At 71.9% G+C, this 56,519-nt stretch carries 51 protein-coding genes (2 of these 51 cut by a window edge); 22 read left to right on the top strand and 29 right to left on the bottom strand.

All coding sequences use genetic code 11. The features are described 5' to 3' along the window. Both manB and OG927_RS13010 read right to left on the bottom strand, forming a co-directional pair. Positions 1-231 carry the beginning of a mannose-1-phosphate guanylyltransferase gene (gene manB / locus OG927_RS13005; protein ID WP_056798864.1) on the bottom strand. The gene continues 861 nt to the left of window position 1, outside the view, so the window shows 231 of its 1,092 coding nt (coding positions 1-231); it begins with the start codon at positions 229-231; its stop codon lies beyond the left edge, outside the window. Between the two features lie 79 nt (positions 232-310). After that, on the bottom strand, positions 311-1,762 hold the full coding sequence (locus tag OG927_RS13010; protein WP_056798867.1) for a peptidoglycan recognition protein family protein: 1,452 nt from the start codon (positions 1,760-1,762) through the stop codon (positions 311-313). A 140-nt stretch (positions 1,763-1,902) separates the two neighbouring features. Between OG927_RS13010 and OG927_RS13015 the strand changes: the two genes are divergently transcribed. The 4 genes from OG927_RS13015 to OG927_RS13030 all read left to right on the top strand — a co-directional run bounded on the left by OG927_RS13015 (position 1,903) and on the right by OG927_RS13030 (position 8,153). Further along, positions 1,903-2,655 (top strand): TIGR03089 family protein, encoded by a 753-nt coding sequence (locus OG927_RS13015; RefSeq protein WP_056798871.1) that lies wholly within the window; start codon positions 1,903-1,905, stop codon positions 2,653-2,655. A 176-nt stretch (positions 2,656-2,831) separates the two neighbouring features. After that, positions 2,832-4,391, top strand: coding sequence for an LCP family protein (locus OG927_RS13020; protein ID WP_124282136.1), 1,560 nt, complete (start codon positions 2,832-2,834; stop codon positions 4,389-4,391). A gap of 223 nt (positions 4,392-4,614) precedes the next feature. Next, entirely contained in the window at positions 4,615-6,414 is a 1,800-nt protein-coding gene (locus OG927_RS13025) for an LCP family protein (protein ID WP_079099320.1), read from the top strand. A gap of 65 nt (positions 6,415-6,479) precedes the next feature. Further along, positions 6,480-8,153: an LCP family protein gene (locus OG927_RS13030; protein WP_408058066.1), complete on the top strand. Its 1,674-nt coding sequence runs from the start codon at positions 6,480-6,482 to the stop codon at positions 8,151-8,153. Positions 8,154-8,214: 61 nt separating this feature from the next. Here OG927_RS13030 and OG927_RS13035 read toward each other — a convergent pair whose 3' ends face one another. After that, positions 8,215-9,237, bottom strand: coding sequence for a glycosyltransferase family 2 protein (locus tag OG927_RS13035; RefSeq protein ID WP_056798883.1), 1,023 nt, complete (start codon positions 9,235-9,237; stop codon positions 8,215-8,217). A 143-nt stretch (positions 9,238-9,380) separates the two neighbouring features. Between OG927_RS13035 and OG927_RS13040 the strand changes: the two genes are divergently transcribed. Next, positions 9,381-10,931, top strand: coding sequence for an LCP family protein (locus OG927_RS13040; RefSeq protein WP_456293801.1), 1,551 nt, complete (start codon positions 9,381-9,383; stop codon positions 10,929-10,931). Positions 10,932-11,087: 156 nt separating this feature from the next. Here the strand turns inward: OG927_RS13040 and OG927_RS13045 are convergent, their stop codons facing one another. Beyond that, the gene (locus OG927_RS13045; RefSeq protein WP_056798889.1) at positions 11,088-11,636 is read right to left on the bottom strand and encodes an acyl-CoA thioesterase; all 549 of its coding nucleotides are present in this window, start codon (positions 11,634-11,636) and stop codon (positions 11,088-11,090) included. Between the two features lie 119 nt (positions 11,637-11,755). Between OG927_RS13045 and OG927_RS13050 the strand changes: the two genes are divergently transcribed. Continuing rightward, on the top strand, positions 11,756-13,045 hold the full coding sequence (locus tag OG927_RS13050) for an LCP family protein (RefSeq protein WP_330320194.1): 1,290 nt from the start codon (positions 11,756-11,758) through the stop codon (positions 13,043-13,045). 80 nt (positions 13,046-13,125) lie between these two features. On the opposite strand, the gene OG927_RS13055 is transcribed toward OG927_RS13050, so the two are convergent. Together OG927_RS13055 and OG927_RS13060 are read right to left on the bottom strand one after the other, a co-directional pair. Next, positions 13,126-13,908 (bottom strand): isoprenyl transferase, encoded by a 783-nt coding sequence (locus OG927_RS13055; protein ID WP_056798897.1) that lies wholly within the window; start codon positions 13,906-13,908, stop codon positions 13,126-13,128. Between the two features lie 165 nt (positions 13,909-14,073). After that, complete coding sequence (locus OG927_RS13060) at positions 14,074-15,231, bottom strand: acyl-CoA dehydrogenase (RefSeq protein WP_056798899.1); 1,158 nt, start codon at positions 15,229-15,231, stop codon at positions 14,074-14,076. 174 nt (positions 15,232-15,405) lie between these two features. Here OG927_RS13060 and OG927_RS13065 point away from each other — a divergent pair, with 174 nt between their 5' ends. Further along, a complete protein-coding gene (locus tag OG927_RS13065) occupies positions 15,406-16,749 on the top strand; it encodes a UDP-glucose dehydrogenase family protein (protein ID WP_056798901.1) in 1,344 nt (447 codons plus the stop codon). Positions 16,750-16,815: 66 nt separating this feature from the next. On the opposite strand, the gene OG927_RS13070 is transcribed toward OG927_RS13065, so the two are convergent. Next, positions 16,816-17,328 carry a CGNR zinc finger domain-containing protein gene (locus tag OG927_RS13070; protein ID WP_330320195.1) on the bottom strand — a complete coding sequence of 171 codons (513 nt, stop codon included), beginning with the start codon at positions 17,326-17,328 and terminating at the stop codon, positions 16,816-16,818. Between the two features lie 104 nt (positions 17,329-17,432). Here OG927_RS13070 and OG927_RS13075 point away from each other — a divergent pair, with 104 nt between their 5' ends. Next, complete coding sequence (locus OG927_RS13075) at positions 17,433-17,795, top strand: VOC family protein (RefSeq protein WP_056798906.1); 363 nt, start codon at positions 17,433-17,435, stop codon at positions 17,793-17,795. A gap of 33 nt (positions 17,796-17,828) precedes the next feature. Here OG927_RS13075 and OG927_RS13080 read toward each other — a convergent pair whose 3' ends face one another. The 3 genes from OG927_RS13080 to OG927_RS13090 are packed head-to-tail and all read right to left on the bottom strand — an operon-like array spanning position 17,829 to position 20,702. Beyond that, complete coding sequence (locus tag OG927_RS13080; protein ID WP_330320196.1) at positions 17,829-19,022, bottom strand: dipeptidase; 1,194 nt, start codon at positions 19,020-19,022, stop codon at positions 17,829-17,831. 7 nt (positions 19,023-19,029) lie between these two features. Continuing rightward, the gene (gene purE, locus OG927_RS13085) at positions 19,030-19,566 is read right to left on the bottom strand and encodes a 5-(carboxyamino)imidazole ribonucleotide mutase (RefSeq protein ID WP_056798911.1); all 537 of its coding nucleotides are present in this window, start codon (positions 19,564-19,566) and stop codon (positions 19,030-19,032) included. Beyond that, the gene (locus OG927_RS13090) at positions 19,563-20,702 is read right to left on the bottom strand and encodes a 5-(carboxyamino)imidazole ribonucleotide synthase (protein ID WP_124282130.1); all 1,140 of its coding nucleotides are present in this window, start codon (positions 20,700-20,702) and stop codon (positions 19,563-19,565) included. Before OG927_RS13090 ends, purE begins: the two co-directional genes overlap by 4 nt. Positions 20,703-20,865: 163 nt before the next feature. Here OG927_RS13090 and OG927_RS13095 point away from each other — a divergent pair, with 163 nt between their 5' ends. Beyond that, positions 20,866-21,384, top strand: a complete 519-nt coding sequence (locus OG927_RS13095) for a GtrA family protein (protein ID WP_319102318.1) — start codon at positions 20,866-20,868, stop codon at positions 21,382-21,384. Between the two features lie 62 nt (positions 21,385-21,446). On the opposite strand, the gene OG927_RS13100 is transcribed toward OG927_RS13095, so the two are convergent. Continuing rightward, positions 21,447-22,712 carry an ATP-binding protein gene (locus OG927_RS13100; RefSeq protein ID WP_056798916.1) on the bottom strand — a complete coding sequence of 422 codons (1,266 nt, stop codon included), beginning with the start codon at positions 22,710-22,712 and terminating at the stop codon, positions 21,447-21,449. Between the two features lie 15 nt (positions 22,713-22,727). Next, positions 22,728-23,405, bottom strand: a complete 678-nt coding sequence (locus OG927_RS13105) for a response regulator transcription factor (protein ID WP_056798918.1) — start codon at positions 23,403-23,405, stop codon at positions 22,728-22,730. Between the two features lie 485 nt (positions 23,406-23,890). On the opposite strand from OG927_RS13105, the gene OG927_RS13110 reads away from it, so the two are divergent. Beyond that, entirely contained in the window at positions 23,891-25,381 is a 1,491-nt protein-coding gene (locus tag OG927_RS13110) for an oligopeptide:H+ symporter (protein WP_056798921.1), read from the top strand. Between the two features lie 200 nt (positions 25,382-25,581). On the opposite strand, the gene OG927_RS13115 is transcribed toward OG927_RS13110, so the two are convergent. Both OG927_RS13115 and OG927_RS13120 read right to left on the bottom strand, forming a co-directional pair. Continuing rightward, positions 25,582-26,076: an ATP-binding protein gene (locus OG927_RS13115; RefSeq protein ID WP_056798924.1), complete on the bottom strand. Its 495-nt coding sequence runs from the start codon at positions 26,074-26,076 to the stop codon at positions 25,582-25,584. A gap of 198 nt (positions 26,077-26,274) precedes the next feature. Further along, entirely contained in the window at positions 26,275-26,643 is a 369-nt protein-coding gene (locus OG927_RS13120; protein WP_056798927.1) for an STAS domain-containing protein, read from the bottom strand. 289 nt (positions 26,644-26,932) lie between these two features. On the opposite strand from OG927_RS13120, the gene OG927_RS13125 reads away from it, so the two are divergent. The 3 genes from OG927_RS13125 to OG927_RS13135 all read left to right on the top strand — a co-directional run bounded on the left by OG927_RS13125 (position 26,933) and on the right by OG927_RS13135 (position 31,351). Next, complete coding sequence (locus OG927_RS13125; RefSeq protein ID WP_056798929.1) at positions 26,933-27,877, top strand: RNA polymerase sigma factor SigF; 945 nt, start codon at positions 26,933-26,935, stop codon at positions 27,875-27,877. A gap of 179 nt (positions 27,878-28,056) precedes the next feature. Then, positions 28,057-29,205: a DegT/DnrJ/EryC1/StrS family aminotransferase gene (locus OG927_RS13130; protein WP_056798932.1), complete on the top strand. Its 1,149-nt coding sequence runs from the start codon at positions 28,057-28,059 to the stop codon at positions 29,203-29,205. Next, entirely contained in the window at positions 29,198-31,351 is a 2,154-nt protein-coding gene (locus OG927_RS13135; RefSeq protein ID WP_330320197.1) for a lipopolysaccharide biosynthesis protein, read from the top strand. The genes OG927_RS13130 and OG927_RS13135 overlap by 8 nt, the downstream gene beginning before the upstream one ends. Here the strand turns inward: OG927_RS13135 and OG927_RS13140 are convergent. The 10 genes from OG927_RS13140 to hutU all read right to left on the bottom strand — a co-directional run bounded on the left by OG927_RS13140 (position 31,326) and on the right by hutU (position 44,089). Further along, positions 31,326-32,456: a glycoside hydrolase family 26 protein gene (locus OG927_RS13140; protein ID WP_330320198.1), complete on the bottom strand. Its 1,131-nt coding sequence runs from the start codon at positions 32,454-32,456 to the stop codon at positions 31,326-31,328. The genes OG927_RS13135 and OG927_RS13140 overlap by 26 nt on opposite strands. Further along, positions 32,453-32,875 carry a DUF1616 domain-containing protein gene (locus OG927_RS13145; RefSeq protein WP_241191862.1) on the bottom strand — a complete coding sequence of 141 codons (423 nt, stop codon included), beginning with the start codon at positions 32,873-32,875 and terminating at the stop codon, positions 32,453-32,455. The genes OG927_RS13140 and OG927_RS13145 overlap by 4 nt, the downstream gene beginning before the upstream one ends. A 101-nt stretch (positions 32,876-32,976) precedes the next feature. Then, positions 32,977-34,881 (bottom strand): hypothetical protein, encoded by a 1,905-nt coding sequence (locus tag OG927_RS13150; RefSeq protein ID WP_330320199.1) that lies wholly within the window; start codon positions 34,879-34,881, stop codon positions 32,977-32,979. Between the two features lie 200 nt (positions 34,882-35,081). After that, positions 35,082-35,861: a polysaccharide deacetylase family protein gene (locus tag OG927_RS13155; protein WP_056798938.1), complete on the bottom strand. Its 780-nt coding sequence runs from the start codon at positions 35,859-35,861 to the stop codon at positions 35,082-35,084. Between the two features lie 59 nt (positions 35,862-35,920). Continuing rightward, a complete protein-coding gene (locus OG927_RS13160; RefSeq protein ID WP_330320200.1) occupies positions 35,921-37,252 on the bottom strand; it encodes a glycosyltransferase in 1,332 nt (443 codons plus the stop codon). A gap of 77 nt (positions 37,253-37,329) precedes the next feature. After that, positions 37,330-38,427 (bottom strand): GNAT family N-acetyltransferase, encoded by a 1,098-nt coding sequence (locus tag OG927_RS13165; RefSeq protein WP_241191859.1) that lies wholly within the window; start codon positions 38,425-38,427, stop codon positions 37,330-37,332. Positions 38,428-38,575: 148 nt separating this feature from the next. After that, the gene (gene hutI / locus OG927_RS13170; protein WP_330320201.1) at positions 38,576-39,748 is read right to left on the bottom strand and encodes an imidazolonepropionase; all 1,173 of its coding nucleotides are present in this window, start codon (positions 39,746-39,748) and stop codon (positions 38,576-38,578) included. Between the two features lie 29 nt (positions 39,749-39,777). Beyond that, complete coding sequence (locus OG927_RS13175; protein WP_124282125.1) at positions 39,778-41,145, bottom strand: formimidoylglutamate deiminase; 1,368 nt, start codon at positions 41,143-41,145, stop codon at positions 39,778-39,780. Next, positions 41,136-42,350, bottom strand: coding sequence for an allantoate amidohydrolase (locus tag OG927_RS13180; protein ID WP_056799597.1), 1,215 nt, complete (start codon positions 42,348-42,350; stop codon positions 41,136-41,138). Before OG927_RS13180 ends, OG927_RS13175 begins: the two co-directional genes overlap by 10 nt. Before the next feature lie 77 nt (positions 42,351-42,427). Beyond that, the gene (gene hutU / locus OG927_RS13185; RefSeq protein ID WP_056798951.1) at positions 42,428-44,089 is read right to left on the bottom strand and encodes a urocanate hydratase; all 1,662 of its coding nucleotides are present in this window, start codon (positions 44,087-44,089) and stop codon (positions 42,428-42,430) included. A gap of 237 nt (positions 44,090-44,326) precedes the next feature. On the opposite strand from hutU, the gene OG927_RS13190 reads away from it, so the two are divergent. The 4 genes from OG927_RS13190 to OG927_RS13205 all read left to right on the top strand — a co-directional run bounded on the left by OG927_RS13190 (position 44,327) and on the right by OG927_RS13205 (position 46,513). Beyond that, positions 44,327-44,776 (top strand): hypothetical protein, encoded by a 450-nt coding sequence (locus OG927_RS13190; protein WP_056798953.1) that lies wholly within the window; start codon positions 44,327-44,329, stop codon positions 44,774-44,776. Then, complete coding sequence (locus tag OG927_RS13195) at positions 44,773-45,573, top strand: DUF4388 domain-containing protein (RefSeq protein WP_209470360.1); 801 nt, start codon at positions 44,773-44,775, stop codon at positions 45,571-45,573. Before OG927_RS13190 ends, OG927_RS13195 begins: the two co-directional genes overlap by 4 nt. 38 nt (positions 45,574-45,611) lie before the next feature. Next, positions 45,612-46,076 (top strand): roadblock/LC7 domain-containing protein, encoded by a 465-nt coding sequence (locus OG927_RS13200; RefSeq protein WP_056798960.1) that lies wholly within the window; start codon positions 45,612-45,614, stop codon positions 46,074-46,076. A 62-nt stretch (positions 46,077-46,138) separates the two neighbouring features. Next, positions 46,139-46,513 (top strand): hypothetical protein, encoded by a 375-nt coding sequence (locus OG927_RS13205; RefSeq protein ID WP_056798963.1) that lies wholly within the window; start codon positions 46,139-46,141, stop codon positions 46,511-46,513. 227 nt (positions 46,514-46,740) lie between these two features. On the opposite strand, the gene OG927_RS13210 is transcribed toward OG927_RS13205, so the two are convergent. Then, positions 46,741-47,589 (bottom strand): MurR/RpiR family transcriptional regulator, encoded by an 849-nt coding sequence (locus OG927_RS13210; RefSeq protein ID WP_056798965.1) that lies wholly within the window; start codon positions 47,587-47,589, stop codon positions 46,741-46,743. 179 nt (positions 47,590-47,768) lie between these two features. Between OG927_RS13210 and OG927_RS13215 the strand changes: the two genes are divergently transcribed. Next, the gene (locus OG927_RS13215; RefSeq protein WP_319104608.1) at positions 47,769-48,350 is read left to right on the top strand and encodes a DsbA family protein; all 582 of its coding nucleotides are present in this window, start codon (positions 47,769-47,771) and stop codon (positions 48,348-48,350) included. Between the two features lie 66 nt (positions 48,351-48,416). Here the strand turns inward: OG927_RS13215 and OG927_RS13220 are convergent, their stop codons facing one another. Then, positions 48,417-49,217, bottom strand: coding sequence for a maleylpyruvate isomerase family mycothiol-dependent enzyme (locus tag OG927_RS13220; RefSeq protein WP_056798970.1), 801 nt, complete (start codon positions 49,215-49,217; stop codon positions 48,417-48,419). Between the two features lie 129 nt (positions 49,218-49,346). On the opposite strand from OG927_RS13220, the gene OG927_RS13225 reads away from it, so the two are divergent. Beyond that, entirely contained in the window at positions 49,347-49,763 is a 417-nt protein-coding gene (locus OG927_RS13225; RefSeq protein WP_330320202.1) for a hypothetical protein, read from the top strand. A 362-nt stretch (positions 49,764-50,125) separates the two neighbouring features. On the opposite strand, the gene OG927_RS13230 is transcribed toward OG927_RS13225, so the two are convergent. Next, complete coding sequence (locus OG927_RS13230) at positions 50,126-51,529, bottom strand: cystathionine beta-synthase (protein ID WP_056798976.1); 1,404 nt, start codon at positions 51,527-51,529, stop codon at positions 50,126-50,128. 155 nt (positions 51,530-51,684) lie between these two features. Between OG927_RS13230 and OG927_RS13235 the strand changes: the two genes are divergently transcribed. The 3 genes from OG927_RS13235 to OG927_RS13245 all read left to right on the top strand — a co-directional run bounded on the left by OG927_RS13235 (position 51,685) and on the right by OG927_RS13245 (position 55,295). Further along, the gene (locus OG927_RS13235; protein WP_056798978.1) at positions 51,685-52,719 is read left to right on the top strand and encodes an SGNH/GDSL hydrolase family protein; all 1,035 of its coding nucleotides are present in this window, start codon (positions 51,685-51,687) and stop codon (positions 52,717-52,719) included. A gap of 207 nt (positions 52,720-52,926) precedes the next feature. After that, positions 52,927-54,147, top strand: coding sequence for an acetyl-CoA C-acetyltransferase (locus tag OG927_RS13240; protein WP_056798981.1), 1,221 nt, complete (start codon positions 52,927-52,929; stop codon positions 54,145-54,147). 299 nt (positions 54,148-54,446) lie between these two features. Next, positions 54,447-55,295 (top strand): hypothetical protein, encoded by an 849-nt coding sequence (locus OG927_RS13245; RefSeq protein ID WP_241191857.1) that lies wholly within the window; start codon positions 54,447-54,449, stop codon positions 55,293-55,295. Positions 55,296-55,313: 18 nt separating this feature from the next. Here OG927_RS13245 and OG927_RS13250 read toward each other — a convergent pair whose 3' ends face one another. Both OG927_RS13250 and OG927_RS13255 read right to left on the bottom strand, forming a co-directional pair. Then, positions 55,314-55,631 (bottom strand): hypothetical protein, encoded by a 318-nt coding sequence (locus tag OG927_RS13250; RefSeq protein ID WP_056798986.1) that lies wholly within the window; start codon positions 55,629-55,631, stop codon positions 55,314-55,316. A 249-nt stretch (positions 55,632-55,880) separates the two neighbouring features. Next, a protein-coding gene (locus OG927_RS13255) for a Bax inhibitor-1/YccA family protein (protein WP_056798989.1) crosses the window boundary here: on the bottom strand, positions 55,881-56,519 show its 3' portion. 249 nt of this gene lie beyond the right edge of the window; the window shows 639 of its 888 coding nt (coding positions 250-888); its start codon lies beyond the right edge, outside the window; the stop codon is at positions 55,881-55,883.

The following is a 56,519-nucleotide window of genomic DNA, read 5'->3' on the forward strand; positions in this document are numbered from 1 at the left end:
GGAGAGTCCGAGCGACGAGCCGTCGCCGAAGTACGGCTCGAAGACCTCCGCCAGGTAGGACGTGGCGAGCACGATGTGCTCCACCCCGGCCGCCCGGGCACGCGCCAACTGGTGCGTGAGGAACGGGACGCCCGCGGCCGGAACCATCGGCTTCGGGGTGTGCACCGTGAGTGGCCGCAGCCGGGTGCCCTTGCCACCGACCAGCAGGATCGCTTCTCTTGCCTCTGTCACAGCGCCGTCTCTGCTTCCTGATGGGGCCGGGCCTCGTATCGGCTGGCCAGTGTATGCAGACCGTCGCGGGCCCTCCCGGTCAGCGGCCCTGCAGCCGGGCCGAGCTGGTCCGGGCCGTGCCCAGCTTCTTGTAGAGACGGCTTCCGGGGCATTCGGTTGCGAAACCGTCGCGATGACCGGAGATGACGTTGAGCTTGACGTTGGCGCCCTTCTTGTACTTGCCGCTGCCGCCGGAGACGAGCGTGACCTTGCTCTTGGGGTTGCGGCCGAACAGACCGAGCTTCCAGGCCGTGAGCTTGGCGATCGCGGTCACCGCGGCGGCCGGCGGGTTCTTCGCGCTGTAGGTCCCGAGGACGGCGATGCCCATGCTCTTGGAGTTGAAGCCGAGCGTGTGGGCGCCGAGGACCGGCTTGGTCACGCCCCCCGCGCGGCCTTCGTAGATGTTTCCGCACTTGTCCACGGCGAAGTTGTAGCCGAAGTCGCGCCATCCGCTGCTCTTGACGTGGTAGCGGTAGATGCTGCGCAGGACGGAGGGCGCCTGGGAGCAGGTGTAGTTGTTGCCCGTGGCGCTGTGGTGGATGAAGGCCGCCTTGACGGTCGTGGTGTACGCGAAGGCGCGCTCCCGGATGCTCTCGTCGGCGCCCCAGCCCTTGCGCGTGACGATGCGCGGGCGGGGCCCCACGAACGGCTTGGCGCCCGCCGCGACGACCGCCTGCTCCTCCGACTCGGCCTTGCTCAGGGCGGGGATCTCGGTGGCTCCGAGCGGGGCGAGGTCGGCGTTGACCGCGGAGCTCTCGGCCGCGGCCAGGCTGAGGCCCGCGGCTTCGGGGAGCGCGCCCGGCTGGGGGGAGGTGACGGGGGTGACCGTGGCCGGGGTGCCCACGGCGGGAGTGCCGGTGGCGGGAGTGCCGGTGGTCGGGGTGACCGTGACCGGGTCGCCGGCGGTCGGCGGCTGCTGCGGGTCGTCACCCGGGTCGACGAGCTCCACCCGAAGGCCCTCGGGCAGGGGTGCGGTGCCTCCGGCACGGTTCTGCGGTCCGGAGTCCCCGGACCGCACGCGTACCTCCACGCCGTCCGAGTCACCGACCCAGAGCGGGGCGGTGGAGCCGCGGACCCTGCCCGACGTGCGCTCGGCACTGCCGGCGTCGGCGGCGTGGTCGGTGTTGTGCGTCTCGAGGTCCTGCCAGCCGGACCACCGTCCGGTGCCGGTCGCACGGGCCCGGACCTGGACGGTGCCGTGCAGTTCGGCGTCGGCGTCGTCCCAGACCACGCCGACGAGGGAGAAGCGGTGCGCGTCGCGCTGCCGCAGCCCTCGTGCGAGGGGGGACACGGATTCGGTGGCCCGGGGGGACGCTTCGGTGAGCGGCCGCAGGGGCAGGGACTGCGTGGAACCGGACGGTTCGGCAGCCGAGGCCGCGGGCGCGTGGGCGCCCGGGGCAGGCACGGGGGCGGCGGGCGCAGGCGCGGCGAGCGGGAGGGTGAGTGCCGCCGCGCAGGTGACGCCGATCGAGGTTGCAAGAAGTGCATGCATACAGGAAATCCTGGACAGATCATGCCATTCCCGGCTACTGGAGGGTGGCTGCCCCCACTTGACGCACCGTCTGCCGAACCGGTGGACACCGCGCCCCTCACGCCCCGCCCCGCCCGCACCCGGCGCGTACCCTTGCGCGGATGAACGCCAGTGATCGCACCCCCGCCGACCTGCTGCGATCCGCGCTCGCCGCGGACCCGGCCCGCCCACTCGTCACCTTCTACGACGACGCAACCGGAGAGCGCGTCGAACTGTCGGTGGCCACCTTCGCCAATTGGGTGGCCAAGACCGCCAATCTGCTGCAGGGCGACCTGGCCGCGGAGCCGGGCGACCGGCTCGCCCTGCTGCTGCCCGCGCACTGGCAGTCCGCGGTCTGGCTGCTCGCCTGCTCCTCGGTCGGTGTCGTCGCCGATGTGCAGGGCGACCCCGCCTCCGCCGATCTGGTGGTCACCGGGCCGGACTCCCTGGACCGGGCGCGCGCCTGCCGCGGCGAGCGGGTGGCCCTGGCCCTGCGCCCACTGGGCGGCCGTTTCCCGCAGCCGCCCGAGGGGTTCGCCGACTACGCGGTGGAGGTGCCCGGCCAGGGCGACCGCTTCGCGCCGTACGCGCCGGTGGATCCGTCCGCCCCCGCGCTCGCCGTGGCCGGCGTCGGGCTGACGGCGGACCAGCTGGTCGCACGCGCCCGCGAGGACGCGGCGGCACTGGGGCTGGCCCCGGGGTCGAGGCTGCTCACGGGACGTACGTACGACACCTGGGAAGGCCTCTCCGCCGGACTCTTCGCACCGCTGGCGGCCGGGGGGTCGGTGGTCCTGTGCCGCCATCAGGACCGGCTGGACGAGGACGGCCTGGCGAAGCGCGTCGAGAGCGAGCGGGTCACCAACACCGCGGTATGACAAGCGCCCTGAGGTCCACTCGTCCGGCCCACGGCGGGCCGAGCCCTCGGGGCTGAGCCTCGGCAGCGGTACATGATCGGGCGGTAGGGACCACTCTGCCTGAATGCACAACCAAGCGTGAGGTTCAGCCGTCTACTTCTGCGACCGGCGGCCCATCGCGCCGCCGAACACGAAGGATGGACGCAGACGTGAGCGACAGCGCCGGCCCCCCGGTCGACCCGGACCGCCCCGACCACCCGGCCGGGGACGAGGCGAAGGACGGGTCGCGGGACGATTCCGGAGCCACCCCGCCGGAGGAGTCCGATCAGGCTCCGCAGGACGGCTCCCTCACCGCCGGGGACGAGAGCGCCGACGGCAGGGGCGAGAGCCACGACGGCGGCGGGGGCGACGAGGACCGGAGCCACGACGCCCGCGAGGGCGGCGGGGACGAGAGCGACGACACCCGTGAGGCCGCAGGCGACGAGAGCGACGACGCCCCTAAGGCCGTCGACGACGGCGGGAGCCACGACGGCGACGGCAAGGACAGTGGCGGAAAGGACGGCCCCGGATTCGAGACCTGGGCCGCCCGTCCGGAGGGCGGCGCCCCCGGGCGCAGACGCCACTGGCTCCGCTGGACCGCCCTCGCCGCCTCGTTCCTGGTGCTGGTCGCCGCGGGGGTCGGCTGGTGGCTGTACAAGAAGCTCGACGGCAACATCACGACGGATACGAGCGCCGCGGCCGAACTCAAGGCGTACGAGCAGGAGCGTCCGACGCCGATCGCGCAGAACGCACAGAACATCCTGCTGATCGGTTCCGACACCCGGTCCGGCGACAACAGCAAGTACGGACGGGACGACGGCGGCAGTCAGCGCTCGGACACCACGATCCTGCTGCACCTCGCGGCGGACCGCAGGAGCGCGACCGCGGTGTCGATCCCGCGCGACCTGATGGCCGAGATCCCCAGCTGCCACACGGGGGACGGAAAGGCCACGAAGAAGCAGTTCGCCCAGTTCAACTGGGCCTTCGAGCTCGGAGGCACGGCCTGCACGATCCGGACCGTGGAGAAGATGACGGGCGTTCGCGTCGACCACCACATGGTCATCGACTTCAACGGATTCAAGGACATGGTCGACGCCGTGGACGGCGTCGAGGTCTGCCTCAAGGAGCCGGTCGACGACGACGACGCCCACCTCGAGCTCCCCGCGGGGCGCCAGACGCTGGACGGCGAGGAGGCCCTGGGGTACGTACGCGCCCGCAAGTCGATCGGCAACGGCAGCGACACCGAGCGGATGGACCGCCAGCAGAAGTTCCTGGGGGCCCTCGTCAACAAGATGCAGAGCAACGGCGTCCTGCTCAACCCGACGCGGCTCTACCCGGTCCTGGACGCGGCGACCAAGTCCCTCACCACGGATCCGGGCCTGGACTCCCTCAGGGACCTGTACGACCTGGTGCGCGGGATGCGGAACGTGCCGACGGAGCAGGTGCAGTTCCTGACCGTGCCCCGGCAGCCGTACCACGCGAACCCGAACAGGGACGAGCTCATCCAGCCGGACGCGGACCAGTTGTTCGAGCGGTTGCGCAAGGACGAGCCCGTGGCCGTGGCCCCCGCCGACGAAATCAATGGCGAGGATTCACAGCGGGGTCACAGCTCCGACAAGGATTCCTCCGGTCAAGAACCCGGCGATTCGAGCAAGAGCCCCACCCCTGCCCCGACCTATTCGGGATCGAATGCGGCGGCCGACCTGTGCGATGCGTAAAGCAATTCCCAAGTGATGGGCGCCAATCGGAGCAGAATATGCAGAATGCCCGGTTGTAAGGGGCGTGGAATATGTCACGCGCGTCACCCATGGCCGATTCGGCCGGATAGTGTGACGCGATCCGGCGCTCGCGGACCTCGTGCCGCGCACTGCTGGAGCGAAAGACCGAGCGCCCTGCCGGGGGAGGCGCCTCGCGGGGCACCGACGGAGGATTCAGGCAACCGTGGACGCGCATAGCCGTGGACGGGCGGACGATATCGATCCCGCCGACCAGTGGGTGCTCAACCCGCAGACCGGCAATTACGAATTGCGACTGAACCACTCCGGAAGAGAGTCGTCCGGGGCTTCTCGCGCGGCAAACCGTCACAACTCAGGCAGCGGGCGTGAATCCCGTTCCGGCGCTCCCCGCGACGGTTCGGGACGCCGGGGTGCGCCCAACCGCGCGGACCCCGACTCCCACCGCGCGGGCCCCGACTCCGAGGGCCCGCGCCGCGAGGTGCCCGGGCCGCGCAGGGGCCGCCAGGCGCGGGACGGCCGGACCCAGGAGCACCGGGTCGCCGCCGCACGCCGTACGCGCAGGTCCCCGAAGCAGCGGCGGAAGAAGGCCCTGCTGTGGACCGGCGGAGTCCTGGCCTTCGTGATCGTCGCCGGGTCGACGGGGGCCTACGCCCTCTACCAGAAGTTCAACGGCAATCTGGACACCATCGACGTCGGTGACGCGGGCAGCAAGAGCGTCGCCGGCGACGGCCCGCTGAACATCCTGATCATCGGCACGGACAAGCGCACCGGCGCGGGCAACGAGGGCTACGGCGACAAGGGGAGTGCCGGCCACGCAGACACCAACATCCTCTTCCACGTCTCCGAGGACCGCACCAACGCGACGGCGATGAGCATCCCCCGGGACCTGATGACGGAGATCCCCGACTGCACCACGAAGCAGCCGGACGGGTCGGAGAAGGTCATACCCGGCTCGCAGAACGTCCGCTTCAACATCAGCCTCGGCCAGGAGGGCCGCGACCCCGGCTGCACGATGCGCACGGTGAAGCAGATCACCGGGCTGTCGGTCGACCACTTCATGATGGTCGACTTCAACGCGGTCAAGACGCTCTCCACCGCCGTGGGCGGGGTCAAGGTCTGTCTGGCCAGGCCGGTGAAGGACCCCGACTCCCACCTCGACCTGCCCGCGGGCGAGTCCACCATCCAGGGCGAGGACGCGCTGGCGTTCGTCCGTACCCGGCACAGCTTCGGGAACAAGAGCGACCTGGACCGGATCAAGATCCAGCAGCAGTTCATCGGCTCGATGATCCGGCAGATGAAGTCCGACGACACCCTGACCAACCCGTCCAAGCTCTTCAAGCTGGCGGACGCGGCGACCAAGGCGCTCACCGTCGACTCCGGCATCGGGTCGATCAACAAGCTGACCTCGCTCGCCAAGGAGCTCGGCAAGATCGACACGAAGAACATCAGCTTCGTCACGATGCCGGTGGTCGACAACCCGGCCGAGCCGGAGCCCATCACCGTGGTGGTGGATCCCGCGAAGTCGAAGCAGCTCTTCGCGATGATGCGCTCCGACACCTCGCTGACCGAGGTGAAGAAGCAGGAGAAGGCGGCCAAGAGCAAGCAGGAAGCCGTGCTCGAGGGCGACCGGGCGGCCCCGGCCGACGTACGCGTCGACGTGCTCAACGGCGGCGACATCGCCGGTGCCGCGGGCGCGACCGTCACCTGGCTCCAGAACGAGCAGGGCGTGCCGAAGTCCACGAACAAGGCGAACGCCCCGGCGAAGATCGACAGGACCACCTTGGCGTACGCGCCGAACCAGGCGGACCAGGCCCGCGCACTCGCGGACATGATGGGGCTGCCCGCCACGGCGCTGAAGCAGGGATCCACCGACGCCGAAGGCCTTCAGGCGATGGTGCTGACCCTGGGAGCCGACTTCGATGGCGCCGGCGTGCCCATCACCGGTCCGGCAACGGCGCCGGACATCCCGAAGGCAAGCGCCGACAAGGCGGAATGCGCGAAGTGACGACGGGTCGTCGCGCTCCAGCTAATTTCTGAGCAAGCAGGGGGGTCCCGGTGGGACGGAGCAGCATGCGTGGGGAGGGGGCGCGGTCGCGCGTCCGGCAAGGCGGGCCGGAGGACGGCGCCCACGGCAGTGGGCGCGACGCCTCGGGCGGCAGTGCCGCGAGGAAGAGCCACGGACAGCGCGAACGGTCCGCGCCGCCGGAGGGCGGACAAGGTCACGGCGGGCCGAACCGCCGTGGCCGGCGCGACGCCAGAGGGGGCAAGCGACGCGTGCTGCGCTGGGTCGCGTCCGTCCTCGCCCTGCTGATACTCGGCACCGGCGGCGCCGGTTACTTCTACTACAAGCACCTCAACGGCAACATCAGGAAAGAGGATCTGACCCTCGGCGACAAGCAGATGGCCGATCACAAGGCCAACGCCGCCGGGCAGACCCCGCTGAACATCCTGATCATCGGCTCCGACGCCCGCGACTCGAAGGCGAACCAGAAGCTCGGCGGCGCCAAGGAGACCTTCGGGGGCACACCGCTCGCCGATGTGCAGATGCTGCTGCACCTCTCCGCGGACCGCAGCAACATCTCGGTCGTGAGCATGCCGCGCGACACCATGCTGAAGATGCCGAAGTGCACCGACCCGGACTCGGGCGAGGTGTACCGGGCGGGCACACTGCCCGTCCAGACGAACGAGAGTCTCGGCCGCGGCGGCCCCGGATGCACGGTGGCCGCCTGGTACGAGCTGACCGGCATCACCATCGACCACTTCATGATGATCGACTTCGCGGGCGTGGTCTCCATGGCCGACGCCGTCGGAGGCGTTCCGGTCTGTGTGGACGCCAATGTGTACTCGCACACCGGCGACGGCAAGGGCTCCGGGCTGAAGCTGGAGGAAGGCACCACCGCCATCAAGGGTGAGCAGGCCCTGCAGTGGCTGCGTACCCGGTACGGCTTCGAGGACAACACCGACCTCGGACGCGCGAAGGCCCAGCACCAGTACCTGAACTCGATGGTGCGCGAGCTGCGCAAGGGCACCAAGCTCACCGATCCCGGGAAGCTGATGGGCCTCGCGGAGGCGGCCACCAGCGCGCTGACGGTCGACAAGGGCCTGGACACGGTCAAGAAGCTGTACGACCTGGCGGAGGAGCTGAAGAGGGTCCCGACCGACCGCATCACGATGACGACGATGCCGAACGTCTACGGGACGGGCAATCTCAGCGGGCGGGTGTTCCCCAAGCCCGGCGAGGCCGAGCAGGTGTTCCGGATGGTCCGTGAGGACATCCCGCTGGACGGCAAGGCGTCCAAGCGCAAGACACCCGTCACCACGGACATCGCCGCGCCCGTCGCCGAGATCCCGGTCAGTGTGCGCAACGCGACCAGCACGGACGGTCTCGGTCCGGCACGGGGCCGCGCGGGAGCGGTCAGGGACCTGCTCACCGACGCGGGCTTCGCCAAGGCGTCGATCGACTCACAGAACGTCGATCCGGCCGGCCGGACCGGCGTCCTCTACCCCAGCGCGGACCTGGAGGGCGACGCCCAGGCGGTCGCCAAGGCGCTCGGTGTCCCGGTGTCCCAGGTGCAGAAGTCGACCGCGGTCTCGGGCATCGTGCTGGCCGTGGGCGCCGACTGGCGCAAGGACGGCGCGTACCCGGCCAAGGCCGTCGAGGAGAAGACGCCGGAGTCGGCGGGCGCGCTCAACGGCGCGAACGAGAAGGCGTGCATGCACGTCAACCCGGGCTTCACCTTCTGACGGCCCGCCGTACGAGGAAGGGCCCCGCCGGACGGCGGGGCCCTTCCTCGTACAAGGACGATCAGACCGTCTGTTCCCGCACCGCGGGGCGACGGCTCGCGATGACCTTCTTCGCCAGCGAACGGGGGCTGGTCAGGAATCCGTATCCCCACGACATGTGCATGGTGGCGAGCGCCACCGGGATCTGCGCCCGGGCGCTGAGCGGCAGGCCCTTGCCCGCGGGCAGCGACCCGGCCACGATGGCCGCCACGTACCCGGCGGGCACGACGAACGCCCACGGGGTGACGGCTGCGCCGACGACGATGCCCGCCGCTATCGCGCAGACGGCGGCCGGCGGGGCCAGGTAGCGCAGGTTGATCGAGCCGGCGTGGTAGCGGGCCACGACGTGGCGCCAGCGCCCGTAGTCCTTGTACTGCTTGGCGAGCGCGCGGACGCTGGGGCGCGGGCGGTACTGCACCTTCAGCTCCGGTGAGAACCAGATCAGCCCGCCGGACTCGCGGATCCGGAAGTTCAGCTCCCAGTCCTGGGCGCGGATGAACTCCACGTTGTAGCCGTCCGCCCGCTCCAGTGCCTCGCGGCGGAATACCCCCAGGTACACGGTGTCGGCCGGGCCCGCCCGGCCGCCCGTGTGGAAGGCCGCGTTGCCGACGCCGATCTTCGACGTCATCGCGGCGGCGACCGCGTCCTCCCAGGGGTTCTCACCCTCGGCGTGCATGATGCCGCCGACGTTCTGCGCGCCGGTCTCCTCCAGCAGGCGGACCGCGGTCGCGATGTAGTTCGGGGACAGCATGCCGTGGCCGTCGACCCGTACCACGATCGGGTGATGCGAGGCCTTGATCGCGGCGTTCAGCGCTGCGGGAGTACGGCCGGTCGGGTTGGGGACGGTGTGGATCCTGGAATCCTCCCGCACCAGCTCAGCGGCGATCTCGTCCGTGCGGTCGCTCGACGGGCCGAGTGCGATCACCACCTCCATCTCACCGGCGTACTCCTGCTCCAGGATGTGCCGGACCGAGTTCCTGAGATGGCGTTCCTCGTTGAGCACCGGCATGATCACGGAGACGGCGGGGTACTGCGCGGCAGACATGTGGTCCTCAGGGGGTCCTCGGGGGTGCCAGGGGTTCCGGGGGTTCTACGCGCCCCAGGCGGCAGCGTGATTCGGCCGCCACGTTACCGCTAACGGGGGACACCGGCGCGCGCCGCCGGGTCTTCTCCCGGTCCGCAGATCGTATGGGCCTACCGTGCGAAAGTCCTACTCGCACCGCGGAGGTGTCCCTCGTGCCCACGCCGCCCCCACCGCCCCGTCCACCGCACCCCCGGACCGCTCCCCCCCAGCACAGAACACCCCGGCGGCCCCGGGCCGGCCGTCGCGGCGGAGGCCGGGCCGGCGGCCCGAAGAAGCCGCCCCGGTGGGGCATGCGGCTGGCCACCGGGCTCTCCGTACTGGTGCTCGGCGCCGGCGGGATCGGCCATGCGGTGGTGAGCAACCTGGAGACGGGGATCGGCCGGGTCGATCCCTTCAAGGACATGAAGAACCGCCCAGAGGGCGGCCACGGCACGAATCTCCTGCTCGTCGGCACGGACGGCCGCGACACGATCACCAAGGCGCAGAAGAAGAAGTACAAGCTGGGTGGCACACCCTGCCACTGCACCGACACCCTGATGCTGGTCCACCTCTCGGCCGACAGGCAGCGGGCGAGCGTCGTCAGTCTGCCGCGCGACAGCTATGTCGAGATCCCGGCGCACACCGACCGGACGACCGACGAGGAGCACTCCCCCCACCCGGTGAAGCTGAACGCCGCGTACGCCGAGGGCGGGCCGCATCTGACCGTGCGGACCGTCGAGCAGATGACCGGTATCAAGATCGATCACTATCTGGAGGTCGACTTCACCAGCTTCATGAAGACGGTCGACACCCTGGGCGGGGTCGAGATCTGCACCGCCAGGCCGCTCAAGGACTCGTACACGGGCCTGAACCTCGCGCCGGGCACCCACAAGCTCGACGGTGGCGAGGCCCTGCAGTACGTACGCTCCCGGCACGTCGACGGGACAGCCGACCTGGGCAGGGTGCAGCGCCAGCAGAAGTTCGTGGCCGCGCTGATCGAGCAGACGACCAGCAGCGGTCTGCTGATGAACCCGGTGAAACTCCAGCAGGTCGCCTCGTCGATGCTCGCCTCCGTGCGCGCCGACAAGGGCTTCGGTACGGAGCAGATGCTGGAGCTCGGCCAGGCCATGCGCGGCTTCACCCCGGCGTCGTCCGAATTCGCCTCCGTCCCGGTCGTGGAGGGCGGCTACCCCGTCAAGGGCATCGGCACCACGGTGAAGTGGGACACGAGGGAGGCCGAGAAGCTGTTCCGGGCCCTGCGTGAGGACGAACCGCTCGCCCGGCACCTGCCGAGGCAGCCCCGGGCCACGGTCGTCGGCGTGGCACCGGAGCAGATCCGGGTGCAGGTCTACAACGGGACGCCGAAGGACGGGCTCGGCCAGACGGTCGACGCGGCACTGCGCAGCACCGGTTTCAACACCACGCGCGCCCCGCTGAACGGCGGTCCGGGCGACCGCCTGCGCACCCTGGTCACCTACGACCCGCGATGGGACCGGTCCGCGAAGGCCCTGGCCACCGCGCTGCCGGGGTGCGAGCTGCGGCCGGTGAAGGGGCAGGGCGGGACGATGAAGGTGACGGCCGGCTCGGACTTCACCAAGGTGAGGCCGGTGAAGGCCGAGGACCCGCGGCGTGGCGAGTTCGGCACGGTAACGGGCGACCAAGTGATCTGCCCATGACCGGCCGCCAGGCAAAGGCTCAGGTCGCTGTGAGGACAGAGACGGCGATCAGCCCGTTTTGCCCCGCATTGCCGGCCCCTGGTCTCACACCGACCGGCGGAGGGGACAGGGGGGGGCGGGGGGCGGGGGGCGGGGGGGCGGGGGCGCGGCGGGGGGTTAGTCGGTTATGCCTTCGGCTGTGCGGCGGTCGCGTAGCTCCTTGATCGCGCGGCGCCGGGCGAGACGGTGCGTACGGCGGATCTGCGCCTCCTGGTAGCGGCGCTCGTCGCGCTCCGTCTCCGGGACCACGTGCGGTACGCGCCGCGGCTTGCCCTCCTCGTCGACCGCCGCGAACACCAGGTAGGCGCTGCCCACCTGCTGGGCGGGCGTCGACTCGTTCCACCGCTCGGCCATGACGCGGACGCCGACCTCCATCGAGGAGCGGCCGGTCCAGTTCACCTGGGCGCGGACGTGCACGAGGTCGCCGACGCGGACCGGCTCCAGGAAGACCATCTCGTCCATGGAGGCCGTCACGGCCGGGCCCCCGGAATGCCGGCCGGCCACGGCGCCCGCGGCGTCGTCCACCAGTTTCATGATCACGCCGCCGTGCACCGTACCCAGGAGGTTGGTGTCGCTGCCGGTCATGATGTGGCTGAGGGTGGTCCGGGAAGCCGAGGTCGGCTTGGCCGGAACCTCGTCTTCCGGTGACTGGGCCTGATCTGTCATGCCCTCCACCTTATGCGGGGGCTTGCACCTGGTTGCAATGCATCAGCTTCGCAACAGCCCTGGTCCGAAATCCGGTACACCCTGTAAGAGACCCGGCCCCGGACGGCACACTGTTCCCCATGAGCGATTGGCCCGATGGGCGGAACGGCGGACCCGGTGAGCGCTACGGGCAGGGCAGCGGCAGCCCCCGGCCCGAGAGCGCCCGCGCCATGCCGCACGTCCGGCGCCCGGCACCGCCGCAGTCCCCGCCCCGGATCCCGCCGCAGCAGGGGCAGGGCTACGACGAGACCCCCGGCTACGACAGCGGCTACAACACGGGTCAGGTCTACGGCGGCGGCAACAGCGGTGGCCAGGGCGGCGGCGGCCGCGGTTACGGCGGCGGCAACGGCCGCGGCGGCGACAGCGGTTATGTCCAGGGCCGTCCCGCTCCCGACTGGGGCCGGCGCATCAAGGTCGGCGCGCTGACCCCCGTGGTCGTGCTCCTCGCCGTCTCCATCGGCACGTACTTCTGGGCCGACGGCAAGCTCAAGCGCGAGGTCGACCTCTCCAAGGTCATCGAGCGCCCCTCCGAGGGCGACGGCACGAACTACCTGATCGTCGGCTCCGACAGCCGCGAGGGCATGACGGCCGAGGACAAGAAGAAGCTGCACACCGGCTCCGCCGAGGGCAAGCGGACCGACTCGATGATGATCCTGCACGACGGCTCCAACGGCCCGACGCTGATCTCCCTGCCCCGCGACTCGAACGTCGAGATCCCCTCGTTCGTCGGCTCGGAGTCCGGCAAGAAGTTCGCGGGGACGGGCCGCACGACGAAGCTGAACGCCGCGTACGCGGAGGACGGTCCGGAGCTGCTGGTCCGCACGGTCGAGTTCAACACCGGGCTGCGCATCGACCACTACGTCGAGATCGGCTTCGGCGGCTTCGCCAAGATCGTGGACGCGATCGGCGGCGTCGAGCTGGACATCCCCAAGGCCTTCAAGGACAAGAAGTCCGGTGCCGACTTCCAGGCCGGCAAGCAGACCCTGGACGGCGAGCAGTCCCTCGCCTTCGTCCGCACCCGGTACGCCTTCGCCGGGAGCGACCTGGACCGCACGAAGAACCAGCAGAAGTTCCTGGCGGCACTGGCCTCGCAGACGGCCACCCCGTCCACGATCCTCAACCCGTTCAAGCTGTACCCGACGATGGGCGCGGGCCTGGACACGCTGGTCGTGGACAAGGACATGTCGCTCTGGTCGCTCGGCAACATGTTCTTCGCGATGAAGGGCGTCACCGGCGGCGAGGGCACGTCGATGAACATCCCGCTCTCGGGCCAGAGCGTGAACGGCAACCTGGTCTGGGACAAGGACAAGGTCAAGCAGCTCGTGGAGCAGCTGAAGAACGACGAGAAGGTCACGGTCAAGGGCAGCTGACCGGACAGCCGTCACGTAGAGAGGTCCCCCACCCGTCAGCGGGTGGGGGACCTCTCTGTGTAACGGCGGGTCGGCGTCGGTCACTTCCCGTACCGGCGCTGCCGGCCGGCGTACGAGCGGATCGCGCGCAGGAAGTCCACGCGGCGGAACGCCGGCCAGTAGCAGTCCACCCAGTGCATCTCGGCGTACGCGGACTGCCAGAGCAGGAAGCCCGACAGCCGCTGCTCCCCGGAGGTCCGGATGATGAAGTCGGTCTGGTCGGCGGTCGGCGAGTACAGGTGCCGGGAGATGTCGTCGATGTCGAACCGCTCGGCCAGCTCGGCGGGGTCCCCGCCGGCCGCGACGTGGGCCGCGAAGGCGCTCTTCACCGCGTCCACGATCTCCCGTCGGCCGCCGTAGCCGACCGCGATGTCCACCTTGAGGCCGCCGCGCCCGGCCGTCGTGGCGGTGGCCTCCTTGAGGATCTCGGCGGTGGCGCCCGGCAGCAGGTCGAGCGAGCCGATCACCTGGACCTCCCAGGGGCGGTCCGAGGCCGTGATGTCCTGGACGGTCTCCTTGATGATCTCGATCAGCGGGCCGAGCTGTTCGGCGGGGCGCCCGAGATTGTCGTCGGAGAGCATGAAGAGGGTCACGCGCTCGATCCCGGCGGCTGTGCACCAGTCCAGGAACTCGGTCGCCTTGGCGCCGCCCGCCCGGTACCCCTCCCGGAGGTCCGTATGGCCCGCCTGCCGGGCCCAGCGCCGATTGCCGTCGAGCATGATCCCGACGTGCTGCGGTCGTGGCAGCCCCACGAGGGTGGCAGCCAGCCGGCGCTCGTACACCGCTTCTATCGGCCGCCGGAGGAACAGCGGGAGCAGCTTCACGAACCAACTCCATCATGTTGCGGTTAGCCTCCGCGGACCCTATCAGCGGCGCTCCGCGAACGCCCCCGGCCGGGATGCCGCACCCGTGCGGCCGGCATCCCGCCGGGCCCACGGGTGCGGCCCCCGGCGGAGGCCGGGGGCCGCGGTGCGGACTGCGCGACGCCGTTACGGCAGGTTGCGGGCCATGACGATCCGCTGGACCTGGTTCGTGCCCTCGTAGATCTGGGTGATCTTGGCGTCGCGCATCATGCGCTCGACCGGGTAGTCACGGGTGTAGCCGTAACCGCCGAGCAGCTGGACGGCGTCGGTGGTGACCTCCATGGCGACGTCGGAGGCGAAGCACTTGGCAGCGGCGCCGAAGAAGGTGAGGTCGCCGTCGAGGCGCTCGGACTTGGCCGCTGCCGCGTAGGTGAGCTGGCGGGCCGCCTCCAGCTTCATCGCCATGTCCGCGAGCATGAACTGGATGCCCTGGAAGTCGCCGATCGGCTTGCCGAACTGCTTGCGCTCCTGGACGTAGCCCTTGGCGTAGTCGAGGGCGCCCTGGGCGATGCCGAGGGCCTGGGCCGCGATCGTGATGCGGGTGTGGTCCAGGGTCTTCATCGCGGTGGCGAAGCCGGTGCCCTCCTCGCCGATCATGCGGTCGGCGGGGATGCGGACGTTGTCGAGGTAGACCTCGCGCGTCGGGGAGCCCTTGATGCCGAGCTTGCGCTCCGGGGCACCGAAGGACACGCCCTCGTCGGACTTCTCGACGACGAACGCGGAGATGCCCTTGGAGCGCTTCGTCGGGTCGGTGACGGCCATGACCGTGTAGTACTCGGAGACGCCCGCGTTGGTGATCCAGCGCTTGACGCCGTTGAGGACCCAGAAGTCGCCGTCGCGGACGGCCTTGGTCTTCATGCCCGCGGCGTCGGAGCCGGCGTCCGGCTCGGAGAGGGCGTACGAGAACATCGCGTCGCCCTTGGCCAGCGGGCCGAGGTACTTCTTCTTGAGGTCCTCGGATCCGGAGAGGATCACGGGGAGCGAGCCAAGCTTGTTCACGGCCGGGATCAGGGAGGACGACGCGCAGGCGCGGGCCACCTCCTCGATCACGATGACCGTGGCGAGCGCGTCGGCGCCCGCGCCGCCGTACTCCTCCGGTACGTGGACCGCGTGCAGGTCGGAGGCGACCAGGGCGTCGAGGGCCTCCTGCGGGAAGCGGCCCTCCTCGTCCACCTCGGCGGCGAACGGAGCGATCTTCGCCTCGGCGAGCGCACGGATCGTGTCGCGGAGCATGTCGTGCTCCTCGGCCGGACGGTAGAGGTCGAAGTCGGTCGTACCCGCCAAGACGTTCACTCCCCAAGGATGCTAACTACTGTTAAGTAACCCAATTTTAGTGTCCGCCGCCCGGCCTGGCATACGGGCGGGGCACGTGAGCTTGCCGACAGCCGCAAAACAGGGGTTCCGCGGGCCCGGATATGCTCGCCTCCGCACGTCTGTCCGCATCGTTCAGGAGCACCCATGGCCCTCAGGATCACTGTGATCGGCACCGGCTACCTCGGCGCCACCCATGCCGCGGCCATGGCGGAGCTGGGCTTCGAGGTCCTCGGGCTCGACGTCGTGCCCGAGAAGATCGAGATGCTCTCGGCGGGCAGAGTGCCGATGTACGAGCCGGGGCTCGAGGAGATCCTGCAGAAGCACGTCGCGGGCATCGAGGGCTCCACGGGGCGGCTGCGCTTCACCACCTCGTGGGAGGAGGTCGGCGCCTTCGGTGACGTGCACTTCGTCTGCGTGAACACCCCGCAGAAGCACGGTGAGTACGCCTGCGACATGAGCTACGTGGACAGCGCCTTCGAGTCGCTGGCCCCGCAGCTGACGCGCCCCGCCCTCGTGGTCGGCAAGTCCACCGTGCCGGTGGGCTCCGCCGCCCGGCTCGCGGCGCGGCTGGCCGAGCTCGCACCGGCGGGCACGGACGCGGAGCTGGCCTGGAACCCGGAGTTCCTGCGCGAGGGCTTCGCGGTGAACGACACGCTGCACCCGGACCGGATCGTCGTCGGCGTGGAGAGCGAGCGGGCCGAGAAGCTGCTGCGCGAGGTGTACGCCGGACCGGTCGGCGAGGGGTCGCCGTTCGTGGTGACGGATTTCCCGACCGCCGAGCTGGTGAAGACCTCGGCGAATTCGTTCCTGGCGACCAAGATCTCCTTCATCAACGCGATGGCGGAGGTCTGCGAGGCCGCCGACGGCGACGTGGTGAAGCTGGCCGAGGCGATCGGCCACGACGAGCGCATCGGCAAGAAGTTCCTGCGGGCCGGTATCGGCTTCGGCGGGGGCTGCCTGCCCAAGGACATCCGCGCCTTCATGGCGCGCGCCGGTGAGCTCGGGGCCGACCAGGCGCTGACCTTCCTGCGCGAGGTCGACTCCATCAACATGCGGCGGCGCGGCCACATGGTGGAGCTGGCCCGCGAGGCCGTGGGCGGCGGATCGTTCCTCGGGCAGCGGGTGGCGGTTCTGGGCGCGACGTTCAAGCCGGACTCGGACGACGTACGGGATTCGCCGGCGCTCAACGTGGCGGGCCAGATACACCTGCAGGGCGGCCAGGTCACGGTCTTCGACCCGAAGGGCATGGACAACGCCCGCCGGCTCTTCCCGACGCTCGGTTACGCGGACACGGCGCTGGACGCGGTGCGCGGGGCGGACGTGGTGCTGCACCTGACGGAGTGGCGCGAATTCCGCGAGCTGGACGCGGCCCTCCTGGGCGAGGCCGTGGGGCGGCGGATCATCCTGGACGGCCGCAACGCCCTGGATCCCGCGGTGTGGCGCGACGCGGGGTGGACGTACCGGGCCATGGGCCGCCCGAAGGCCTGAGGGCCCGAGGGCCTTCGGGCCGTAAAGCACGCGCGCGGTCGCCGGGTTCCCCCGGCGGCCGCGCGGCTATGCGCGCTTCGCGCGGTACGTGCGCATCTTGGCGCGGGCGCCGCAGACGGACATGGAGCACCAGCGGCGGCGTCCCGCCGGGCTGCGGTCGTAGTACGCCCAGCGGCAGTCCTCGGCCTCGCACGCCTTGAGCCGCGCCCAGGTGCCGTCGGCGGCCGCCGCCGCGATGGCGGCGGCGACCCTGGCGGTCAGTCCGGCGGGTTCGGTGGCCGGGCGCAAGGCGGCCGCTCCAGCGGCGTCCACGGTGACGCGCAGGGGTGCGTCGGCGAGGAGCCGGTCGAGCGGGGGTACGGGGCCGCCGTCGGGCGGGCGGTGGCCCGCGTGGGCCAGACAGGCGGTACGCAGCGCCTCGCGCAGGAGCAGGGCGTCGGGCACGTCCTCCTCCGCCAGGCCGAAGGCCGCGCGCCCCTCCGCCGTGCCGAGGGCGTCCGAGCCGGTCTCGACGTCCAGCGTGTTGACCAGGTCCTCGAGCAGGGCGAGCCCTCCGGGCGCGGCCACCCTCTCATTCATGGTTGCGATGTTACTTCCTTTACGGGACCATGAGGTAACGGTTACCGGTTGATGCGCTATAGCGGTAACCCTGTCCGTGGAGACCAGCAGAAGGAGCGAGTGTCATGGCTTTCGCCACCGTGGGTGCCGTCGTCCTGGACTGCCCCGACCCCGTCGCACTGGCCGGTTTCTACGCCGAACTGCTCGGCGGCACGGTCGAGGACGACGGTGAGGGCTGGGTGGATCTGAAGAACGGCACGGGGACGTCGCTCGCGTTCCAGGCCGCGCCCGGCTTCGTACCGCCGCGCTGGCCGCACGCCGACGGCTCGCAGCAGTTCCACCTCGATCTGAGCGTGGAGGATCTGGACGCGGCGGAGCGGAAGGTGGTCGCGCTGGGCGCCACCGTGCTGGACGCGGAGGACCGGTCGCGGACGTGGCGTGTGTACGCGGACCCGGCCGGGCACCCCTTCTGTCTGTGCGCGGGCTAGCGGGGCCGGGGGCGGCGGACGCCGCCCCCGGACTCACACCGCCGGGCCGTCCAGGTCGTCGATCGTGGCGTGCGAGGGGCCGAACTGCGCGCTGAGGTCGCGGGACACCGCTTCCGCGTCGCGAAGGACCCGTACCGCGTTCCGCCAGGTCAGCTTGGCCAGGTCGATCTCCGACCAGCCGCGGCCGAGCAGCTCCGCGATCAGGTGCGGGTAGCCGGAGACGTCGTCCAGTCCCTCCGGGAGGAACGGCGTGCCGTCGTAGTCGCCGCCGATGCCGATGTGGTCGACGCCGGCGACCTCGCGCATGTGGTCGAGGTGGTCGGCGACCGTCGCCACCGTGGCCACGGGGCGCGGGTTGACGGCCTCGAAGTCCGCGTGGATGCGCATCGCGGCCGGGGTGGTGTCGAGGTGGTGCAGGCCGTGCTCGCGCATGTTGCGGTCGGCGGCCAGCGTCCACTCGACGGCTGCGGGGAGGACGAACTTCGGTACGAAGGTCGCCATCGCCACACCGCCGTTGGCCGCGAGCGCGCGCAGGACGTCGTCGGGGATGTTGCGCGGGTGGTCGCAGACCGCGCGGGCGGAGGAGTGCGAGAAGATCACCGGTGCGACGGAGGTGGCGAGCGCGTCACGCATCGTGGAGGCCGCCACGTGGGAGAGGTCGACCAGCATGCCGATGCGGTTCATCTCCCGCACGACCTGGCGGCCGAACTCCGACAGACCGCCGACCCGCGCGGTGTCCGTCGCCGAGTCCGCCCAGTCGGTGTTGTCGTTGTGCGTCAGCGTCATGTAGCGGACGCCGAGGGCGTGCAGGGCGCGCAGGGTGCCCAGCGAGTTGTTGATGGAGTGGCCGCCCTCCGCGCCCATCAGGGACGCGATACGGCCTTCGGCGCGGGCCTCCTCCATGTCGTCGGCCGTCAGCGCGCGCCGCAGGTCGATCGGGTGACGCGCCAGCAGCTCACCGACCACGTCGATCTGTTCCAGCGTGGCGCTGACCGCGTCGTCGCCGGTCAGCCCGGTGGAGACGTAGACGGACCAGAACTGGGCGCCCACGCCGCCGGCCCGCAGCCGCGGGATGTCGGTGTGCAGGACGCCGGTCTGGTCGGTGGAGATGTCCCGGGCCTCCAGGTCGTAGCCGACCTGTTCACGCAGGGCCCAGGGGAGGTCGTTGTGTCCGTCGACGACGGGGTGGTCGGCGAGGAGCAGCCGGGCGCGGTCCAGACGGTCCATGGGGCGCCTACTTCCCGAAGCCGAAGGAGTCCGCGCCCTCGACCTTGGCGCGCAGGCGTTTGCCCTTCTCCGTGGCCTGCTCGTTCAGCTCCTGCTGGAAGTCCTTCATACGCGCCAGCAGCTCGCCGTCGTGGGCGGCGAGGATGCGGGCGGCGAGCAGGCCCGCGTTGCGCGCGCCGCCGACCGAGACGGTGGCGACGGGGACTCCGGCCGGCATCTGCACGATGGACAGCAGGCTGTCCATGCCGTCCAGGTACTTCAGCGGTACGGGGACGCCGATGACCGGGAGCGGGGTCACGGACGCCAGCATGCCGGGGAGGTGGGCCGCGCCCCCGGCGCCCGCGATGATCGCCTTCAGGCCGCGGTCCGCCGCCCGCTCGCCGTACGCGATCATCTCGTGCGGCATGCGGTGCGCGGAGACGACGTCCACCTCGAAGGGGATCTCGAACTCGGCGAGCGCCTTCGCGGCGGCCTCCATGACGGGCCAGTCGGAGTCCGAGCCCATGACGATGCCGATGACAGGGGCGGTACCGGGGGAAGTCATTCGGTGATTGTTCCTCGCAGGTAGTCGGCCGCGTGCCGGGCGCGCTCCCGCACGTCCGCCAGGTCGTCGCCGTAGGTGTTGACGTGTCCGACCTTGCGGCCGGGCTTCACGTCCTTGCCGTACATGTGGATCTTGAGCTGCGGGTCGCGGGCCATGCAGTGCAGGTACGCCTGGTACATGTCCGGGTAGTCGCCGCCGAGGACGTTGCACATGACCGTCCAGGTGGCACGCGGGCGCGGGTCGCCGAGCGGGAGGTCCAGGACGGCCCGCACGTGGTTGGCGAACTGCGAGGTGATCGCGCCGTCCTGGGTCCAGTGCCCGGAGTTGTGCGGTCGCATCGCCAGTTCGTTCACGAGGATGCGGCCGTCGCGGGTCTCGAACAGCTCGACCGCGAGGTGGCCGACCACCCCGAGCTCGGCGGCGATCCGCAGCGCCAGCTGCTGGGCCTCGCCGGCGAGGCGCTCGTCCAGCCCGGGGGCCGGGGCGATGACGGTGTCGCACACGCCGTCGACCTGGATCGACTCGACGACCGGGTAGGCGACGGCCTGGCCGTGCGGCGAGCGGACGATGTTGGCCGCCAGCTCGCGTACGAAGTCGACCTTCTCCTCGGCGAGCACGGGGACGCCGGCGCGGAAGGGCTCGGCGGCGTCGGCCTCGGAGCGGACCACCCACACGCCCTTGCCGTCGTAGCCGCCGCGGACCGTCTTGAGGATGACGGGGAAGCCGTCCCCCTCCTCGGCGAAGGCGGCGACGTCGGCGGCGTCCTCCACGATGCGGTGGCGGGGGCAGGGCACGCCGATCTCCGTGAGCTTCGCGCGCATCACCCCCTTGTCCTGGGCGTGCACCAGGGCGTCGGGGCCGGGGCGGACGGGGATGCCGTCCGCCTCCAGGGCCCGCAGGTGCTCGGTCGGCACATGCTCGTGATCGAAGGTGATCACGTCGCAGCCGCGCGCGAAGGCGCGCAGCGTCTCCAGGTCGCGGTAGTCGCCGACGACGACTTCGCTGACCACCTGGGCCGCCGAATCCTGAGGAGTGTCACTGAGGAGCTTGAACTTGAGGCCGAGGGGGATGCCCGCCTCGTGGGTCATACGGGCGAGCTGACCGCCGCCGACCATGCCGACTACCGGGAACGTCACGCGTCCAGGGTATCCGGCGCGCGGAAGGTCCCCTCACCCTCTCCCGTGCACCCCCGGAAAGGGGTGCACGTCACGCGGTCCGGCCGGCTCACGGGCATCACACGGGAGGGCTGGTTAGCATGGCCGGGTTGACGGAACCGGACGGACGGGACGAGCGATCACCATGAGCGAACGGGGCGCCCTGCGGGCCCGGCTTGATCTGCTGGCCCGGGAGGTCGCCAAGTTCGGCGCGGTCGGTGCGTTCGGCCTGGTCGTGAACATCGCCGTCTCCAACCTGATCTGGCGCACGACGGACATTCCGGTGGTGCGGGCCGGGCTGATGGGGACGGTCGTCGCCATCCTCTTCAACTACGTCGGCTTCCGCTACTGGACCTACCGGGAGCGCGACAAGAGCGGCCGGACCCGGGAGCTGACGCTGTTCCTGCTGTTCAGCGCCGTCGGGGCGCTGATCGAGACGGGCGTGCTCTACGCGGCCACGTACGGCTTCGGGTGGAACAGCCCGGTCCAGAGCAACGTCTTCAAGATCCTCGGCATCGGGATCGCCACCCTGTTCCGCTTCTGGTCGTACCGCACCTGGGTCTTCAAGGCGCTGCCCGCCAAGGAGGCCGTGCTCGACACGGAGCGGTTTCTGGAGCAGCGACGACCCGCCGGCGAGGTAGCCCCCGGTCCCGTACGCCACTGACCCACGGGGCCCGCGGTCACCGCCGGCGCGCCCGGGCCGACGCGTGCGCCGGTGGCCGGCGCTCACCGCACCGGGCGTTCCGGTTCCTTGCGGGTGGGTGCGACCCTGCTGAGGAAGAGGGCGAAGACGGGGGGCTGCTGCTGCAGCAGTTCGAGCCGGCCGCCGTCGGCCTCCGCGAGGTCCCGGGCGACGGCGAGGCCGATCCCCGTGGAGTTGCGGCCGCTGATGGTCCGCTCGAAGATCCGTGCGCCGAGGTCGGCGGGCACCCCGGGGCCTTCGTCGGTCACCTCGACGACGACCTGGTTGCCGGTGACACGCGTGCGCAGGGCGACGGTGCCGCCGCCGTGCATCAGGGAGTTCTCGATCAGCGCGGCCAGCACCTGGGCGACCGCGCCGGGGGTGCCGACGGCCTGCAGCCCGTGCTTCCCGGAGCAGACGACGGCGCGGCCCGCGCTGCGGTAGGCCGGGCGCCACTCCTCCAGCTGCTGCTTGACGACCTCGTCGAGGTCGAAGACCACGGCGGAGCCGGTGCGTGCGTCACGTGCGTTGGTCAGCAGCCGCTCCACCACGTCGGTGAGCCGCTCGACCTGGGTGAGCGCGATGCTCGCCTCCTCCTTGACCGTGTCCGGGTCGTCGGTGGAGTAGATCTCCTCGATGCGCATCGAGAGGGCGGTCAGCGGGGTGCGGAGCTGGTGCGAGGCGTCCGCGGCGAGGCGCCGTTCGGCGGTCAGCATCCGGGCGATCCGCTCGGCGGAGGCGTCCAGGACGTCCGCGACCCGGTCCAGCTCGGTGACCCCGTACCGCTTGCGCCGGGGGCGCGGGTCGCCCGAGCCCAGGCGTTCGGCGGTCTCGGCGAGGTCGGTGAGCGGTGACGTCAGGCGGTTGGCCTGGCGTACGGCGAGGAGTACGGCGGAGACGATCGCGAGGAGCGCCACCGCCCCGATGATCAGCAGGGTCCGGCCGACCTCCCGGGTGACGGCGGAGCGGGACTCCTCGACGGTGACCTTCTCGCCCTGCTCCCCCGTCTCCGAGCTGCTGATGACGCTGTCCGTGGGCCGCTCACCGACCTCGATGGGGGCCCGCCCCGGGATCTCGACGCGTGCGTAACGGTCGGGGCCGACCTGTTCGGACAGCACGTCGGGGCTGATCCGTTCCGCGCCCAGCAGGCGGCTCTCGACGACACTGATCAGCCGCAGCGCCTCGGAGTCGACGCTCTCCTGGGCGCTGTTGCTGATGGTCCGGGTCTCGACGATGACGAGGGAGACGCCGAAGACGGCGATCACCACGAGCACCACGGCGAGCGTGGAGTTGATCAGTCGGCGGCGCATGACTGTTCCTGTACGTCAGCTCTTCTCGAACCGGAAGCCGACGCCCCGGACGGTGGCGATGTAGCGGGGATTGGCGGCGTCGTCGCCGAGCTTCTTGCGGAGCCAGGAGATGTGCATGTCGAGGGTCTTCGTGGAGGACCACCAGGTGGTGTCCCACACCTCGCGCATCAGCTGGTCGCGGGTGACGACCCGGCCCGCGTCCCGGACGAGGACCCGCAGCAGGTCGAACTCCTTCGCGGTGAGCTGGAGTTCCTCCTCGCCCATCCAGGCACGGTGCGACTCGACGTCGATCCGCACGCCGTGGGTGGCGGGCTGCGGGGCGGGCTCGGACGCCCCGCGGCGCAGGAGGGCCCGGACCCGGGCGAGGAGCTCGGCGAGGCGGAAGGGCTTGGTGACGTAGTCGTCGGCGCCGGCGTCCAGGCCGACCACCGTGTCGACCTCGTCGGCGCGGGCGGTCAGGACGAGGATCGGTACGGCGTGACCGTCGGCGCGCAGCCGTCTCGCCACCTCCAGGCCGTCCATTCCCGGCAGCCCCAGGTCGAGCACGACCAGGTCGATGCCTCCCTGGAGTCCGGCGTCGAGTGCGGTCGGACCGTCCTCGCGGACCTCGACCTCGTAACCCTCACGACGCAGGGCGCGGGCCAGTGGCTCCGAGATGGATGCGTCGTCCTCGGCGAGCAGTACACGGGTCATGCAGTGATGGTAGTCCGCACCGGGCGCCCGGGGTGAGGCGCTCGACAAGCCCTGCGGGTATGGGCCACGAATCGGTCATCCACCTTCGAACATGAGACCGCGGGCCCACCACCACCTGTGATCCATCTCTCAAGTCCTTCCATATCCCCGCGTGTCGTGTCGTATGGTGGCTCGACGCCTGTTGCACCACCGAAGGACCTTTGGGTAGCTCATAGCGCCAAGGGTCCCTTTTGTGTGCGGGCCGGTTCCCGCCGGCTCTGACCAGTGAATGACCTATGGGCCGGGCCCGGAGCGCGTGGAGCGCACCGGGCGTGGATCCCGGTGTGGTCGGTCCCCGAGTCCGCCCCCGCTCCCCCACGGAGCCGGTGACCGGTTCGAATCCCTCGAGGCGTCGGGGGTGGGGCACGGCCCTGCCGGTGCCGGCCACCCCCCACCGGGCGCGTACCACCCCTGCGGTGACGCGTCCCGACCAGCAAGGATCGATCATGGCGTCCAGCCTGACGAAGGACTCGGCCAGTACGTCTGGTTCGGAGAAGACCTTCTTCGGCCACCCCCGCGGCCTGGCCACTCTCTTCATGACCGAGATGTGGGAGCGCTTCAGCTATTACGGCATGCGCGCCCTTCTCCCGCTCTACCTGATCGCGCCCAACGGGCTCGACATGAACCCGGGTACGGCCACTGCCATCTACTCGGTCTACCTGTCGCTGGTGTACCTCCTCGCCCTGCCCGGCGGCTGGTTCGGCGACCGCGTGTGGGGCCCGCGCAAGACCGTCGCCATCGCCGGCGGCGTCATCATGCTCGGGCACCTGACGCTGGCCCTGCCCTCGGAGGGCACCTTCTTCGCCGGCCTCGGCCTGGTGGCGATCGGTTCCGGTCTGCTGAAGTCGAACATCTCCACGATGGTCGGCCACCTCTACGACGGCCCGGACGACCCGCGCCGCGACGGTGGCTTCACCATCTTCTACATGGGCATCAACATGGGTGCCTTCGCCGCTCCGCTGGTCATCGGCACCGTCGGCGAGAACGTGAACTGGCACCTGGGCTTCGCCCTCGCCGCGCTCGGCATGGGTCTGGGCGTCGCCCAGTTCCTGCTCGGCACGCGCCACCTGAACGAGCGCAGCCTGATCGTCCCGAAGCCGCTGTCCGCCGTCGAGCGCGCCTCGACGCTGCGCAAGGCCATGATCTGGATGGCCGTCGCAGCCGTCTTCTACATCGGTACGGTCGTCACCGGCGTCTACACGCTGAACTGGCTGCTCGTCCCGATCACGATCGCGGGTCTGCTCATCCCGGTGGTCGTCCTGACGCGCATCAAGCGCGACAAGGACCTCAGCGCCGCCGAGCAGTCGAAGATGTCCGGTTACATCTGGTTCTTCGTCGCCGCCGCCATCTTCTGGATGATCTACGACCAGGGTGGTTCGACCCTGGCGATCTTCGCCGAGTCCTCGGCCGAGAACTCGGTCCTCGGCTGGGACTTCCCGGTCTCCTGGTACCAGTCGGTCAACCCGGTCCTGATCATGGCGCTGGCCCCGGTCTTCGCCGCCTTCTGGATGGCGCTGAACCGGCGGGGCAAGGAGCCCAGCACGATCGTGAAGTTCAGCTCCGGCCTGGTGCTGGTCGGCGCGTCGTTCTTCCTGTTCCTGATGCCGCTGACGATCGCGGGCGACGGCCACAAGGCCGCCGCGATGTGGCTGGTGGCGATCTACTTCGTGCAGACCGTCGCGGAGCTGACGCTCTCCCCGGTCGGCCTCTCGGTGACCACGAAGATGGCTCCGGCCAAGTACGCCAGCCAGATGATGGGTGTCTGGTTCCTGGCGGTCACCGCCGGCGACTGCACCACGGGCCTGCTGTCCATCGCGGGTGTCGAGCTCAACGGCACCGGGGTGGTGGCGCTCCAGGCCGCCCTCGCGGTGGTCGCGGGTGTCGCGATCTTCATGTACCGCGGCAAGGTCAAGGCGCTCATGGGCAACGTCCGCTGACGCGGACGCCCGCCCGTACGTGGGGGCCGTCGCACCGGACCGGTGCGACGGCCCCCACGTCGTTCCCGGGCGGGCGGCGGCGGGTGATCGGTCCCGGGCGGGCGGACGGGGCCGCCCGGCCGGTCCGGGGCCGGCACGGCAGACGAAGGAAGAGCGCACCGTCTCCGGTGCGCTCTTCGGGTACTGCGGGGGAGGCGGGACTACGCGGGTGCCGCGAGCTCCGCCCATACGGTCTTGCCGGGCTCGTCCGGCGTACGCGCGACACCCCAGTCCAGGCAGAGCCGCTGCACGATGAACATGCCGTGCCCGCCGGGCCGTCCCGCGCGGTGCGGGGTGCGGGGAGTGGGCTGGCCCGCGCCGCGGTCCACGACCTCGACCCGCAGCACCTTGGGCGAGCAGGCGATGCGGAGCTCCTCGGGACCGTCCGCGTGCAGGCAGGCGTTCGTGACGAGCTCGGAGACGACCAGCAGGACGTCCTCGGCGGCGGCCCGCCGGTCGGCGCCGGTCGCTGGGAGCCAGCCCCATTCGTGCAGGGCCTGCCGGGCGAAATCACGGGCCATCGGCACGATACCGCTGGCCTGCCGCAGCGAGAGCGTGCGCCACTGCCGGTCAGCCGGTACGGCAGAGGCTGCGGGGCCCGTACCGTCCGGCTCGCGGCCGAGGCCGCCCGGCGGATGTTGCCGGGTGGTGCTCATCAGCGCTTCACCTCACCGATTCACCGAGTTGCCATCGAACAGATTCTTGATCAGATACAGCGTGTGCGTGGTCCATGACCCCGACAGGGTGTCTCCTGCCCGGCCGAACCGTGCCGACACCCATTCCGCCGCGCCACAAGCATGACGTGTGCGGTGCACGGGGCGTCGGGGGCCGGACAAGCGGCAGGAAGGCCGCCGTCAGGTGCGCAGAGCGTCTTCGAGCGAGGCGTGGACGGTGAACACCGCATCGGCCCCCGTGATCTCGAAGACACGGGCCACCACGGGCAGCATTCCGGCCAGATGAACCGCGCCCCCGGCCGCCTCGGCCTTCAGGCGTGCACCGAGCAACACGTTCAGACCGGTGGAATCACAGAACTCGAGCCGCGAGCAGTCGACCACCAGGCGCGCACGCCCCTGATCGACCGCGCCCTCCAACGGCTCGCGCAGCAGGTCGGCCGTGTGGTGATCAAGCTCGCCCACCGGTGTCACGACCTCGCTGGGCCCCTCCGTCCGGACGTCGACCTGTAGCCGACCCCGGTTCGCACTGCCGACCGTCCCGCGGTCCATTGCCGATCCTCTTCGCCGTCCGTCACTGTCCGCGCACTGTGCGCGGCCGTCTTCGTGGCTTCCGCCGACGTGCGTAAAACCTTACGCGTTTCCCTCGCCACACGGTAGTCAGAGAACTCAACAAAGCGGACATAAGCCTTATTTGGAGCTTGTCACTCGTGGCTCGAACCGGGTAAGGGTAGAGAGGACATCACGACCCGGACATTCGATCGGCTTCGGAGGCGCCGCTTCACCGCAGGAACACGTAGGGGCATCGGCAGCCATATGCCGAGAACGATGGAGGAGAACCATGTCACCCCGGCTCGACGTATCGCGTACCCGCATCGCGACGTCGGCATGTCCTCAGGGACCGACCGATTCCGACTCCCCCGCCGCGAGCGCCGTTCCGGGCCCGCGCAGCGAGTACACCGACGACCTCATGAGCGAGGGCCTGGAGGGACTCCCCGAGATCCCCCCCTACGCCGAGGTCGGTGCCCTGGACGCCAGGGCACTGTCGAAGACCCTCTTCGCGCGGCTCGAAACCCTCGAGGAGGGCACCCACGAGTACGCGTACGTCCGCAACACCCTGGTCGAGCTCAACCTGGCCCTGGTCAAGTTCGCCGCCTCCCGGTTCCGCTCGCGCAGTGAGCCCATGGAGGACATCGTCCAGGTCGGCACGATCGGTCTGATCAAGGCGATCGACCGCTTCGAGCTCAGCCGGGGCGTCGAGTTCCCGACGTTCGCGATGCCGACCATCATCGGCGAGGTCAAGCGGTTCTTCCGCGACACCAGTTGGTCGGTGCGCGTCCCACGCCGCCTGCAGGAGCTGCGGCTGGACCTCGCGAAGGCGGGTGACGAGCTCGCCCAGCAGCTGGACCGCGCGCCCACCGTGCCCGAGCTGGCCGACCGGCTCGGCATCCCCGCCGACGAAGTCGTCGAAGGCATGGCCGCGAGCAACGCGTACACCGCGAGCTCCCTGGACGCCAAGCCCGAGGACGACGACGGCGAGGGGGCCCTCGCGGACCGCATGGGCTATGTGGACCACGGACTCGAAGGCATCGAGTACGTCGAGTCCCTGAAGCCGCTGATCGCCTCCCTGCCGTTGCGCGACCGCACGATCCTCTCCCTGCGGTTCGTCGCCAACATGACGCAGTCGGAGATCGGCGAGGAGCTCGGCATCTCGCAGATGCACGTGTCCCGGCTGCTCTCCCGGACGCTGGTCAAGCTCAGGAAGGGCCTGACCGTGGAGGAGTGATCCGACGTCCCCGGCACCACCGGTACGTCGTTGCGGAAGGACCTGCCCCGGCAACGGGCGGGTCCTTCCGCATTGTTGACGAAGTGCCACGGACTGGGCCACATTGGGCATGGTTCTGGGGGGAACACATGGCTCATGGGGAGAGCGGTCCGGTCGGCCCCGCCGCGCCGGAGGCGGTGATGCGGGCGCGGCTCGGCCGGGAATGCCTGTACGTCCCGTCGTGCCGGTTCGGCCTCTACCTGGCGCTCCGCCACTGGTGCGAGCCCGGGGGCAGGGTGCTGATGTCCCCGGTCAACGACGACGTCATCCTCTTCGTCGTCCTCGCCGCGGGTCTGCGCCCCGTCCAGGCACCGCTGTCCGCCACGGACGGCTCCCTCGACGTGGACGCCGTGCCCGACTCCGTGTGGAGCGGCCTCTCGGCCGTCCTCACCACCAATCTGTACGGACATCCCGACCCGGCCGGCCGGCTGCGCGAGCGCTGCGACCGGCTGGGCATCGCGCTGATCGAGGACGCGGCGCACGCCATCGGCAGCGAGGTGGACGGCCGGCCCGTCGGGACCTTCGGGGACGCGGCCGTCTTCAGCCTCTCCAAGCACGCGGGCGCCAGGGCCGGAGGCTTCCTCGCCCTCGCCGACCCGGCGTTGCGCGCCCCGCTGGAGCAGGCCCGTGACGCCCTCCTGGACCCGGTCGCGCTCACGGCCGAACTCGCCTATGCCGTACGCCCGTACGCGGAGGCGACGGTGCGGGCGCTGCGGCTCGCCCCGGCCGCGTGGTGGGCCCTGCGACTCCTCGGGCTGCAGGAACGCGAGGAGATCCGGATGCCGCTGCGGTCCGCCGAGCTGCAGCGGGCGCTGGCCTCCGCACCCTCGCTGAGCGGTTTCCATTCCTGGGTCCGCGTCGACATGCACGACTACCGGGTCGCCCCGGGGCGCCTGCGGTGGCGCCGGATCGCACGCCTGCTGGCCCGCCTCGACGACCGGCTCGCCGCCCACCGGGCGGGGACGGAGCGTCTCCTCGCCACCCGCTGGGCCGCCCCGGGCAGCGCCGGTGCCCGCGTACAGCCCTTGTTCCGGGTGCCGTTGCTGGTGCACGACCGGGACGCGGCCGTCGCGGCCCTCGCCCGTCGACGGATCACCGTCGGCTACCTCTACGACCCGCCGCTCGACACGTACGCGGGCGAGCGGTTCACCGACCCGTCCCCCTCCCCCGCCAACGCGGCCCGGTTCGCCCGTCACGCGCTGCCCGTCGACCCGCTGCGCGCCGGACCGGTCATCGACGTCCTCGGAGCGGCGGGCGTCGAGCCCGCGCGGGGGCTGCCCGGTGACTGACACCGCCAGAGCCGGCCCGGACGCCGACGCGGGGCCGGACAGCGGGGCCGGCGCGTCCGCGGACCGCGACGGTACGAGCGGCGACTCGATGTTCCGCAACGCCTACGCCCTGATGCTCTCCACGGGTGTCTCCGCCGCCCTCGGCCTGGGCTTCTGGCTGGTCGCCGCCCGCTACTACACCGAGGAGGCCGTCGGCCAGGGCTCCGCGGCCATCGCCGCGATGCGCCTGCTGGCCTCGGTCACCGCGACCACCATGATCGGCGCCGTGGTGCGGTACGTGCCCCGTGCCGGACGCGCCACCGCCTCCCTGGTCGCCGGCACCTACCTGGTCAGCTCCGTCGTCGTCGCACTGGTCTGCGTGGTCTTCCTGCTCACGCTGGACCTGTGGGGGGACTCGTACGCCCCGCTCGGCACCCTGTCCGCCGGGCTGGTCTTCACCGGTTCGTGCGTCGCCTGGGCGGTCCTCACCCTCCAGGACGGGGTGCTGACCGGGCTGCGCAAGGCCGTCTGGGTGCCCGTGGGCAACGCCGCGTTCTCCCTCGGCAAGCTGCTGCTGCTCGCCGCCTTCGCCACCGCCCTGCCCGTCCTCGGCGTCTTCGTGTCCTGGGCCGCCGCGACGGCCCTGTCCGTACTGCCCCTGGGATGGCTGGTCTTCCGCAGGCTGATCCCGCGTCAGGCGGGATCGGAACGGGACCGCGAACCGCCCCGGCTGCGCGAGATCGGCCGGTTCCTCGCCGGGGACTCGGTCGGCGCGCTCTTCAGCCTCGCCATGATCAACCTGCTGCCGGTGATGGTGGCCGTCCGCTTCGACGCCGCGCACAACGGCTTCTTCTACATCGCGTACACCGTCGGCGGCACCATGGAGTTCATGGCCATCAACATGGCCTCCTCCCTCACCGCGCACGCCTCGCACACCCCCGGCCACCTCGCCGAAGGCGTACGCGGGGCGCTCCGCCGGATGGCGGTGCTGCTCGTCCCCGTCGTGCTCGTCCTGGTCCTGTTCGCCCCGTACATCCTCGCCCCGTTCGGCCACGAGTACGCCGACCACGGCACCCTCGTCCTGCGGCTGCTGGCCGTCGCCGCACTCCCCCGCGTCCTGGTCGAGCTGTACATCGGCGTGCTGCGGGTGCAGGGGCGCACCGGAGCGCTGGCCGTCCTGCAGGCCGTGATGTGCGCACTCGTGCTGGGCAGCGCGGCGCTGCTGCTCGGTCCGCTGGGGATCGCGGGGGCCGGCTGGGCGATGCTGCTGAGCATGACGGCGGTGGCGACCGCCTCCGCGCTGGGACTGCGCACGGCGCTCGGCCGGCGGACGTCCGGCACCGGGAGAGGGCACGGGGACGGGCGGGACGAGGACTTCGGGACGAGCTGGGCCCGGTCGGCGGCGCAGCGCGGCCGGGAGCGGCGGGCCGAGGAGTACGGGGCGGACTGGACCTCCGACACGGTGTACCTGCGCGGCGCCCATGACACGGTGACCCCGGCCTTCGGCATTCCCGTCTGCGTGCGCGACGCCGGGTCCACGGCCACGGACCGGGAGCGTGTCGTGTCGCGGACCGGCGAGGTGCTGTGGCTGCTGCTGGGGCTCGCGGCCGGGCTCTTCTGGGTGCCGCTGGTGCGGGTCGCGCGGGCCGGCCACGACCGGCTGACGGGCGAGGAGCTCGTCGACGCGCTGCCCCCGGTCACCGTGACCGCCGGGGTGCTCATGATCGTCGTGTACAGCGCTGCCGCCACCACGCCCTGCCCCCGGCGCGCGCTGACCGGGGCGGCGCTGCTGGTGACGGTGGCGGCCCTGCACTCCGCCCCGCTGCTCCTCGGCATCCTGCCGCCGGCCGCCTCACGGGAGTGGCACGGGGCGCTCGCCGGCTTCCTGGCCGAGGTCGTGGGGCCGGCCTCCCCCGCCGCGGTGCTCCGGGGACTGCCGTTCGCGCTCCAGCTGCTCTGTCTGGCCCTGGTGGCCGTCCTGCTGCGGACCGCGGGCGTCCACCGGCGGGCCGCGGCCGCGCTGGTGTGGGTGCTCGCGGTGGCCGGGTGGGCGGCGCAGGACGCCTTCGCCGCCGCCGGACTGCCGGTTTTCTGCGGGCTGTTCGCGGTCACGGCGGTGGCGTACGCCGTCTGCGCGCGGGTCAGCGGCCGGGGACCGGCTGCTTGAAGTAGTCGTCCTGGCCGGCCGTGCGGTACCCCTCCAGGCCGGGTCCGCTGTTGACCGTGAGGTCGCAGCCCTCGCCCGGCACCGCCCGGTTCCAGTGCACCAGCGCCTTGGCCCGGGGCATGGTGCGCACGGCCTCCGGGATTCCCTCGTACCAGGCGCGCTGGCGGTCCGGGTCCGCAGGATCGGGCACCGTGGCGAACTCGGCGAACATCAGGGGCTTCTCGGCGCTGATCCGGGTGCGCAGCCAGTCGTACGCCGGCCGCTGGCTGCGGTCGAACTCCTTCCAGTCGGTGGTCCGGTGGCAGGTGAAGTAGTTGTACTGGTCCATGCCGATCCAGTCGACGTAGTCGTCGCCCGGGTAGAGCCGCTCGAAGAGCGCTCCCGCTCCGAGGTAGCCGGAGACCGTCCACACCCACACCACGTTGTCCACGCCGAGCTCCTCGAAGCGCTCGTGGAGGTGGCGGTAGGCGGCGACGTACTCCTCAGGAGTGCCCGCGTCCCCGACCCGGGCGTCGACCTCCTGGTCGAAGGAGAGGAAGACCCGCTTCCCGTACGCCTTGACGCGGCGGGCCTGCGGGTCGATGATCTCGCGGTCGTACGCCCCCGAGGCGACCTTCGCCCAGCCCAGCTGGTCCTCGGTCCAACCGGCGTGACGGGGCTCGCGCCACACCGTGGACTCCCAGGCCAGCATCAGCATCCGGTCCCGGCCCAGGACCTGTTCGTCGGGGGTGAGGAGCTGCCCGTCGAGCTCGCTGTCCGACATGTCGTGGTACGTGTAGAGGAGGTCGAGCCTCCGGCCGATCTTCTCCTCGAACGCGTGAACGGCCCCCTGGAGCGACCCGTTCCTGTCGTGCGGGACGTAGGCACCCCACCAGGCTCCGCAGGGCGGGACGAGCGTGGCCGTGGGAGCGCAGGCCCCACCGGGCACGGCGCCGGTGGCCGCGTCGGCGGGCAGGGCGCCGGCCGGGGGCAGGGTGTCGCCGCTCCCGGAGGAGGGTGTACCGAGCCAGGCGGCGAGTCCGGCCAGCAGCGCGGCGACGGAGACCAGGGCGAGCACCAGGTGCGTGCGGCGGCGGTGCGGTGCCACCGTGCGGGGGCCGCTCATCGGCGCCTCCCGGGCCGGGGCCTGCTCCGCCCGACGGCACCCCGGGTGGCCGCCGGCAGCGGAAGCCCGGGCAGCGCGGCGACGAGTGTGGTGAACGCGGCGAGCGACACCAGGAAGGCGGTCGCCGAGAACGCCTCCACCAGGAAGAGGGCGGTGGCGGTGAGAACGGCGAGCGAGAGCCCGAAGGGCGCGGCGAGGGCCGCCGTCTCGAGCCGGGCACCGGGCCCGGGCGCCCCGGGCTGCGGATACAGCAGGGCGAGGCCGGGGCCGAAGCAGACGAAGAGGAGCACGGGCGCCCAGCGCAGGGGCGAACCGCCCGGCAGCGCGGTCACGGAGAGCGCCACCCACCCGGAGAGCGCCACGCCCGCCCTGATCAGGGTCTGCCGGACGGGGAGTATCGGTTGACGTTGCTCGGACACGGGGCGGCCTCCTGGTGTGCCGGACTCCTGGTGTGCGGGTTCCGCTGCCTGCTGGTTCGCCGGCTGCCGGTTCGCCGGCCTGCTGTCCGCCGCGCGCCGGCCTAGGGGCCGACGTACCGCAGGACGACTCCGTGCCCGGTGCGCTCGACGACGCGGAAGAGCGGCGAGGCGCCGAGGTCCCTGGTCAGTCCGGCGAATCCGCCGGGCGGCAGCAGCCCTTCGCCGGCGGTGTAGACGTCCTGGGTGCGCGTGAGGATGACGTAGGCCGTGGCATCCGGCGGCAGACGGGTCGCGAGGTAGTGCGCCGGGTCCTTGAGCATGGCGACGTTCTCCGGCAGCTCCTGCTCCGCGAAGAACCAGTGCTCCAGCTCGTCGTAGCGGTGCAGCGCCCGCGGGAAGGAGCCCGTGGTGGCCAGGATCAGCGCTCCGTCCGGAGCCCGGTCGATGGCGCGGGTGACGAGCGCGGTCTCGGCCGGCGGGGTGTAGTTCATCTGCTCCTTGCCGTAGTACGACGGCATGAACCCGGCGAGCAGCGCCACCAGTGACACCGGGAGCGCGACGGCGCTGATCCTGCGTACCGCCGGACGGACCCGGTGCGCCCCGCTCCCGCCGGCCGCCGGCACGAGTGCGGCCGCGGCGAAGAAGGCTGCGCCGGGCAGCGCGAACAGGTAGACCCGGAAGAGCATCTCACCGCCGTAGTCGTTGACCACGAACAGCGGTACGGGGGCGGCGGATGCGAGCAGCAGCGGCAGGGCGCTGTGCACCAGGCGGCGCCGCAGCAGGAGGGCCGTGCCCGCGAGGGCGGCGACGGCGAGCACCATCACGACGTTGGCCCGCCCCGCGAGCTCGGGGCCCGCCCCGGTGAGCTGCCCCGCGTACCCCGCCCGGGAGTTCCGCGTGATCTCGCCGAGCGATTCACGCAGGGTGCCCAGCGTCTCGGTGAACAGCGGGCGGCCCATGGTCAGGTCCCAGGCCAGCATGAGGAGGCCGGCCACGACGAGCAGTCCGGGGTTGCGGTAGCGGCGGGTGAGGTTGAGGGCGAGCAGGGTGGCACAGAGCATCACCGGGGTGAGCTGGTGCACCGCGTTGACCGCGACGAGCACCGGTACGAGGACCACCACGCAGACCGCCCGCTGCCGGGTGCCGGTGGGCGGCGGCACGGCCGCGGCGGCCGGGTCGAGGTACGCGCGGGAACGCAGCCGTCCGGCCGATCCGGGGCGCACGAAGTGCCGCAGGACGACGGCGAGCACGGCGAGGTGGAGGAGGAGGGCGAGGCCCTGCGGGGCGAGGTAGTCCTGGCCCACCCAGTTGGCGAGCTGGAAGATCCAGACGGCGGTCCACACGAGGCGCCAGTCCTCGCTGAAGGTCCGGTAGATCAGGATCAGGACCGGCATCATCAGCAGGCCGAGGACGATGGGTGCCCAGTTGAGATACGTGGCGGCGCCGTCGGCCCCGAAGGCGCGGACGAGCCCGGCGTTGAGGGTGAAGAAGCCGGGCCACTGGTCGTACGCCGACATGTTGCCGGACAGGCCCTCGCTCGGGCGCAGCTCGCCGTTGGCCAGCAGGTGGTCGATGACCGCGTCGTGCTTGGAGGCCCAGGGGTAGCGCTCGGAGTCGTACAGCACGGCGGGGACGCCCTTGAGTGCCGTCAGCAGTGCGGCGCAGTGCAGGGCGGGCCACCACGGAGCGGTGCCCGCGCGGCGCAGGGTGGCCAGGAAGCCCGCGGTGAGGACGAGGAGGGACAGGTAGTAGGTGACGGGCAGCCGGTCGAGGAGGCCGTACTCGCCCATCGAGCGGAACCCGATGTGCGGCAGGGCGTGGACCCAGAGTGCGGCTGCCACCAGTAACGGCAGCCAGCTCAGCAGGAGTTGCGGATCGGGCGCGGCGCGGCGGCGAAGGCGCGCGGGGGCCCGGGGGGCTGTGGCCGGGGGTCCCGGCTCCGGCGGCTCGGTGCCACCGCTCCCCGCGGCGCCCCCGGCGACCGGTACGGGCACATGCTGCTGCACGGTGCGACTCCCCCCACGGATGTGGTCGCGGCCGTCACGCCGCTGTCCCCTTGAGCGAAGTATAGGAACGCGCTTCGCCTTTGTACGGCTTTCACTCGGTCCGTCACCGGTCCTGCGGCCGACCGCGTGGTGGCCGACCGCGTGGTGGCCGCCCGCGCCGGGCCGTCCTCGCGTGGGCCCGGCGGGGGTGCGCGCGCTCCTCAGCCCGCGAACACCGGCCCCCGGGCCGCCGCCCGCGCCCGCCGGTACCACCGCCATCCCACCGTCGGGAGCGAGTCGGCGAACGGCGCCCCGGGGGCGCCCTCCCCCGCCATCCACCGCTCCACGTCCCGCACGGTGTGGTGCCGCCGCAGGATCAGCCGCGCGATCCGGAAGGGCTCGTCCCGGAGGGAGCTCAGTGCGTGCCGGACGGCCACCGCACTCTCGTACCCGGCGTCCCGGGCGGCGCGGCGCACGGCCCCGCTGTTGTACCCGTGCGGATAGGCGAGGTGCGTCACCCCGTGCCCGAGCACGTCCTCCAAGGCCCGCTTCGAGTCGACGAGTTCGCGCCGCAGCCGCGCACCGGACAGCGTGTCCAGCTGGGCATGGGTGACGGTGTGCCCGCCCACCTCCATGCCGTACTGCTCCAGCAGCGGCGCCTGCGCCAGGGTCATCATCGGTCCGGGCGGCAGCAGGCAGCCGTCGCCGGACGGGTCCAGCGCCCCGGTGGTGAGGTAGGCGGTGGCGGGCATCGAGCGCCCGGCGAGCGCCTCCGCCGTCGGGCCCGGCAGATCGGCGAAGCCGTCGTCGAACGTGAGGACGACCGGCCGGTCGGGCAGTTGTACCCGGCCCGCCAGACGGCCGACGAGGGCGCTGACCGGGACGGGCGTGCGCCCGCTGTCCACGATCGCGTCGAGCTGCTCCGCGAACGCCCGGGGCGTGACGGTGAATTCGGCGATCCACTCCGGCGGGTCCTCCATCACCGCGTGGTAGAGCAGCACGGGTACGGCAGCGGCCAAGGCTCCTCGGCGCGCGCGGGATCCGTCCGGTCCGTGAGCGCTCATCTCCCCTCCCAGGGGCGTCGTACGCCGCGGACGGCGAGCCGGGCACGGACGTAGCCGACGGGGCCGTAGAGCAGACCGCGCCGCTCCAGCCGCGACAGGTGCCGGGGCCACGGGTGGGTGTACGTGCCGTGCGCCCCGGGGACTCCGGCCGTCCCGGTGGCACGCGGCGCGGTCATCGTGCGGGCGTGCGCGAGGCCGCGCGGCAGCCGGACGAGCAGGGCGGGCAGCAGGGCCGGACGGCGGACCAGGAGCGCGGTGAGGCAGGCGGTGAGCCCCGCCCCGTATCCGTGGGCCTGTCCGCACAGGTCCGCCCAGCTCTCGCGGTGGTGGTGCCAGACGATCGCGTCGGGTGTGTAGAGCAACGGGTGGCCTTCGGCGAGCAGCCGCACGAAGGCGTACAGGTCGTCGCCTCCCCTGGCCGCGGTGCCGGTGCCGGTGGCGGGGTCGAAACCGCCGACCGCCCGCAGCGGCCCGGCACGGAAGGCCATGCTGGCCCCGGATCCGAACCGTCCGGCGGTGAACGGGAAGAGGGGCTCGTCGGCCGGGGGGTGCGCCGGGTCGTAGCGGCGCTCGGTGAACCCCTTGGCGAAGCCGCCGTGGCTCTCCAGCAGGATCTGCGCCGGGGTGCTCAGCCGGGCGGGCAGGATCAGGCCGGTGACGCAGGCGAGCCGGGGGTCGGCCGCGAACGGCCGGGTGAGGGCGGTGAGCCAGCCCGGGTCGGCGACGACGTCGTCGTCCGTGAAGGCGAGAACGTCCGCGCCCGCTTCGGCGATGCCCCGGTTGTGGGCCGAGGCCAGACCGGGCACGGGCTCCAAGGCGTAGCGCACGCCGCGGTCCCGGTATGCGGCGGTGACGAGGGCGCGGGTGGCCGTGGTGACCGGGGCGTTGTCGACGACCACGATCTCGAAGTCCGGATGGTCCTGGGCGAGCAGCGAGTCGAGGGCGCGGGCGAGCTGCCCGGGGCGCTCCCGGGTGGCGACGACGACGGTGGCCCGGGGCGCGTGGGCCGCCGCGGACGGGGACGGGCCGACGGGCAGGTCGATCTCGTCCGCCGCCTGCTCGGCGAGGACCGTGGCCGGGTCGTCGCCCGCCCGGATCCGGCCGACGACCGTGCCGACCGGGCGCCCGCGCAGCCGTACGAGGGCGTAGACGCGCCGGTCGTCGCGGTCGCGCCGCCCGGTCGGCGGAGCCGCCCGCTCCAGCGGTGGGCTGCCGGGGGCGGGCGTGGTCCGTGGGCCCGAGCCGTCCGGCGCTTCGAGCTCCAGCTCGGTGACGGCGATGCCGCCGAGCCGGGATGTGTCGGGTAACGGTGCTGTTCTGTACGGCATCCGGTGCTCTCCCCCCGTCCTGACGCCATGGCCTGTTCGGGCGTCGGCGTGTTCCGGTGCTGTGGCGTGTTCCGCCGCTACGGCGTCTTCGGATCGCGCAGCCGCCCGGCCCGTTCGAGACCGCGCCGGGCCAGGCCCGCGAGCCGGGGACGGTTCCGTACGAAACCGTGGGCCCGCCGCGAGGGCTCCCGGCCGGCCCACCGGAGGGCCGCGCCCACTCCGGGTCTGACCGACGCCCCCTCGTACACGGTGAGTTCCCCGGTCTTCAGACCGTCCTTGTACTCGGCCGCCCCGCGCCCCATGTCGAGCATCCCGATACCGTCGCCCGCGGCCGCCCGTGCCATCGACAGGTGCAGGATCAGCCCCGGTGAGAACTTCGCGAACCCGGTCGCGTACGCCGGGAACCAGCACGAGAGCACCGTGCGCGAGCGCAGCCCGAAGTGGGCGGCCACGGGCCGGTCGCCCGCGTACAGGACCGAGAGCAGGCCGGAGCACCCGGGTGCCCGGGTGTGGAAGAGGAACTCCACCAGCTCGCGGATCCACTTCCTGGCGAAACGGTCACGGCGTCCGGTCCTGCGGTACTGGGCGGACTTCCACTCCATCAGGGTCCGCAGCACGGCCGGATCCCGCTCGTCGAGGACGAACCGCACCTCACCGGCCAGCCGGCCGAGCTTCCGCTCCTTCGCCAGGGTCGTCCTGAGGAACTTGGGCGACCGGGCGCGCAGCGCCTTCTCGTAGTTCTCGTAGCCGTCACCCACATCGATGACGTAGGAGGGGTACGAGCGGGCCGCGTCCGGTGCGAAGAGCCCCTGTCTCTCCTCCAGGTTGTCGAACTCCCAGGTGGAGAGCCCGCAGGCCCGCAGCAGCGTCTGCGGGTCCAGCGGCAGGCCGGGGCGCAGCACCGCCCCCTGGAGGTCGGACACCCCGAAGCCGATCGCCGTGCCGTGGCCCAGCCGCCCCCGCTCGAACGGGAAGAAGCCGGCCGTGCCGCCGTCGTCCTCACTGATCACGGCCACCCGTGCGCGCGGCCGGACACGGCCGACGGCAAGGGTGAATTCCGGTTCCATGAACGGATGGGCCGGAGCACCGGACTTCGCCCGGAGCTCCCGCCAGGTCTCGATGTCCCCCGCGCCCAGATCTCCGGGCCTGACCACGCGTATGCGCCGACTGCTCACCAGACCCCCCGGTCCACCCCCTGAGCCACGCTGCCCCAGAACGGTACCGGCCGCGGTCACTCAGCGGTAGACGGCGACGACGTCCGGTGACCGGCCGGCCGAGGGTCGGGTCCCGCCCTCCGCCGTCGGGACCTTCCCCGCCGACGCGTCAGGCGACGCGTGCGCCGCGCTGCCACACGGCGTCGGCCAGCGGGACGCCCGGCCGGTAGGCGAGGTGGACGTGGCTCGGCGCGTCGAGGAGCAGGAGGTCGGCGCGGGCACCCGGTGCGATGCGGCCGATGTCGGTGCGGCGCAGGGCCGCGGCACCGCCGGCGGTGGCGGCCCGGACCGCCTCGTCGGGGGTCATGCCCATGTCCCGTACGGCGAGGGCGATGCAGAACGGCATGGACGAGGTGAACGAGGAGCCCGGGTTGCAGTCCGTGGACAGGGCGACCGTGGCCCCCGCGTCGAGGAGGCGGCGGGCGTCAGGCCAGACCGCGCGGGTGGAGAACTCCGCGCCGGGGAGCAGGGTGGCGACGGTGTCGCCCTGGCCGAGTGCGTCGATGTCGGCGTCGGTGAGATGGGTGCAGTGGTCGGCCGACGCGGCGTCGAGCTCGACGGCGAGCTGGACCCCGGGGCCGTGGCCGAGCTGGTTGGCGTGCACGCGGGGGTGCAGTCCCTTGGCAATTCCGGCCGTGAGGACGGCGCGGGCCTGGTCCCCGTCGAAGGCGCCCTGCTCGCAGAAGACGTCGATCCAGCGGGCGTGCGGGGCGCAGGCGTCCAGCATCGGTCCGGTGACCAGGTCCACGTAGCCCGCGGGGTCGTCGGCGTAGTCGGGCGACACGATGTGCGCGCCGAGGAAGGTGACCTCGTCGGTGTGGCGGGCGGCGATACGCAGGGCGCGCGCCTCGTCCTCGACGGTCAGGCCGTAGCCGGACTTGGTCTCGCAGGTGGTGGTTCCCTGCCGGAGCGCCTCGGCGAGGTAGCGGGCGACGTTGGCGGAGAGCTCGTCGTCGGACGCGGCACGGGTGGCGGCGACGGTCGTGCGGATGCCGCCGGCGGAGTAGGGGCGGCCGGACATGCGCGCGTTGAACTCCTGGGTGCGGTCGCCCGCGAACACCAGGTGGGAGTGGGAGTCCACGAAGCCCGGGATCATGGCCCGGCCGCCCGCGTCGACGGTCTTGTCGGCGGCGGGCGCTCTGTTCGATTCACCGGCCCATACGATGCGGTCGCCGTCGATGACGACGGCCGCGTCCCGGATCAGGCCCAGGGGGGACCCGTCCCCGAGGGAGGGGTCGTTCGTGACCAGGCAGGCGATGTCGGTGATGGCGGTGGTCGTCATCCGGAGGCAGCTTTCGTCGGTGTCGGGTATCAGCCGTGCAGGGCGGCGATGGCCTCGGCGAGTGCCGAGGGCACGTCCTCGACCAGGGTGTGGCGACCGTCGCGGACGACGTGACGGCCCGCCACGACGGTGTGCCGCACGTCCGCCGCGGAGGCGGCGAACACCGCTGCCTCGGCCGCCAGCCGCGGCGCCGGCCCCGCTGTTCTGACGGAGTCCAGGGCGACGGTGGTGAGGTCGGCGGGCGCGCCCGGTTCGAGCGTGCCGGCGTCGGGGCGGCCGAGGGCGGTGTGGCCGTCGGCGGAAGCGGCCCTCAGCAGGGCGGCCGCGGTCCAGTGGCCGCGCACATGGGTGCGCAGCCGCTCGTTGAGCTCCATCGCCCTGGCCTCTTCGAACAGGTCGATCACGGCGTGGCTGTCGCTGCCCAGGGACAGCGGGGAACCCGCCCGCTGGAGGGCGGCGGCCGGTCCGATGCCGTCGGCGAGATCGCGTTCGGTGGTGGGGCACATGCAGGTGCCGGTGCCGGAGTTCCCCAGCAGCTCGATGTCCTCGGCGGTGAGGTGCGTGTTGTGGATGCCGGTGGTGCGCGGACCGAGGACCCCGTGGTCGGCGAGGAGCCGGGTGGGGGTGCGGCCGTGGGCGGTGAGGCAGGCGTCGTTCTCGGCGGTCTGCTCGGAGAGGTGGACGTGGAGCGGCGCTCCCCGCTCCTCGGCCCACCGCACCACGGTGGCCAGCTGACCGGCCGGGACGGCCCGTACGGAGTGGATGGCGGCACCGATCAGCGCGTGGTCGCCGCCCTTGAGGAGGGAGGCGCGCTCGGCCCAGGCGTCGGCGGTGGTGTCGCTGAAGCGGAGCTGGTGGCGGTTGGGCCTCTCACCGAATCCCGCGGCGAGGTAGGCGGTGTCCAGCAGGGTGATGCGGATGCCCGCCGCGTCCGCTGCCGCGATGAGCGCCTCGCCCATGGCGTTCGGGTTGTCGTAGGGCGTGCCGCCGGGCGCGTGGTGCAGGTAGTGGAACTCGCCGACGGAGGTGATGCCGGCCAGGGCCATCTCGGCGTACGTGGCACGGGCCAGGTCGAAGTAGGTGTCGGGGGTGAGCCGGGAGGCCGCCCGGTACATGAGCTCGCGCCAGGTCCAGAAGGTGCCCGAGCCCACCTGGACCGTGGAGCGCAGCGCCCGGTGGAAGGCGTGCGAGTGGGTGTTGGCCAGCCCGGGGAGGGTCAGCCCGCGCAGGGCTGTGGCGCCGGGCGGTGGCGCGTCGATGCCCGTACGGACACCGGCGATGCGCCCCCCGGCCACGTCCAGGGTGACGCCCGGCTCGACGTGCGTGCCGAGCCAGGCGTGGGACATCCAGTAGGTGGCTGTGACCGGTGTGCCCGTGGGTCGAACTGTCAGCTGCACGCGAGACCTTCCAGTACGTCGGCGAGTGCGATCACCCCGGCCACGCAGTCGTCCTCGGCGGCGTGCTCGGCCGGCGAGTGCGAGATCCCGGTGGGGTTCCGTACGAACAGCATGGCGGTCGGGACGGAAGCGGACAAAATACCCGCGTCGTGTCCGGCTCCGGTGCCGAGCACGGGCACGGTGCGCCCCGAGCCGTCCGGACCGTGCTTCCCCAGCACGCGGCGGATCTCGTCGCGCAGCGCGTGCTGGAACTCCACGACGGGCGTGAAGGACTCCCGTACGACGTCGAGGTCGGTCCCGGCCCGCTCGGCGTGCTCCCGGGCGGCCCGCTCGACGCCGTCGACGACGGCGTCGAGGGTGGCCTGGTCGGCGGCCCGGGCGTCGAGCCAGCCACGCACGAGGGAGGGGATCGCGTTGACCCCGTTCGGCTCGACGGCCACCTTGCCGAAGGTCGCGAGACCACCGGCGAGCGCGGCCTCCCGCCGGGCGGCCAGGACGGTCTCCGCGTAGGTGAGCATCGGGTCGCGCCGGTCGGCGAGCCGCGTGGTGCCCGCGTGGTTGGCCTCGCCCCGGAAGTCGAACCGCCAGCGGCCGTGCGGCCAGATGGCGGAGGCCACTCCGACCGGGTCCCCGCTCAGGTCGAGGGCGCGCCCCTGCTCGACGTGGAGCTCGACGAACGCGCCGACCCGGGCGAGCCGTTCGTGGTCGGGGCCGATCGCGCCGGGGTCGTGTCCGGCCGCCTCCATGGCCCGCGCCAGCGGGACGCCGTCGCCGTCGCGGAGCAGACGCGCCTTCTCGGCGGTCAGCTGCCCGGCGGCCAGCCGGGACCCGACGCAGGCGAGCCCGAAGCGGGCACCCTCCTCGTCGCCGAAGTTGGTGACGGCGAGGGGCCGGGTGAACTCCGCCCCTCTGCGGCGGAGTTCGTCGAGCGCGGCGAAGGAGGACACCACGCCGAGGGGCCCGTCGAAGGCGCCCCCGTCCGGCACGGAGTCGAGGTGCGATCCGGTGACGACGGCGTCCCCGGCGAGCGGGTCGCCGAGCCAGGCCCACTGGTTCCCGTTCCGGTCGGTCTCGTAGTCCAGCCCGCGCGCCTCGGCCTGCTCCCGGAACCACTCCCGGCACTCGGTGTCGGCCCCGGTCCAGGCGTACCTCCGGTAGCCGCCGCTGCCGGCGTGCCGCCCGATGGGTGCGAGGTCCCGCCACATGTCCTGGAAGGAGGGCGGCGGACTCCCGCCGGGCGCCGTGGCTCCGGACGCCCGGCCGTGCCCGCCCGCCGGGGACGTCACTGCTCCCCCTCCGCCATGGGGACCCGCACGCCCTGGTCGGCCGCGACGGACTCCGCGATGTCGTACCCGGCGTCGACGTGCCGGACGACCCCCATGCCCGGGTCGTTCGTGAGCACCCGGCGGATCTTCTCGCCCGCCAGCTTCGTGCCGTCGGCGACGGTGACCTGCCCCGCGTGGATGGAGCGCCCCATCCCTACGCCGCCCCCGTGGTGCAGGGACACCCAGGACGCCCCCGAGGCCACGTTGACCATGGCGTTCAGCAGCGGCCAGTCCGCGATCGCGTCGGAACCGTCGAGCATGGCCTCGGTCTCGCGGTACGGCGAGGCGACCGAACCGCAGTCCAGGTGGTCGCGTCCGATGGCCAGGGGCGCGGCCAGCTCCCCGCTCGCGACCATGTCGTTGAAGCGCTCCCCGGCCTTGTCGCGCTCGCCGTATCCGAGCCAGCAGATCCGGGCGGGCAGACCCTGGAAGTGGACGCGCTCGCCGGCCATCCTGATCCAGCGGTGCAACGACTCGTTCTGCGGGAAGAGTTCGAGCATCGCCTTGTCCGTCTTGTGGATGTCGGACGCCTCGCCCGACAGCGCCGCCCACCGGAACGGCCCCTTGCCCTCGCAGAAGAGGGGCCGGATGTACGCGGGCACGAAGCCCGGGAAGTCGAACGCCCGCGCGTACCCGGCGAGCCGGGCCTCGCCCCGGATCGAGTTGCCGTAGTCGAAGACCTCGGCCCCGGCATCCATGAAGCCGACCATCGCCTCGACATGCGCGGCCATCGACTCGCGGGCGCGCAGCGTGAAGTCGGCCGGCTTCTCGGCCGCGTACGAGGCCATGTCGTCGAAGTCCACGCCGACCGGCAGGTAGGCGAGCGGGTCGTGGGCGCTCGTCTGGTCGGTGACGATGTCGACCGGGGCACCCTCGGCGAGCATGCGGGGCAGCAGCTCCGCGGCGTTGCCCAGCAGGCCGATGGAGAGCGGGCGCCGCGCGTCGCGCGCCTCGACGGCCAACTGGAGCGCGTGCTCCAACGAGTCGGCCCGGACGTCCAGGAAGCGGTGCTCGATCCGGCGCTCGATGGCGCGCGGGTCGCAGTCGATGCAGAGGGCCACGCCGTCGTTCATGGTCACGGCCAGCGGCTGGGCGCCGCCCATGCCGCCTAGTCCGGCCGTCAGCGTGATGGTGCCGGCCAGCGTGCCGCCGAACTTCTTGGCGGCCACGGCGGCGAACGTCTCGTACGTGCCCTGGAGGATGCCCTGCGTCCCGATGTAGATCCAGGAACCGGCGGTCATCTGGCCGTACATGGTGAGTCCGAGGGCCTCCAGCCGGCGGAACTCCTCCCAGTTGGCCCAGTCGCCGACCAGGTTGGAGTTGGCGATCAGGACACGCGGCGCCCACTCGTGGGTCTGCATGACGCCGACGGGCCGCCCGGACTGGACGAGCATCGTCTCGTCCTGCTTCAGGGTCCGCAGCGTACGGACCATGGCGTCGAACGACCGCCAGTCGCGGGCGGCCTTGCCCGTGCCGCCGTAGACGACGAGCTTGTCGGGGTGCTCGGCGACCTCGGGGTCGAGGTTGTTCTGCAGCATGCGGAGGGCGGCTTCCTGCTGCCATCCCAGGGCGCTCAGTTCCGTACCGCGCGGTGCCCGTACGGGGCGGGGTCCTGACATGGGGAATGCCTCCTCGCGACTGCTCACTACGACCGTTCGACAGCTGTTCCTTTTTCTATTCACATCCTGACGTTCTGAATACTCCTAGTCAACAGGGCGCGGGCCAGGCGGTTGCCGCCCCCGCCCTACACCGCGCCGCGCATGTACCACTGGAAAATGCCAGAACTTCCACCAGGAACGTGCACGTTGCGTAGCCTCTTCACTACAGCCGTACACCACGTCGGGAGGGAGTCCGCGGTGCCCGGAATCGACGAATGCCTGCTCGACGTCATGAGGCTGCCCGGCGCCCGGGGCGCCGCGGTGGTCGACTGGACGAGCGGCCTGGCCCTCGGCACGATCGGCGAATCGCCCAACGGGGACCACGAGGCGACGGCCGCCGAGACGGCCGAGGTGGCGAGGATGGCGGCCGAACAGCCGGTCTTCGCACGGGCGGCCCACACCGCGGACCCGGCGCACTCCGCGTTACGCGGGCCGGCCCGGCCGGACCGGAGCCCGACGGCTCCCCCCGGCCCCGCGGTGGAGGACGTCATCGTCACCGCCGCAGCCGGCTACCACATCCTGCGTTTCGTCGAAACGGCCTTCGACAGCAGCGTCTTCCTCCATCTCTGGCTGGACCGCTCGGAAGGCAACCTCGCCCTCGCCCGCATACGGCTCGGCGAGATCGCGGAGCGGCTGGTCCTGGCATGAGACCGACCGCCACCACCCGGACCGTCATACCCGAACAGGCCGTGCTCTCCCCCATGCTGCAGCGGCTCGCGGCGGAGCGCGCCACCGGCGCGTTGATGCGCGACCGCGGCACCCTCTACCTCGCCGACGGCCAGGTCGTCCACGCCGAGAGCCCCGCCACCCCGGGCATCGACGTCCTCCTCACCACGAGCGGCGCGCTGCGCAGCGAGGGCTGGTGGGACGCGGTCGCCCAGGCGGGCGCCGGACAGCGGGTGGCCCGCTACCTCGTGGACAGCGGCCGTGTGCCGGGCGGCGCGCTGGAGCTGTGCCACCTGGGGGCGCTGTACGACGCGGCGTTCTTCGCCCTGGCCCCCACCCACACCCCGGCCCGCTTCCGCTACGGGGTGTCGCACTGGATCGGCCCCGTCCGCCCCGTACCCGTGGACTCCGTGCAGCGCGAGACGCTCCGGCGCCGGGAGCTGCTGGACCGGATCTGGCCCGACGCGCTCACCGACAGCGCTCCGATCGCCCCGACGGCACACCCCGTCGACGCCCCGGTCCCCCCGCGTCAGCGCCGTGTCCTGGACCTCGTGAACGGCGTACGCACCGCTACGGACATCGCCCAGGAGCTGGGCCGTTCGGCCTTCCACACCCTGGTCGACCTGCGCCGGCTCGCGGCCGCCGGACTCGTCGAGCCGGTCCGCCCGGCTTCGGCCGGATCCGCCTCAGGGCCCGTCCGGATCGAGCTGCCCGAGGTCACGGCCGACCCCGACCTCGCCCTGCTGCGCCGGCTCAGAGACGCATTGGAGGCCCTGTGATACGCGCGCTCAGACAGCGTGCCGGGAGGAGACAGCTGATGGTGCCCGAGGCCGAAGTGAAGGATGTCCTCGACGAGCTCCAGCGCTTACGGGCCCGGGTTCCGCTCCTGACCGGCGCACTGGCCGCCAGCACCGACGGCCTGGTCGTGGCCCAGGACACCCCGGGCATCCAGGCCGAGGGCGTCGCCGCACTGACCGCCGCCGCGCTCGGCGTGTCGATCCGGATGACCGACGCCACCGGTCGCGGCGGCTTCCGCGAGCTCCTGATCCGCGGTGCGGACGGCTACGTCGCCACGTACGCGGCGGGCTCCTCCGCGGTCCTCACCCTGCTGGCCGAGGACCGGATCAACGTCGGCCGTCTCCACCTGGAGGGCCGCCGGGCCGGTGCCCGGATCGGCGAGGTGGTCGACGCCGCACTGGACCGGGCCGACCGCCCGGCACCGCCCCCGCGCCCCCCTCAGTCCCGTGATCTCCCCCGCCGCGGCACACCGGACCACGCATGACGAAGGCACCAACCAGAAACGGACCGGCCACCCGGCCGGCCAGGGAAAGGAAACGAGCACTCATGGCCAACACCGAAACGTCACTGAAGAACGCGATGACGTCGATCGAGGGGACCCTCGGTGTCGCACTCGTCGACTACACCAGCGGCATGGCCCTGGGCACCCTCGGCGGCGGCAAGGACTTCAACCTGGAGGTCGCGGCGGCGGGCAACACCGACGTCGTGCGCGCCAAGCTCCGCACCATGGAGCACCTGGGGATCAAGGAAGAGATCGAGGACATCCTCATCACGCTCAGCGGTCAGTACCACCTGATCCGGCTGCTGAAGGCACGCGGCAACAACGGCCTGTTCCTCTACCTCGTGCTGGACTCCGGCCGCTCCAACCTGGCCATGGCCCGCCACCAGCTGAAGCAGATCGAGGTCGATCTGGAGGTCTGACCCTCCGTCCTCACCCACGCGGCGCCGCGCCCCACCGGGCGCGGCGTCCCACCGGTGCCCGGCTCCCCCGCCCGCGCGGCCCCCTCGGCCGTCTTCGCGCACCGCCCCGTGCGCACGAACGCCCCACCGGCCGCCCTCGCCGGAACGACCACGCTCCGTGCACCGTCCGGGTGCGGAGGCCGGCGGGCACGGACGAGCGATGTCCGCGATCCGCGGAGGCGGCCCGCCTACTCGACGAACAGTCCCCGGGCCGCCGCACGGGCGTCGAACTCCTCCAACCGGGCCTGCGCCTCGGGCAGGCCGTCACACATCGCCTCGAGCAGCACCCGCCCCAGCAGCATCGGCGCGCACGCGGTGTCGAAGGCGAGGCCGGTGCCCACGGCGGCCGGGATCAGCAGATCGCTGTGCCCGGCCACCGGGGCGAACGCCGAGTCGGCGACGGTCACCACGGTCAGCCCCTTCCCCCGGGCGTACGCGAGGGCGTCCACGACCTCCCTCGGGTGCCGGGGCAGCGCGAAGCACATCAGCGCGCTCGCTCCCGCCCGCGCGGCGGCGTCGATCCGGTCGTGCAGCATGCTGCCGCCCTCGTCGAGCACCCGTACGTCCGGATGCACCTTGGCGGCGAAGTACCCGAACCCCCGGGCCTGCGAGGACGCGGCCCGCAGCCCGAGCACGAGCAGCGGCTTCGACCCTGCCAGCAGGCGCCCCGCCCGCTCCACCGGCTCGGGGTCGGCGAGCAGTTCGGCCAGGTGCCGCAGATTCTCGATCTCGGCCCGCACGGCCTGCTGGTACTCGTTGAAGCTCTCCTCGGCACCGCCCCCGCCCGCCGCGTCCCCCGGTGCGACCTCCCTGAGGTGCCTGCGGAGTGCCGGATAGCCGTCGAACCCGAGCGCCACCGCGAACCGGGTGACGGACGGCTGGCTGACTCCGGCCAGCTCGGCCAGCTCCACACTCGACAGGAACGGGGCGTCCGCGGCCCGCCGCACCATGGAGTGTGCGATCCGCCGCTGGGTGGGTGTCAGCCGCTGCCCCTCGAAGAGCCGCTGCAACCGTGCAGCCGGGCTGCTCCCACTCATGCTGTCCCCTCCAGATATGCGCCGGCGCACACCCGCGCCGCCGAATCCATTCAGCCAGCAAGCGGCCTGTATGTCCATATACAGGCCCACTCCCCGGACGCCCACCGCCGTCGACGCCCACCCGGCGGTGCACCCCTGCTCGCATTGCGGGACCGCTCTCGCCTGCCGATCCTGGAGCCATGATCCCAGCCAACACGACCGGCCCCGGCGGCACCGTCGTCCGCTACGGGGCCGCCGACGCCGCACACGTACTGAGCGTCTACGCCGATCTGCGCTGCCCCTTCTGCAAGCGCATGGAGAACGGTCTGGGGGCCGTCATGGAACGGGCCGCGGACGAGGGCCGGTTCGCGGTGGACCACCACTTCGCGACGTTCCTGGACGACTCGGCGGGCGGCACCGGTTCCCTGGAGGCGCTGGCCGCGCTGGGAGCCGCCGCGGACGAGGGCCAGAAGCCGTTCATGCACTACCTGCGGGCCCTGTACGCGGACCAGCCCGCTGAGGACGAGGACGCCTTCGCCGACCGCGACACCCTGCTGCGGCTGGCCCACCAGGTCGAGGCGCTGCACACCGACGCCTTCCGGCAGAAGGTCACCGACGGCGCCTACCTGCCCTGGGCCGCGGAGGTGTCGGCCGCCTTCCGGAACAGCGGAGTCCGGTCCACCCCGACCGTGCTGATCGACCGCACCCCGGTCCCGGTCATCAGCGCTCAGGGCTACGCGGTGTCGCCGGAGGCGTTCCTCGCCGAGGCGAGCCCCCTCTGAGTCGTCCTCGCACCCCACGGAACGTAGTGGTCCGGGGGCGCCCGGAGGGGCCGGTCCGACGGCCGTTCAGAATGTCACCCGGGCCGCGGTGAGCGCCTCCCGGGCCCCGGGCTCCCCCTCCATGTGCAGCGGGCCCCGCGGTGGGCGCCCCGACACGTGCCGGGCGAAGACGATCGCATCGGCACGGAACGTGGCCGCGGGGGCGCCGATGCCCAGGAGGTGGTTCCCGCCCGCCGGGCCGTCGAGGTCGATCTCCACGGCGGGGGCGGTCCAGGCGAGGGACAGGTCCAGCACCACCTGGTCCACGATCTCCCGGTCGTGCTCGTCGAGGACCAGCCCGGCCCCCGTCGCGTCGCTGATGTCCACCCGGTGCATCCAGGTGTCCCGGGTCACGAGGACACGGTTCAGGTAGTCCATCGAGTCGTCCGGCAGCGCCTTCCCCTCCGGGTAGAGCAGGCTGAGGCGGACCTTGCGGCGGACGGCGGCGGGCACGCGGCGCAGGGTGCGCAGCCCCTGGGGGGCGTAGTGGGCGAGCGCCCCGATGAGTTCCGGTCCCGGGACGGCGCTCCGGTCCTCGATCTGGCTCTCGTTGTGGCCGTCGAGCGGCCCGAGGTGCGGATGGTTCCGCCGGGCCTGCCGGATGCGCCGGAGCACGACCCAGGGGCGGGGCAGTTCCTCGTACTGGCCGACGGTGTGGGCGAGCGTGTCCCGGACCGTCCAGCCGGCACACGCCGTGGGGCGCCGCCAGTCCTCGTCGGACAGCTCACGGCACATGGTCAGCACGGCGCGGAGCTCCGCCTCGTTGACCTCACGGGCCCGCGCCTCGGAGGTCCTGGGGATGGTGCGGGCGTAGAAGGTCGTGGCCATGGCGCGGACTCCCGTCTCCCCCGGCCCACGCTACGCCCGGGTGACGCCGCCCGCGCGGATGGGCGGAGGGCCGGAACAGGGGGGTTGGCCCCACTGACCCGGGCGCCGCGGATGCGTACCGTGAGGCGCATGGAAGCCCGTGACCCGGAGCTCGAGCGAGAGCTCGATGCCACCCTGCAAGCCCGCGGCGAGCTCGGCCCGGAGTACGAGTCCGCGCTCATCGACTCGTTCCTGGAGAAGGTCGAGCAGCGGCTCGACGGCACGCTCGACCGGCGGGTGCGCCGGCACTTCGCCGAGCAGCAGATGGTGGTCGCCCGGGGCGGCACACCCCCTGCGCAGGCGACCGGGACCTTCGGGGAGCGCTTCGGCTTCGGGATCGTCTCCCTGGTGCTCGCCGTCCCGCTGTCCGCGATCGGGGTCGCGAACGCGGGGATCGACGGTCTCGTCGTGGCCTGGCTCGGGATCTTCGGGGTGAACGCCGTGCACGCCGCGCGTGCGTGGCCGTGGCCCCGGAGGAAGCGGAGCGCGTCCGACTGGGACGACTGAGAGCGCCCGGCAAAAGCCGGGGCCGGAACGGCGGGGGAAGGGCCGGGGAGGCTGTCGACGCTCCCCGCACATGGATAGTCGCGGGGACCGCCGCACCCCCGGTTGCCCGGAGGGCGGGACGACGGCGGTCCCCGCGAGGGACGCGGTCCCCGGGTCAGGGCCGGGTATCGCGTCCGGGCGACGGTGGAGGTCCGGGAGCCGCTCCGTAGTCCGTGTCGCCGTATGTGGTGCCGGCGGGTTTCCCTGCCGACACCACATACTCTGCCCGAGCCGTGTTAAGCCGGTGCTGCGTCCACATGTCGCGCTCGTACCATTTCCGCGACGCCCGGGAAACACTTCCCCACGCCCCGGGAAACGCTTCCCTACGCCCTGGGGGCCGCGTCCTTCGCGAGGAAGGCCAGCAGGTCCTGCCTGCTCACCACGCCCTTCGGCTTGCCCTCGACGAGGACGATCGCCGCATCGGCACCGTCCGCACCACTGAGCGCGGCCATCAGGTCCTCGACGGGTTCGCCGGAGCCGACCTGCGGCAGCGGCGCCGACATGTGCTTCTCCAGCGCGTCGGAGAGCGAGGCCCGCTGGGTGAACAGCGCGTCCAGCAGCTGACGCTCGACGACGGAGCCGATGACCTCGGCGGCCATCACGTCCGGGTGGCCGGCGCCCGGCTTCACGATCGGCATCTGGGAGACGCCGTACTCGCGGAGCACGTCGATGGCCTCGCCGACCGTCTCCTCCGGGTGCATGTGGACGAGCGAGGGGAGCGGGCCCTCCTTGAAGTCGAGGACGGCACCGACCTGCGCGGAGGTACCGGTGTCCTCCAGGAAGCCGTAGTCCGCCATCCACTCGTCGTTGAAGATCTTGCTCATGTAGCCGCGGCCGCTGTCCGGCAGCAGGACGACCACGACGTCGTCGGGGCCGAGGCGCGCGGCCACCTCCAGCGCCGCGACGACCGCCATGCCGCAGGAGCCGCCGACGAGCAGGCCCTCCTCCTTGGCGAGGCGGCGGGTCATCTGGAAGGAGTCCTTGTCCGAGACCGCCACGATCTCGTCAGTGACCGTGCGGTCGTAGGCGCTCGGCCAGAAGTCCTCGCCGACCCCCTCGACGAGGTACGGACGGCCGGAACCGCCCGAGTACACGGAACCCTCGGGGTCGGCGCCGATGACCTGGACCCGGTCCCCGCTGATCTCCTTGAGGTAGCGGCCCGTACCGGTGATCGTGCCGCCGGTGCCGACGCCCGCGACGAAGTGGGTGATCCGCCCGTCCGTCTGCTCCCAGAGCTCGGGACCGGTGGTCTCGTAGTGCGAGCGCGGGTTGTTCGGGTTGGAGTACTGGTCGGGCTTCCAGGCCCCCGGCGTCTCACGGACCAGGCGGTCGGAGACGTTGTAGTACGAGTCCGGGTGCTCGGGGTCGACGGCCGTCGGGCAGACCACGACCTCCGCCCCGTACGCGCGCAGCACGTTGATCTTGTCCGTGGACACCTTGTCCGGGCAGACGAAGATGCACTTGTAGCCCTTCTGCTGGGCGACGATGGCCAGGCCGACGCCCGTGTTGCCACTGGTCGGCTCGACGATCGTGCCGCCGGGCTGAAGCTCGCCGCTCTGTTCGGCCGCCTCGATCATGCGCAGCGCGATGCGGTCCTTCACCGACCCGCCGGGGTTGAAGTACTCGACCTTGGCCAGGACCGTCGCCTGAATGCCTGCCGACACATTGCGCAGCCTCACCAGCGGGGTGTTGCCGACAAGACTGATCATCGAATCGTGGAATTGCACCGTGTACTCCGGGGTCTCCGAGATGGTCAGGCAAGAGTATGCGTACGAGCACGAGATTGGACGAAGCGATTGGGCGACGCCCCCCGCGGGGCAGGTAGTGCTGTGGACGGCTGTACGGCGAGGAGGAGGTGGACCGGACTGTGTCGAGGGCGAGGGTGGCACGGCGGATCGCAGCGGGCGCGGCCTACGGCGGCGGGAGCGTCGGGCTGATCGGTGCGGCGACGGTGGGTCTGGTGCTGGCCGAGGTACAGCTGGCGAAGCGGCGGGTGGGCGGGGGGACGGCACCGGTTCCGCCGAGTGCGGACGGGCGGTACGGGGTGGCCTTCGCCGGTCCTGCCGATCCGTTGCGCTTCGTGATGCTGGGCGACTCGACCGCGGCCGGCCAAGGGGTGCGCCGGGCCGGACAGACACCGGGGGCCCTGCTGGCGTCCGGGCTGGCGGCGGTGGCCGAGCGGCCGGTCGATCTGCGGAACGTGGCGTTGCCGGGGGCGCGTTCGGACGACCTGGAGCGGCAGGCCTCGCAGGTGCTGGCCGATCCGTGGGGACCGCCGGACGTCTGCGTGATCATGATCGGGGCGAACGACGTGACGCACCGGATGCCGGCGACGCAGTCGGTGCGCTGTCTGAGCACGGCGGTACGCAGGCTGCGTACGGCGGGTGCCGAGGTCGTGGTGGGGACGTGCCCGGACCTGGGCACGATCGAGCCGGTCTACCAGCCGCTGCGGTGGCTGGCCCGGCGGGTGAGCCGGCAGCTGGCGGCGGCACAGACGATCGGCGCGGTGGAACAGGGCGGCCGGACGGTGTCGCTCGGCGATCTGCTGGGGCCGGAGTTCGAGGCGAATCCGCGCGAGCTGTTCGGTCCCGACAACTACCACCCGTCGGCGGAGGGCTATGCGACCGCCGCGATGGCGATGCTGCCGACCCTGTGCGCGGTGCTGGGCCTGTGGCCGGAGTCCGACCACCTGGACGGGTCGCGGCGGGAGGACATCCTGCCGGTCGCGAAGGCCGCGTCGCGGGCGGCGCGGGAGGCGGGCACCGAGGTCACGGGGGCGCGGGCGCCCTGGGCCCTGCTCAAGCACCGGCGGCGGCGGCGGCTTCCGGCACACACCGAGCCGACGCGGCACGAGGACGTGCCCCCGCCCTCCCCCGGATCCGGGCCCGGCTCCGGGGCGACGTGGCGGCCCGCCTGAGCGGGGTCCCGACGGACAGGCGCCGCCACGAGCGGGGTCCCGCCCCCTGAGCCCTGTCCGCCCGCACGGGAACAAACAGGGCGACTGAGCGGTTGCTTAGAAAAGAGGTCCGCATCACATCACCTGTCGGGTGACCTCAGCTGTACGTCCGGGTAACTTCCAAGTCAGCCCAGCCTTCCTGCCTTCCAGCCCTCATGGAGCCGCGTGATGCCCGAAGCCGTGATCGTCTCTGCTGCCCGTTCGCCGATCGGCCGGGCCTTCAAGGGGTCCCTCAAGGACCTGCGCGCGGACGACCTGACCGCGACCATCATCCGGACCGCGCTGGACAAGGTCCCCGAGCTGGACCCGAGGGACATCGACGACCTGATGCTCGGCTGCGGCCTTCCCGGCGGGGAGCAGGGCAACAACCTGGGCCGCGTCATCGCCGTGCAGATGGGGATGGACCACCTCCCCGGCTGTACGGTCACGCGCTACTGCTCGTCCTCGCTGCAGACCAGCCGCATGGCACTGCACGCCATCAAGGCCGGCGAGGGCGACGTCTTCATCTCCGCCGGTGTCGAGATGGTGTCCCGCTTCGTCAAGGGGAACTCCGACAGCCTGCCGGACACGCACAACCCGCTCTTCGCCGAGGCCGAGGCCCGCACCGCGGCCCGCGCCGAGGAGTCGGGCGCGAGCTGGACCGACCCCCGCGAGGAGGGCCTCGTCCCCGACGCCTACATCTCGATGGGGCAGACCGCCGAGAACCTGGCCCGGACCAAGGGCGTCACCCGCCGGGACATGGACGAGTTCGGCGTGCGGTCGCAGAACCTCGCCGAGGAAGCGCTCAAGAACGGCTTCTGGGAGCGCGAGATCACGCCCGTGACGACCCCGGACGGCACCGTGGTCTCCAAGGACGACGGCCCGCGCGCGGGCGTCACCCTGGAGGGCGTGGAGGGCCTGAAGCCGGTGTTCCGCCCCGACGGGCTCGTCACCGCCGCCAACTGCTGCCCGCTCAACGACGGCGCCGCAGCCCTCGTGATCATGTCCGACACCAAGGCGCGCGAGCTGGGCCTGACCCCGCTGGCCCGGATCGTCTCGACCGGCGTCTCCGGCCTGTCCCCCGAGATCATGGGGTACGGACCGGTCGAGGCCAGCAAGCAGGCGCTCAAGCGCGCCGGGCTGACCGTCGGCGACATCGATCTGGCCGAGATCAACGAGGCGTTCGCCGCCCAGGTCATCCCGTCCTACCGGGACCTCGGGCTGCCGCTCGACAAGGTCAACGTCAACGGTGGCGCCATCGCCGTCGGCCACCCCTTCGGCATGACCGGCGCCCGGATCACCGGCACGCTGATCAACAGCCTTCAGTTCCACGACAAGCAGTTCGGCCTGGAGACCATGTGCGTGGGCGGCGGCCAGGGCATGGCCATGGTCATCGAGCGCCTCAGCTAGCACCTGCCGCCCCCTCGCCCCGGGGCTCCCGAGCATCCGCGGGGGCGGTCCGCCCTCCCTCGCGGAGGCCCCTCCGAACCCGGCCGAGCCCCGAACGTGACCGAATCTCCCCCAGGATGTGACCTGCATCCTGGGGGAGAGTCGTTTCCGCAGGTCACGCCCGATGCAGGACTAAACATCAGGCCCAAAGACCTGTCCAATTCGTGACGTAATGCACTGACAGCAGGCACCAGTACAGGACAAGCTGATGTAGGAAGTCGGGGGTGTCGATTGAAACCGGGAGTATGTCAGTGAGCGCCATGTCATTTGCCCTGTTGCTGACCACCGCCGCTGCCACGGCCGTCGGCGCCGCCGCTCTGCACGCCGCTCACGGGCTGCGCAAGCAGGTCACGGCCCTGCGTACGGAGCTTGCGGAGGGGCGGAGCCTCGTCGCGTCCGTGCCCGAACAGCAGAACCGGAGCACCGCCACCTCGGCCGAGGAGATACGCGCGGCGGTCGCCGAGGCGCTGACCGAGGAGCGCGAGCGCGAGCTCGCCGAGGCCCGCGCCTTCTGGGCCGCCCAGGAGGCCCGTGACGCCGCCGACGCCCCGTCCCTGCTGGGCGGGCTCGCCGGACTCGGTGACGACGTCCCGTTCTTCATGCCCCGCCAGACCGACTTCGCCGGCCTCGAGGCGATGGACCTCGAAGCCACCGAGGCGTTGGACGAGCTGGTGGAGCTGACCGACCTGCCCGAGGCCGCCGAGGTCACCGAATTCGCGGAGTTCGCCGACGACTCCCCGGAGCTGGCCGCGGCCCGTCGCCGCCACCCCTCGCACCCGGACTTCGTCCCCGTGCAGACACCGGTTGTCACCGACCATGAGCGTACCGTGGACCGCCTGGAGCGGCTCGCCGACACCGGGACGCAGCTCACGGACGTCCGCCCCGGCCCGCTCGGCACGCTCGACGTGTACGTCTTCGCCGACGGGACCACGCTCTGCATGACCCCGGGCCACCGCGAGACCGCCGAGCGGCTCGCCGCATCCCTGCGGGCGGGTGAGCAGCCGGTGCTGCTGGGAGGTTCCGGCGTCTCCGGCGCCTACGCGCTGACCTTCTCGTGCGGCACGGAGAACGTCTACATCCTCGCCGACCGCGTCATCGCCTCGTTCTGAGGTCCGGCCCGCGGCGGCTCACGGGAAGGCCCGTGCCGCCGCCTCCTCGACACAGCGCACGGCCTCGTCCAGCTCCCGGGACGAGGCCGTTTCCAGTGCCACCGCCAGGTCCCGCCCCGCGACGGCGAGCTGGTCGCCCACGGCGAATATCCCCGCGTCCGGCATCAGGTGCGGCTCCCGGGCCGGGTCCTCGGCGCGCTGCGCCCGCGCCGCCAGCTCCCTGGCCGTGGCCAGGGCCTCGGCGGCGGCGCCGCGCTGCAGCCGGCTCTGCGGGGCGCTCCGCAGGTGGTCGGCGAATCGGTCCACGGCTGTGATGAGGGGGGTCGTATCGAGCACGCCGCGACCCTACGCGCCCCCGCGGGGCCGCTGCCAACGGCCCTCCGGCGGGGAACGGTGCCGGGAAGGCCCAGGGGCACGCACCGCGCCGGGGGCGCCCACGGCCACGCCGGGGCGGTCATGCACGCGTACGACCCGCGACGGGGCGCACAGGGGCTCCTGCGAGTACCCCGGCCCGCCCCGCGCGAAAACGGAACCGCCCGCAGGCACGTGCGCCTGCGGGCGGTTCCGTCAGTCAGTCCCTACGGGTCAGTCGTCCCCGTTGAGGATGGAGAGAAGACGCAGCATCTCCAGGTAGATCCACACCAGGGTCAGGGTGAGGCCGAAGGCCGCCAGCCAGGACTCCTCGCGCGGTGCGCCGTAGTTGACGCCGTCCTCGACCTGCTTGAAGTCCAGGGCGAGGAAGCACGCACCGAGGATGATCCCGATGACACCGAAGAGGATGCCGAGGCCGCCGCTGCGGAAGCCCAGGCCGTCACCGCCTCCGAACACGGAGAACAGCAGGTTGACCATCATCAGGAGCACGAAGCCCATGGCCGCGGCCATCACGAAGCCGTAGAAGCGGCGTGTGACGCGGATCCAGCGCATCTTGTACGCGATGAGGACACCGGCGAAGACGCACATGGTGCCCATCACCGCCTGCATCACCGTGCCGGGGCTGATGTAGGTGCTGACCGCGCTGGAGATCACTCCGAGGAAGACACCCTCGAAGGCCGCGTACGCGAGGATGATCGCAGGCGACGGCTTGCGCTTGAACGACTGGATCATCGCGAAGACGAACGCCACCAGGGCGGCGCCGATGGCGATGCCGTACGACGTGCCGAGGTTGGCCTCGTCGACGGGCAGCAGGGCCCAGGAGAGCGCGGCGGTGAGCACCACGGTGCCCAG

The sequence above is a fragment of the Streptomyces clavifer genome (assembly GCF_036345975.1).
Classification (GTDB): domain Bacteria; phylum Actinomycetota; class Actinomycetes; order Streptomycetales; family Streptomycetaceae; genus Streptomyces; species Streptomyces clavifer.

Bases quoted from the DNA above. Each gene is read 5' to 3' on its own strand.
- OG927_RS13125 (WP_056798929.1), top strand. From the start codon at position 26,933: ATGTCACCCCGGCTCGACGTATCGCGTACCCGCATCGCGACGTCGGCA.
- OG927_RS13100 (WP_056798916.1), bottom strand. From the start codon at position 22,712: ATGCGCCGCCGACTGATCAACTCCACGCTCGCCGTGGTGCTCGTGGTG.
- hutI (WP_330320201.1), bottom strand. From the start codon at position 39,748: ATGACGACCACCGCCATCACCGACATCGCCTGCCTGGTCACGAACGAC.
- OG927_RS13120 (WP_056798927.1), bottom strand. From the start codon at position 26,643: ATGGACCGCGGGACGGTCGGCAGTGCGAACCGGGGTCGGCTACAGGTC.
- OG927_RS13030 (WP_408058066.1), top strand. From the start codon at position 6,480: ATGCGTGGGGAGGGGGCGCGGTCGCGCGTCCGGCAAGGCGGGCCGGAG.
- hutU (WP_056798951.1), bottom strand. From the start codon at position 44,089: ATGTCAGGACCCCGCCCCGTACGGGCACCGCGCGGTACGGAACTGAGC.
- OG927_RS13040 (WP_456293801.1), top strand. From the start codon at position 9,381: ATGGGCCTACCGTGCGAAAGTCCTACTCGCACCGCGGAGGTGTCCCTC.
- OG927_RS13050 (WP_330320194.1), top strand. From the start codon at position 11,756: ATGAGCGATTGGCCCGATGGGCGGAACGGCGGACCCGGTGAGCGCTAC.
- OG927_RS13210 (WP_056798965.1), bottom strand. From the start codon at position 47,589: ATGAGTGGGAGCAGCCCGGCTGCACGGTTGCAGCGGCTCTTCGAGGGG.
- OG927_RS13180 (WP_056799597.1), bottom strand. From the start codon at position 42,350: ATGTGGCGGGACCTCGCACCCATCGGGCGGCACGCCGGCAGCGGCGGC.
- OG927_RS13010 (WP_056798867.1), bottom strand. From the start codon at position 1,762: ATGCATGCACTTCTTGCAACCTCGATCGGCGTCACCTGCGCGGCGGCA.
- OG927_RS13110 (WP_056798921.1), top strand. From the start codon at position 23,891: ATGGCGTCCAGCCTGACGAAGGACTCGGCCAGTACGTCTGGTTCGGAG.
- OG927_RS13140 (WP_330320198.1), bottom strand. From the start codon at position 32,456: ATGAGCGGCCCCCGCACGGTGGCACCGCACCGCCGCCGCACGCACCTG.
- OG927_RS13070 (WP_330320195.1), bottom strand. From the start codon at position 17,328: ATGAATGAGAGGGTGGCCGCGCCCGGAGGGCTCGCCCTGCTCGAGGAC.
- OG927_RS13205 (WP_056798963.1), top strand. From the start codon at position 46,139: ATGGCCAACACCGAAACGTCACTGAAGAACGCGATGACGTCGATCGAG.
- OG927_RS13240 (WP_056798981.1), top strand. From the start codon at position 52,927: ATGCCCGAAGCCGTGATCGTCTCTGCTGCCCGTTCGCCGATCGGCCGG.
- OG927_RS13105 (WP_056798918.1), bottom strand. From the start codon at position 23,405: ATGACCCGTGTACTGCTCGCCGAGGACGACGCATCCATCTCGGAGCCA.
- OG927_RS13220 (WP_056798970.1), bottom strand. From the start codon at position 49,217: ATGGCCACGACCTTCTACGCCCGCACCATCCCCAGGACCTCCGAGGCG.
- OG927_RS13130 (WP_056798932.1), top strand. From the start codon at position 28,057: ATGCGGGCGCGGCTCGGCCGGGAATGCCTGTACGTCCCGTCGTGCCGG.
- OG927_RS13045 (WP_056798889.1), bottom strand. From the start codon at position 11,636: ATGACAGATCAGGCCCAGTCACCGGAAGACGAGGTTCCGGCCAAGCCG.
- OG927_RS13095 (WP_319102318.1), top strand. From the start codon at position 20,866: ATGAGCGAACGGGGCGCCCTGCGGGCCCGGCTTGATCTGCTGGCCCGG.
- OG927_RS13200 (WP_056798960.1), top strand. From the start codon at position 45,612: ATGGTGCCCGAGGCCGAAGTGAAGGATGTCCTCGACGAGCTCCAGCGC.
- OG927_RS13020 (WP_124282136.1), top strand. From the start codon at position 2,832: ATGGACGCAGACGTGAGCGACAGCGCCGGCCCCCCGGTCGACCCGGAC.
- OG927_RS13080 (WP_330320196.1), bottom strand. From the start codon at position 19,022: ATGGACCGTCTGGACCGCGCCCGGCTGCTCCTCGCCGACCACCCCGTC.
- OG927_RS13195 (WP_209470360.1), top strand. From the start codon at position 44,773: ATGAGACCGACCGCCACCACCCGGACCGTCATACCCGAACAGGCCGTG.
- OG927_RS13015 (WP_056798871.1), top strand. From the start codon at position 1,903: ATGAACGCCAGTGATCGCACCCCCGCCGACCTGCTGCGATCCGCGCTC.
- OG927_RS13245 (WP_241191857.1), top strand. From the start codon at position 54,447: ATGTCATTTGCCCTGTTGCTGACCACCGCCGCTGCCACGGCCGTCGGC.
- OG927_RS13160 (WP_330320200.1), bottom strand. From the start codon at position 37,252: ATGCCGTACAGAACAGCACCGTTACCCGACACATCCCGGCTCGGCGGC.
- OG927_RS13065 (WP_056798901.1), top strand. From the start codon at position 15,406: ATGGCCCTCAGGATCACTGTGATCGGCACCGGCTACCTCGGCGCCACC.
- OG927_RS13075 (WP_056798906.1), top strand. From the start codon at position 17,433: ATGGCTTTCGCCACCGTGGGTGCCGTCGTCCTGGACTGCCCCGACCCC.
- OG927_RS13215 (WP_319104608.1), top strand. From the start codon at position 47,769: ATGATCCCAGCCAACACGACCGGCCCCGGCGGCACCGTCGTCCGCTAC.
- purE (WP_056798911.1), bottom strand. From the start codon at position 19,566: ATGACTTCCCCCGGTACCGCCCCTGTCATCGGCATCGTCATGGGCTCG.
- OG927_RS13115 (WP_056798924.1), bottom strand. From the start codon at position 26,076: ATGAGCACCACCCGGCAACATCCGCCGGGCGGCCTCGGCCGCGAGCCG.
- OG927_RS13225 (WP_330320202.1), top strand. From the start codon at position 49,347: ATGGAAGCCCGTGACCCGGAGCTCGAGCGAGAGCTCGATGCCACCCTG.
- OG927_RS13035 (WP_056798883.1), bottom strand. From the start codon at position 9,237: ATGTCTGCCGCGCAGTACCCCGCCGTCTCCGTGATCATGCCGGTGCTC.